This window comes from Pseudomonas sp. AMR01, assembly GCF_041946035.1.
Taxonomy (GTDB): Bacteria; Pseudomonadota; Gammaproteobacteria; order Pseudomonadales; family Pseudomonadaceae; genus Aquipseudomonas; species Aquipseudomonas antarctica_B.
The window spans coordinates 230,374-285,440 of record NZ_JAUTYR010000001.1 but is presented as its reverse complement, the minus strand read 5'-3'; the positions used below and the strand labels follow the sequence as shown (position 1 = coordinate 285,440).

Here is a 55,067-nt window from a genome sequence, read left to right as displayed (position 1 = left end):
AGTGGTACGCCATGAACCGCGCGGCAGACCTCAAGGAACTGCAAACCTCGGTGCATACCCTGCAAGGCATCCCGTGGGTCAACACCGTGGCGGCCGATGATCAGGGCCAGAGCCTGTACATGAACCTGTCGGTGGTGCCCAACGTCAGCGCCGCCAAGCTTGCGCAATGCAGCGACCCGCGCGCGGGCCTGCAGATGATCATGCTCGACGGCGCCCGCAGTGCCTGCGCCTGGGACGTCGACCCGCGCGCCGCCCAGGCCGGCATCTTCCCGGCCGACCAATTGCCGCAACTGGAACGCACCGACTACGTGCAGCACTCCAACGACTCCGCGTGGCTGGCCAACCCCAAGGCGCCGCTGACCGGTTTTTCCCCGGTGATCAGCCAAGACCACATCGGCCTCGGCCCGCGCGCCCGCTTTGCCGTGCAGCGCCTGCAATCCCTGGACAAACAGCCCATAGGCGTGGCCGACCTGCAAAACATGGTCATGGACAACGAGGTGTACCTCGCCAGCCAAGTCATGCCCGATCTGCTGGAATTCTGCGCCAAACACCTCGGCGCCGACGCCGCAGCGTTGCAGCCCGTGTGCAAAAGCCTGAAAAGCTGGGACCAGCGCGCCAACCTCGACAGCGGCGTAGGCCTGGTGCACTTCATCAACCTGGTGGAACACCTTCAGCAAATTCCCGACGCCTGGCGAGTTGCCTTCGACCCCGCACACCCCCTGACCACGCCAAGCGGCCTGGCCATCGACCGCAAGCCCGTGGCCGAAGCCCTGCGCAACGCCATGCTGGCGTCCGCAGCCGACGTCGCCAAACTCGGCGCAACCTGTTGGGGCGACATCCAGGTGGCCGGCGACATACCCATCCACGGCGGCCCGCAAGAACTGGGCATCTACAACGCCATGCAAACCGTATCCCGCCCCGACGGAAAACGCGAAGTCGTCAGCGGCAGCAGCTACCTGCAAATCGTCACCTTCGACGACAAAGGCCCGCAAGCCATTGGCATACTGGCATTCTCCGAATCCAGCAACCCCGCATCGAAATACGCCAAAGATCAAACCCAGGCATTTTCCGAGAAAAAACTGCGCCCATTGCCCTTCACCGACGCCCAGATCAAGGCCGACCCGCAGTACCAACAGCAGCTCATCAAAGAGTAGGGCAGCCCCGCAAACCCTTGATACCGCTACGAAATATTTTTGAAATCAAGGGGTTGCAGGCAAAAGCAAATGAGTACATAATGGCGCCCATCGAACGCAACGAAGCATTAAAAACTTTATTGTATTCAATGAGTTAGAGTAGAGGCAGCCACACAGAGCCCACTCAAGTTTATATGCGATGAATGTCAGCAGTAACGCATTTATCGTTTGAGGCCGAGTAGCAAAATGGTTATGCAGCGGATTGCAAATCCGCCTACGCCGGTTCGATTCCGACCTCGGCCTCCACTCTTAAAGCCCCGTAGATCAATGGTCTGCGGGGTTTTTTAATGCCTGCGATTCGGGATCGTTTCCGCAACTTTTAGGATCATTTCCGCAATTCCATGCAGAAAATAGACTGACTGGATAAATCTTAGGGCTGATTCGGGGAGCGTTTTTCAGCTTCGATGAGGAGCCTTAGCTTATTCAGCGCCGCTTCTTGAGTGAGTGCATTTAGTGCGGTGCCCCAAAAAGCAGTGCATGCCATTAGGAAGTCGATTCGTGGTCCTTCCTTACCAAAAGTTAACTTTTCGCCGGGACGTTTCACCGGGAGTTTGATGTAGCGTTTCTCCAAGGGCGTGAATTCGGGGTCGATGGAGGACATTAAATTTACAAGTCTCGCGAGTTGCTTCACATCCCCTTTGTCTAGCCGCGGACTATGTCCATGAGCGAGTTTGTTTCGCATATTATTTACTTGATGGATCACTGCTGCTATTTGCATCGGAATTCCGAACGCAGCGGCCATGCCCAGCTTCTGGCCGAAATCTCGCGGGGGTTTAGCGTATTTGCCCACTTCGCCCTGGCATTTTTCATCCAGGTAAAATGATAGGAGGCTTTCTAGCATTAGATGGAAGCGCAGCACGCATCCCAGTTCGTCTTCAGTCTCGGCCGCAGCAATAATAATTTCGACATCTGAAACCTTCTCCACGGCCAGGTCGAATTTATATACGTCCCCTGTACTTGTAGTCATGACCATTTCCATATCTGGCATTCCTGTTTTATTTATGAGGGTGTTAGCGGAGGGAATGTAGCACGTCACTATTTTGTAGGTTTTACGATCTCACCCACGCGCCGGTATACCTTCTTGGTCATCTCTTCGGTGGAGTAGCCAAGCAAACGGCTCGCATGTGCTAACTCGATTTCGCTGGCGGCTTTAGGCCGGATGTCCTTGAACTGGAACTGGCGGATCAGTATGGCCAAAGCTGCGTCGCCGTCGGCGCCAGCTTTGATGGCGGCTTTTTCGCGGGCCTCATCCCAGCGGTTGCGAAGCATCTGCTGGCTCATCCGTAGGCCCGACGTGTTGGTGATCAGCCTCGATGTTTTTATGCCATTCAGCGCGCGACGCTCCTGCAGGTCTTCGATGAAGACGCTCAGCGCCGACTGCACGCCCGCATCTTCCAGTCGAAGGCGCAATTTCTTTTCAGTCTTCCCTTGCTTGACCATTAAGAATCCGGCGTTCAGGTCGGTAGTGGCCACCTTAAGCACGTCGGCCGGGCGTTGACCGGTCAGGTAGGCCAGGCCCATGGCATCCTTAAGTTCCTGAACGGCTTCGGTGTACACCGCGTTCCACACAATTTCGCCGGCATAATAGTCCCGCGGTTTTTCCTTGTTGCGCCGAACACCGAAGCAAGGGTTGGCGTTGCTGGTCAGGCCCCACTCGCGGGCGATCGTAAACATATGCGACAGCAACGCGATTTCCCGGTTGGCCCTGACCTTTGCGGTCCTAGCGTCCCGGTACTGCGCAACCACCTGGGGTGTGATCGAATCAATAGGGGCTTTCTCAAAGGCTTTCCTGAGTTGCATTGATATGCAACCCATCCTCTGCGGCGTGCAGCAGCTGAACCCGTGTCGACGGCGCGACGTTGTAGCGATCAATTGGCTGAGCGTCATAGCCGCTGAACAGCTCTATTTGGGGGCTTAGCTCTTCAATGAAGATTGCCATCCCTTCGTACTGCACAAATCGTCCGCACATACGCCGTTCTCCGTCTGTCGAAATCCCCTACAGAAAAATTGACCGCACCCGTCCTACAAAGTTAACTGTGCATTCGTACAGTACATGTAAAAGGCCGCATCATGAGCTTCACCATTTTAGGTCCTATCGCCGAGGCAGGCGCGAAGCTGCCTATGTGTTCGTTCCAGGTTCCGGCTGGCTTCCCTTCGCCGGCAGCGGATCATATTGAGCAGCACATCTCATTGGATGAGGTCCTGAATATCCGCGCACCGCATGTGTACCTGGTAGCCATCACCGGGGAAAGCATGCAGGGGATTGGTATCTTCGAAGGCGATCTCGCGGTGGTGGATCGTGCCATTGAACCGGCTCACGGGCATGTGGTGGTGGCTCTGCTTAACAATGAACCCGTCTGCAAGCGCCTATGTAAGCGCGGCCGGGAGGTGATCCTTTTATCAGAGAACCCCAAATACCCGGCGCGTTATGTTCTTGAAGGCGATGAGCTCTCAATCTGGGGTGTGATCACCAATACAGTGCGCAGCCATGTCTAAGCAAGAACCGACATTTGCGCTGATCGACTGCAACAGCTTTTATGCCAGTTGTGAGCGGGTGTTCCGGCCGGACCTGGCGAAGGTGCCCATCGTGGTGCTGAGTAACAACGATGGCTGTGTTATCGCCCGTAGCTACGATGCCAAGCCCTTCATCAAGATGGGTGAGCCGTATTTCCAGATCAAGCACAAGCTCAAGCAGCACGGCATTGTTCCGTTCTCCTCCAACTACGCACTGTAAGGCGACATGAGCGAGCGCGTGATGAGCCTGATCGAGTCATTGGTGCCGGCAGTTGAGGTTTACAGCATTGATGAGGCATTCGCCGATCTTACCGGTATAAGCGGGCTGGATGCCCTAGGCCGACAGATCCGCGCTCAGGTACTTCGCTGCACCGGCATACCTGTCGGTGTTGGTATCGCTCATACAAAGACCCTGGCGAAGCTGGCAAACCACACCGCGAAGCGTCTGCAATCGCAGACCGGTGGTGTGGTCAATATCACCGACCCGGTTAAGCGGGACTGGGTGCTGCGTAATACGAACGTGGCGGAGGTGTGGGGCGTTAGTCGAAAGATGAAACTTCACCTTGATGCGATGGGCATCAAGTCTGCAATGGACCTCGCTAAGGCGGACCAATGGACGCTCCGCAAAAAGTTCAGCGTTGTGATCGAGAAGACGGCCAGGGAGCTGGGCAGCTCGCCTTGTCTGGAGCTGGACGAGCCAGATCCGCCTAAGCAGGAGATCTGCTGCAGTCGCATGTTCGGAAGCCGACTGACGGAGCTGCCGCCTATCAAAGAGGCGGTGGCCACCTACATGATGCGAGCTTCTGAGAAGCTTCGCGCCCAGAACTCGCTATGCAAGAAGGTGCGCGTTTGTATCCGCACCGGGATGTTCAATCCTGAGGAGGCGAAATACGCCAACGGGGTGGTAGTGACCATGCCGTACCCGACCGATGACGTGCGTCTACTTACCAAAGCAGCGGTCGACGCTCTTGACCGAATCTTCCGATCAGGCTTTAAGTACAGTAAGGCCGAGGTAATACTGCTGAGCCTGTGTCAATCAGGTGAGTACACCGACGATCTCTTTGCTACATCGCAGCCGGCAGAAGTAACTCGGGTGATGACGGTCCTTGATCAGATTAACGATCGGTGGGGTAGGGGGACCTTGCGATCTGCTAGCGTACCTCTTCACCCTAAGTGGGGCATGCGCCGAAATATTATGAGCCAAAGTTACACTACCAAGCTCGATCAACTATGGTCCGTAGCTTGTAAATAATGAAACTAACTCGAGGGATTGCCGTTTACGAGTTTTCTTTTTTATTAAAATAGAGATAAAAATAGTGAGTTGAGTATTTTTTTCATGGCGCCCAGTCGTTCTAAATATTGAACTGGTGAGTAGGGCGCCAGTTTTCTATGTTGTCTATTGATTTAATTGTAGAAGTGACCTTCCCACCAATCCTTAATAAATCCACTTAAACGTAATATTGGAAAGCTTGCCAGCTCATTGAGATGTCTTACGCCGTTGGGCATCAATCGCATTCTCTCTAGCAATATACTTGTTGCTTTCTTCACTTTTGCCGAAGGAAAGGCATCTCCATGGCTGATGCGCAGAAGACTCTCAATTACGATGTCATTGGTTGGATTGTATGTAAAAAGCCAGTGTTTGATAATGAAGCGAAAAATTAAGTCGAAGTGGCTTCTTTCCTCTGCAGACGATCCGCCTACATATTCAGCAATGATCTTGAATTCATGAAGATTAAATGTTGAGTCTCTTTCAAAAGCCGCGTTTAGAACATACGTGCTTACGGATACTGATGTATGCTTAAAGCGACATAATCCGAAAATTGCATCGACATATGCGGAGGGTGTTATCTTGCCATCTATTAAAGCTTCGTTGAGAAATGCTTGCAGCCACACACTATCATTCAATTCATAAGCGTTTTTTGCGAAACCTCTTGAAAATCCGTCATCCGAAATAAAAAGTGCATTATTACTCTTGGCTAGGAAGTAAGGTTCAATTGCTTCAGGACTGATTTCGAGCAAGGTTTCGGTAAGCTCGTCCATTCCGCCTGGGAAGTTAAAGTTGATAATTAGGCATTGACTGCTTATCGCGTCAGCACACAAAGATATTCGATTGATTTCGGCGCAAAGTTCGTCATCAGTATATTCGTTTTTTATGAAGGCTCCGTTCATCCATGCAATATTAAATCCAGCGCTACCTCGTTCTTCCACGTCCCTGACAAGTTGATGTATAGAGTCTAATGAAGACTGAGCAAGCATGACTTTATCAAAATACGTTGATAATGGTCCCAATAAGTTTAGTTCGGCAGAAACCCAAGCGGAATAGGTATCTAAAACAATGGCTTTCTCTTTGTATGCTCGGACCAGTTCAATCGCCCCATCGCGCTCTTCCACCGTACCTAAGCAAGTATAAATATTCCCTTTGCTAGTCCTCATCAAGTCTGAAACTTGGAAGACGTTTTTTTTCCACATTCCAGCGGCAACCCCGAAAGGTATATTTTTCTCAGCTACAGTGGAGATAAAATCTTCATCTCTTTCAGCTTGACCTTTTATGAAGTCGAGAAGGGGCTGCACGTTACCATCTTCAACTTTTATGGTCCACAATCCACCAGCTTCTGGGAACTCACTTTCATATGTGGAACAAACTTTGTGGAATGCATCGAGGTATTTGTGCTTGACCTCTTCAAGCCGCCAGGTTACCTGGCCTTGCAATTTGTCCTGTATATACTCAAAACCGATTTTTTCCCCCAGTACTTTCTTTATATATGGGTCTACATCTGCGGGGTTAAGAGAGAGGTCATCCTCGATGCTTTCAGAAACATCGCGTTCGATAATAGAATTGTCTGAGCAGATCAATTTAATATGACATCCGCCACTTACTACTAGGCTATCAATTAGAAGAGCATCTTTGTTAGCGTTGAGAAAAGTATGAAAGTAACCTAGGGCGATTTTTGATAGCTTTGGATTTTTGGTATACAAGTCATACGCCAGGCCTAATCCTTTTTTGGAATTACCAATAACGATTAGCGCTCGTGCAACGTGCATCCACTGTTCAGGTGTTCCGTTAAAGTCATCGGTGTTATAGGTGGAGAAGAGTTCTAATAGTGCTTGGTTGTCTCTCTCGTGCGTTGCCATATCTATCAAAGCAAGAAAGCCATAGAGGTCGGTACCGCCCGAGTTGTAATATTGACTAATGCACTGCCTGGCCTCTCGAAAAAGCTTTCTTTTAAAGTAGTAAATCCCGAGCAATAATTCGAAGCCCTTGGGGGCTAATGCCAAATCTTCATAGAAGCTAACAGCTTCTGCTCTCAACGGGTGCTCATTTACATAGGCAAGTGCTAACATATGTTTTAGGTCGTAATTGTCAGCAACCTCCGGATAAACGCTGAGGCGTGAAATGATTTCTTTCCACATCATTAATGAGCGGACAAGCTTCATGTAATGGAAAAACTCAATAATATCGGTATCGCTGTTGACGAGATCCGCTCCGTAAGCATAAGCGATCTCAGCTATTATCTTTATATTAGATGCGGTTGAGAATTCGAAAAGTAACAACCGTGCTCGACTATTTAATGGCGAGGTAGAAAGCAGTTTCTCTAACTGGTGCTTTCCTTTAGAGTCTCCCTTTCGAGCTCTAGCAATATAACATGCCACTTTTGCTTGGCATAAGAACTCCCCATTAAAACTAACCAATTGATAGTCTTGGTAGTTCGACAACGCATCCCAGTCTTTCTGAGCAATCAGAAGCAAAAAGTTAAGCTTTCTGGCATCTTCGCGATCATCTAGTCTTTCAATAGCTTCTCTGCAAAGATCTGGTTCGTCGAGATCCAGTAAACACTTAGCTGTGGTATCAATTAAGCCCTGATCTGCGGATAACTCCGAAATGCTGTAAATGCAAAGGTCTCTTAGTTTTTCATTGTTTCGTGTTAACTTGTAGGAGATGATTAGGCCTTGAATGACTTGTAGGTCCCAGCCATTCGCCAATTTGTCGCTTTTTTTAAAATCTACCCAGTAGTCGTTAAAGTATTTTGCAGCGATTTCAATTTTTTGTACGTCCGCAGCCGAAAACTTAAAGCCATTCTGGCTCTGCCGTTCATTAACGTATGATTGGATAATGCCTAAGGCGACTAGGCTTTTCGCTAATAAGTCATCGGGCTCTTCACTAAGATATTCATCAGCTAAATCCCTCCAGCTTTGGTGATTTTGTGAGGCAAGCAGATGAATATGCGCTAGGCGAACGGATTTAGCTTGCTTGAGTTCGTCGCTGAAGTGTTCGTAGGGATCAGGGAACCCCTCCGCGTACTGGTAATGGATTCTGGTGGCTTGTAAAACGAACTCGGCCAGCGTTTCATTTTTAGAATCACGCTCTAGCGCTTTCAGGCCATATTGGATAGCCTCAAGAGTTTTACCCTGCAAGATATATGCGAATGTCTTAAAGGCGAGCGCACGGGGGTCCTCCGGTGCGTAGGTGCACGCTTCGGTAAGAAGCTGTGCAGCTTTCTCTGACCGCCCAAGCAGATGATTGCAAATACCTAAGTTTGCTTTGATTCGAAAAATTGAAGTAGGTTGAAGATTTTTTGCTTGGTGAGTCAGTAGCTCGGTGTAAAGATTAAGAGCCTCATTAACCCGGCCCGAGTTCATCAGATCTCTATAATGATCAATTTGCCGTCCAATCTCGCTCTGAAATTCGCCCGCTACGCCAAGACTTCGCATTTCGTCTTGGCGAGTTATTACTTCTGTTAGCGCGCTTTTAATTGCTTCGCTATCGTTGTTTATAATGGTTCCGTAGTTTCCACCGTTTAGAGCGATTCCCCCCTTCGTCGCTGTGATAGTCGTATCACTGCGAGATTTCAAGAGTCCAACATACTCTAGCAAGCTCCGCATTTACTTACCTTTACGATATGAATTCTTAATAGTTCCTTTGTTAGCCCCATTAACTACGACGCCACCTTTGTCAGCTTTGAGCGAAGTTTTGCTTTTCCATATTAATTTAACTGTAATAACAAGTACCAGACAAAGCCCGATTGCTACCGCGATTATCAATTGAGGGTTATCTACTAATGAGAAATTCATGCCCAGCCTCCATGACGACATTCGTTGATGGCTTGATGCTACCGCAGCTCAGTGTGCCACGCTACGCCAATGCGCCTGAGCATGCGCGACTGGTCTGAATTTATGGTTTCATTTCGTCTTACGCGGCTGGCTGCTTGAGGCTGGAACGTCGATCAATAATTTGTTTGGAATGGGGCAGAAATGGGGAAAATCATACGCCAATCTATGCCTTCCAATGCCCATTATGCACTTATGAAACCTGCCGTGTACTTGCATCAGGGCCAGTAATTACGGGCGTAGCGCCAGAAATCTAGCACAAACTCCTACACAATCGGCGTGTGCTGGAGTGCCCCAATTGCTTGTCGATACGGAGTGTGTGATGATCGAGGCAGGTGCTGATGGGCGCCTGCCTGCTTGCAATGGCATAGCACTGCACCATCGTTCAACTGTGTTACATCAATTTAGCACCTACCCAAGGCGCACCTGGTGAGCAAGCAATCAGCTAGAGCGTCGTTCTTGGAGAAAGTGCTATGTCTAATTATTCCTATGTAAGCATCCTCAAGCGTCGTGCTAAATCGCTGTCAAGGGACACATCGATATCTCTAGCAGTGGCTCAGGAGCACGTGTCTCTGGCGGCTGGTTTTGCTCATTTTCATGAGTTGAACGTAATCGCGAAGCGGAAACCAGATGACCCACGTTTAATGAAGGCCGCTCTCGGGATTGTCATTCTGAGTGATGCTATCTATGAAGATAATGTGTATTCCGCCTTCGAGAGTGAAATAGACGATTTGCTCTCTGATGCAGTTGGTGAAACCAACGCCACTGGATTCACGGTAAAAGGGCTGTCAATTACTGACTCTACTTACGATATCGAGGTGGGCGTTCTAACCCTGCGTGCGTCTTTTGCCTATGAAGGGGAGCAAGACCAAGACCGCATGTATCACGGTAGTGCGTTCTATCTTGATGCTCAGGTTCGATTGGTGCGTCGTGACGACGAGTGGCGGATTGCTGAAGAGGGTGTGGAGATTCTTGCAGGAGAGAGCGACAAGGACCGGGACCGCGAAATGGGACTGGATGATCAATACGCCCAGTGGCTTGATGAGCAGAACGGTAGCGACGGCTTAGGGCAAATTTAGGGCATAAGCTGGACCGCTGTAGGCCGTTTCTGTCCTTGCAGCTTACCCATAACCCAATATAAATGCGGCCTAGAGCGGGTTGGGGGGGCGGCAGGTCGGGTTCGAATCCCTAGCCCATCTACGTGGCTGCAAGCAGCCACGAAGGCGAAGAGTGCTACTGCATTTTTGTAAGGCTCAGGAAGTATTGCTTTTGACTCTCACGCCACTGCGGATCGAGAGCCCAGCGGAATACGTTCAAAGGTGTGTAGAGCCCAGAGTACGGCCAAGGTGTTTGCAAAACTTGGTACATGCCCACGTTAGGGACTTGTGCTCTAGACGATGCGCTGGACGAGTAGTAATCGTCAGCTGCCGCGCCAAGCTGGTCGTCTTCTTTGCTCAAGGGGCTGCCATAGGCCGCAACAAACCAGCCGTTTTGGCCGAGCAAAGTCATGTAGTTCTGTGCTGTCACAAAAAAGTTTGCGGGCCAGATTTGGCATGCTGTGCATACAGTCAGCAGATGTTCCAGCGTGAGCGGCGTTTCGCCACTTTCGACTTTGCTCCAGGAACTGGTCGAAGCTTTGCCTAGAAGCTGGCTGATGTGTGCCTGAGTGACGCCTTTTTCGACGCGAAGCTCCCTCAAAAGCAGGCGGCAGATGGTATGAAACGATGTGCTTTTTTCAGTCACGATAAATCTCCAGGTTGTTCTTTTGGGTGGATACTGTTTCTCTACAGTAGACAGCATCTACTGTAGGGGAAGTTAAAGCCCTGAGCAACGAGAATCTTGGATTGTCAAAAAACACGCAAAAGCGTTGTCCTCGGCCGAAGCAGCGACGATCAGGCAAGCATTGGGGTATACGTAAGCGAGGGATGTGCGGCGGGCAAGGATGGGGCGAAAATGGGAAACCGTATGCCCATCCATGCCATTTAACGCCAATCATGCGTTTGTGCATGTGGTGGTGATATGGGCTGAGCTCCCATTAACAGATGGGGCTAGGGCTTAATTACAGAAATACTCCAGCATAATCAGGGGGTGGTCTTTCAGAGGTGTTTGCTCCGGAGCGTTGCCAGGCCCTGTTTAATGTGTCCAGCGTTCTCTCCAATCGCCCACAAGGCGCCGCGAACGTTGTCACCGAATTCGGTGAAACCTTGCTGCTCAATATGAAGCGTCAGCTACATCAAGGCTGCCTCCAGCCCTAGCTGATTCTGGTACATCCTTTCAAGCACATCCGATAACGAATATTCGTCAGCCATAGCATCGACTCCTTTCGAAAAAGGAAAGCATAGTACCGGTAGTGCCCTTTGTGGGCGGTAGTTGCTGGATGCTTAGAAATTGCTACAAAGCATTGTGTCTTTGAGGACCTGGCGAAGCTGGCCGGGGTGCAGACGAAGGACTACGCCCAATCCATCGTCGGACGCGGTGGGGAGGGCGGTTGCGTCGATAATAGACTGCTTTCAACCCTAAGCCGCCATCCAGCTAAAAGCTCCAAAGCCGCCATTCAGCTCGATCTATTCCTGATCTTCTCTTGCCCCATATCTTGCGGATGCCGTAAACCGAAATATTTAACAAACACATGCACCCATTGGCCACAGGACTATTCGGTACTCGGGTTATAGTATTTGTCATGGATCTGCTCACGGATTTGATCTAGCAACTGTTTAGCGCTTAACCCCGGAGGGGCTTCAGTGTTAATCGCTGAGAATGCATGCCATAAAGCTATGGCTACTAGCCGCTTTTCGCGCTATTTTCGTGCCGATTTAGACCGCAAGCGCGAGATATGGCCTGCGGGTTCGTGCGGTCTACCTTTAGTTAACTCTCGTCACGTCGTCTCAAAGGATTGAAAAAATGGCTATTGCACCAAGATTTGCTCACCTGTACGACAGCGACCTCCCTGCTGATATTGCTGTTGGCCTTGTCTTGCACCTAGATCCACCTGTGCTGGAAAGTGAAGGCGGCACCTATACATGCAACCCAACAGTTCGTGTTCAAGATCAACACTTCTTTGTTTGTATTGCTGTAAATACAAATACATCTAGGTGGCTACCCCTCTATACAGAGCCTGGCGAGGGTCGGACAAACATTGCTTCGACTCGAAAGCATGGACATAAAAAATGGACTGAGGGTCCAACGTACTGGCATAAGGATCAGGTGTGGGAAGCCACGTCTCACGCCGTGTACCTGGCAGCTGGACGTGCCCATGACAAATCAAGAAAGGGAAGCAGGAACTATATTGATCCTTCAGCGCTGCCCACCAGCTTATAGCCCATCTCAATGCATCGCCGCCTGCCTGGTTGTTCAAGAGGACGTCTACCAGCTTTGCTGGTAGCCGCCCGTTAACGCAGGCTTTGAATGACTCCTTTCTCTTGCGGTAATCGGCTGCTTATGGCTGATAGCTGCTTGTCGTTTTATGCGGTGGGCCAGTTGTGTGAGGCGACCGCGACGATGCTGGCCAACCAAGATTGGATCAAAAATCAGTTCCGCAATGAAAAATGAACGTCGCGCAAACAAAGGTCTCCAGCCGTTTTAAGGCATTACAAATGCGGAAAGGTATTTTTTTTAAGTAACTGATTTCTCGAGTTTTGTGCGTGGATTGAATCCGCCTACGCCGGTTCGATTCCGACCTCGGCCTCCACTCTTGGAAACCCCGTAGATTAACGTCTACGGGGTTTTTTATTGCCTGCAATTTGAGGATCACTTCCGCAACTTTTTGAATCACTTCCGCAACCCCCCCCTTTTTTCTCGCTACATCGAAGTGCCACGACTGGAGGGCTCTTTTTGATTTTATGCTCGGGTTGCGGTCGTTGTTGATGGATCTGACGATCCAATAACGGTGAATAGAGGACGTTCGAATTGGCCCGTTTCCTACCCATAACAGTCAATCTTCGCGTCGTTGCAGATTAGGTTTCCACACGCATATGACCTAAGGCCGTACCCACTGCTACCCCGATCCAGGAGAGCACTCCAGGTCGTGCAGACCTTTCCTTTTCAAGGCCAAATTAGTAGCTTCAACATTAGCTGTTTGAAAAAGGCAGTAATCAGGATGCAAAAAACAGCCCGAATAGCTTAACAACTTTTAGCACATTCGATTCTCATGTATGGTTCGGGAGGTTCCCGTTATGTTGGGGAAGGCTGTATGGACATCGGTGCGTGGTATGTCATGCATGCGATGTCCCTGAAGCCTTGTGGCGTGCTGCGTATCAGGATCGAGAGTTCAACGTCGTAAACAAAGTCAGCTACTACTCACCGACCGGGGAAGTGGCCGAGCCGTTCTGATAAAGGAAAAAAACATGAGATACAGAATCTTGATTCCCTTGCTAGCTTTAAGTCTGAACGCCGTAGCTGCGAAGCAGAACATCGATCTGCCGAGTTGTGACGTTCAAGGCCAGCATGCATTGGTTGGTGAAACAGGAGGTCAGATCAGTGACTTGGGACAAGCTCACATATCGGTGCGCGCGAATATCCTGATTGCCGATATCGGTACTTCACGAAAATCCCGCAATATCACTCAGGCTGAAGCTGACCGTATGTTCAAGCGTGTCGACGCTATCCGAAACGAGACCGACGGCTTTGTAAGCCAGCAAGGCTTCTTGAGCGCAGGTGAGAAAGCTAGTTTCGACCGCGAGCTTGATGGCATTGCAACGCAGCTGTGTAAATAGAAAAGATCTCTGCACACCACCGGCTCTGGATTTGGCTTTTAGCAGTATCAGGGCGCTCTGATCGCTCCCACGATGATTGGCAGGAGAATCCCATGGTTGAAGTTTTGCTAGGACTCATTGCTGGTCTCTTGGGGGTGATTTGCATCCTTGCGTTTGGAATCCTCTTCAACGTGTCCCAAGTCAAGACCGGAATTTCGTCGCTCATTCAGACCACTGCAGTTCTTCACGACATAAGTGCCGACCAAAGCCAAAGGTTCGAATCGACTACGGCTCACCTGGAGCAATTAGTTGAGACCTCTGTGAACATTGAGCGGAGTATTTCGGACATCAAAGATGTTACTGACGTTATTTATCGGTACAAATTGCCAAATGCGGCTGAGAGAGCGTTTCTGGACCAGATGGAGATCGATCACGAGGTTTCGAACGGCATTCTGAACTCTGGTGGACGTCAGACATAACAGGACGACTTAATTCGTATTTCGCCATTTACAAATACAACGGAAAACGTACACACCTTACCCTCTGATTTTTACAAAAGTCTCATCCTGATTCGGCCATAGGAAAGATATGAAGCAAGTCTTGATTGGTTTTACTCTGGCTCTTGCGCTCATGGGCTGCTCTGACCCAAAGAAACCGTCAGTAGTGCCACTACACAACGCCTCGACTGGGTAGCAAGCATGTAGGCTACGAAACTTAGAAAATCCATTCCGCAACCAAAATAGAGGCGCCCGATTTCATTGGCCTTCAGCGCAATTTAAATATTTGCGATGCGGAATTTGATTGTATTTAACTGATTGATAAGTAAAGAAATATTTATGGATTGCAAATCCGCCTACGCCGGTTCGATTCCGACCTCGGCCTCCACTCTTGAAAACCCCGTAGATTAACGTCTACGGGGTTTTTTACTGCCTGCGATTTGGGATCGTTTCCGTAACTGGCCGTATTTCCCGCTGCTAATCTCTCATCTATTACGCGTTTGCCGCTTTTAGGTGAGCGCGCAGGTGTACCTACTCCGAATTCACGCAGAGCGGGCAGTCGGAAGTTCAACTTTCATTTTGTTTTTTGTGAGTCTCGAAAGAGGTCTCTCTAAGAGCGTGAAACTTGCGTAAGAGGCCGCACCAATACCTAACACAATTAGTGCAAGCGTGATCGAATCAGTCAAATTAAAGGCTAACTGGGCCTGAATCATCACGCTAATTACAAGCACATGGCATAGATAGGTGGAATAGGACCAGTCGCCTAACTTGCTTAGAAACCCAATGCGCGAGAAGTAGCGCTCTTGAGATACTGCGGCGATTAAAATGGCTGCACACGGTAGACCGGATCGAAATGGGTCATGATTGACCGGGCCATATCCGGCGATTTTCCATATAGCGATAGCTGTTATCAGTGCAGCAATTGCCGTGGGTATCTTCTGTATCATTCCTTTTTGGTATGCATACGCAATAAATATACCGAATAAGAATTCATAGACGATTTTATTTTTGAAAAATACGAAATCGCCACCGAGATCAGGTACGAACTTTCTAAGAAGAAGCACGCCAAGAACGATAGCGGGTATTCTGAGCTTCGCGGGGGCGTATAGACTGAAAAAGAAAATAGCATAAAATGCCATCTCGTAATTCAACGTCCAGCCAACGGTAATGACAGGGAATATTCCAATACCCGCAGGGTTTTGCGCTGGAATAAAAAATAGGCTTTTGATTAGAAAGACTGGCTCGTATAAAGTAAGAGGCACAACGCTTGGCGCAAGGATCAAAACTGCAGCAGTTATCAGGGTGAACAGCCAGTAAGCCGGTGCGATTCTTACTATCCGATGGAGAGCAAATATCTTTGGTGTTACATCTTTTCCAGATGCCGAAAGGAATATAACGAAGCCGCTAATAACGAAAAACAAATCGACGCCAATTGCTCCGTATTTGAATAGAGCAACTGAAACTCCATCAGTTTGTTCGAAGTTGTACGCGATTTGCATGTAGTGATGAAAGACAACAATCCATGCAGCTAAGGCTCTGAGTATTTGTATTGAATTAAGCATCAGGTTCATCGTCTGCAAAAAAGAAAGTAGTATACCAAAAATCTGCTCTTTCACCCTATAAAGAAGAGTGTTGGCCCGATAGCGGCCTCCGATGTGATCGCTTCGCGGTCGTTACGGTACTTGGTCAGCCGTTATGAGTCCAGCACGCTCCCTTGAGAGCATCGCCGGCAAACAACCTATGGTCCATCAGAGGGGGAATACACTGAGCATACTGATTCTTTGCCCTGTCATGTTATTTTGGAAAGTCGCCTATGAAAAGTGACTGAATCACAGGGTCAGCCCCCCAAAGGCTATTAAATGGGTATATTTTTCCCTTTTGGAGTGAATATCGAATCAGTCTTACGGTATTTATTGGTATTCTCCGGCGCGATCATGACGGCCAAAGCGAGGTCAGTGATACATGTAAATGGTAAATTCTATTTTTCGTCACTAATACTCAGCCGTGATCGTCTTTGAATTCAAGTCGTGGGCCTAACCCTCATATATAAAATTAGAAAAATTGGGTGGGCTACAAATTTTTAGCGGGGGCAGACCACGATTTTAATTAAAAAACTGTAGTCCGCGCCCTATACCCCAGCCACTAATCCAACTAGCCAATATCTATCGGACTCGATCTCTCCAACGCAACATCCACCAGCAGCCCTGCGTTTTCAATCAACTGCGCCAATCCAAACGTTTGCAGCCGCCGTGATCCGCTCAGCGCAAACGCCTGTTCATTAGCAGTGACTAATGCCGCTGCCAACAGCTCGCTGGCATTCACTAATGCATCCTCCGTACTCAGGTCTGGTCTTACCCTGAAAATACTGGTGGAAATATTGTTATCAGGTGGTAGTGATTTCAAGAGTCCTGCTCCATGGGGCAATCCTCAGATAAATTCAGGTTGCGACGCCCGGCCACAGCATTGGCTGCGACGGCGAATCTTAGCCAGGCTTCTTCCTGTGACTCAACCTTGCTGGCTTGTGGGAAACGTCCGAAGCTCGACAGGGCGGCGGTGCGCCTCTAACAAATATCGTTGCTGTTCACCCGGAGTCAGGCATGAAATCTGTTTGCCGATTCAGTGCGCCGATTCCCCTGTCCCAACCTGGCTCACTGGCACATAAGTGACTCAGTTCGGCAATGCCAAGCAGCGCGTCAGGGCTCTTGTGTCTACCACTCCATTCAACTCAATTGCCATCAGCCTCAGCCCTGATAATGCGCTGACTTTTCACTTCGCCCGCATACACCGCAAGCTTCGCCTGCTGGGCTGTCAGCAATGCGACGATCTTCATCATCGCCACCGCGCCTTTCGGGCTTTGGGCGCCGGCGGCGAGGGCGGTGAGTTCAACCACCGACCAGCCAACCACCGCCGCTGCGTCGTCCAGGTCATAAAACAGTTCCTGTTGAGCGGTTCTGGGCCCGTGGAGGCCGTGTATCAATTTTTCCATTGGTTTCCCACCCGTCACATCAAAAGGTATCGGTTTGCCAGGCTACCCGTTAACCGGGCGATCGCGTATGAGCTGCTCCCACCATTGTATTCATTTGAGGAGGGCGATACCGCTATTGGCCCGTTGCGCGCCAACCAGCTATCACACAGGGTAATTTCGTCAGGTTTAACCCCCGAACACGCCGCGAAAATCGGCCTGCCGTTGTGAAATGTTGTGAAGCCCCATGGAATGGCCCTTTGCCCATGCTAACGTCCGCGTCGGGGTATCGTCAGCACGACGATTTCATTCGTTTCATCGAGGGAGCAGCGCCGATGTCTACTACCGTAACGCCCGCGGCTGGCGGGTCGAACACGCCAAAGTCCTCACCGTCTTCGTTCGACGATAAGTTGAACATTGCCAAGTCCAGCAAGGTGATTGCCGATTACATGCGCCAGTCGGGCAAGTCGGCCATTAACAAGCAGGACCTGACGCAACTCGCGAATAACGCCTCGGGCAAGGTGCCAACCGACGTTTCCGACGCTGCCAAGTACATGGAGCGCCACCCGGACGTGTTCACCGCAATCGAAACCCACGACGTGGCCGGCGCCGATAACCTGTCGGGCGTGTGGAACTTCGACTGGGCCGCGAATGGCGGGCTGAAGGGCACGGCGACCGACGCCATCGCCAAGATGCAGGACACGTTCGACATGGCCATTGCCAAGTCGGCGCAGATCACTGAAATCAGTACCGGCAAAAAGGCCGAGCTGGACTCGACCAAGCAACGGCCACAAAACTGACGGGTGGGCGCTGCCCGTCAACCCAAACGGTTCCCGGCGCGTGCGCCGGGAGCCGTTTTGTCCCTGACTTGACTGAACGGGAATCGCGCCCAATGGCTCACCTCGAATACCAGGCCGCTGGCGAAGAACTCCCGTACGCCCCGGTCGATCCGCGCACTGCTCGCCAAGCCCAAAGTGTATGCCTCGATCCGCCCCTAGCTGTACGGGGCGGCGGGCGCCATAAGCCACTACTGTCGCAGGCATAACACCACCGTTTGGATGCCGCGCCATGTTTATGTCTACAGGTTTACTGTCAGCCTTTGTGCTGTTCGCCTTCGTCTCCTCGATCACTCCTGGGCCCAACAACACGATGTTGCTGGCCTCGGGCGTGAACTTCGGGTTTCGCCGGTCGATGCCCCATGCGCTGGGGATCAGCGTTGGTTTTATGCTGCTGGTGATTTCGGTGGGCCTGGGTCTGGGCGAAGTGTTCAAGGTGTTTCCGTGGGCCTACACGGTGTTGCGGTATGTGGGTGCGGCGTATTTGCTGTACCTGGCGTGGAAGATCGCGACGTCGGGCGGCCTGTCCGAGGGCAGTGATGCTCAGGGCAAACCCATGACGTTTCTTGGCGCGGCGGCGTTCCAGTGGGTCAACCCCAAGGCGTGGATCATGGCGTTGGGCGCCATCACCACCTACACGCCGGCCGAAGGCTACGTGACCAACGTGCTGGTGATTGCCCTGGTGTTTGCGCTGGTCAACCTGCCAAGTGTTTGCGTGTGGGTCGGCTGTGGCAGTGGGTTGCGCAATGTGTTGCGCGAACCGCGCTGGTTGAGGCTGTTCAACCTGTCGATGGCCGGGTTACTGGTGCTGTCGCTCTACCCGATGCTGTTTGCCAGCTGACGCCGCTCTATTTAGCCAAGTGCCGACATTGACCACGGCGGCACTGGCCTTACCCACTGGACGTTTCGCTAGACCGGCCAGCCCTGGACACAGGCCATATCTTGCTGATACCAGCCCGTTAAGGGCGAACAATGCGGTGAGTCAGGCGTTCTGCGGCCGCAGGTTTTGGGGCTGCTGCGCAGCCCAGCGCGGGGCGAGCCCGCTCGCCACGGGTACTCTCGCCTGTTCTACCTAAATACCTTGAAAGGGCTGGCTAGACCGGTGAAATGGTCGCCAACAAGCCTATACCGATGGTCAGCACTAAAAAGCCGAACAGGAAAATTGCCATCTTGGTCATAAGGCCTCCGAAGGGAAGGGGCGGCAGGAAACGTCCTGTCGCGCTCGACATGGGTGTCGGGAATGGCGCTATTGTCCGCCAGGAACAGATTTCAATACAGACGCAGATGGAAAAGAAAAAACCGTATCAGATGGGGTTGTAGCCGCTGGCTTGCGGGCCTGAGTGGCGCCTGTGTTTATGAAGATCAGCCTTCAACAGTGCCGACTCACGCTACATCGGTTTGGTGCCACGTTTTCGCCGTTTTGGTACAGCAATCCTCTAAGATGGCGCCCACTGCACTAACAATAAGCGTGGGCTGACCCTCGATGGAAAGACGCCAGTTCAGCGGTGGCATGCAAGGCAAGAACTTGCGCTACCTCAATGACAACCCCCAGCAGCCGTCGCCGGTGACCCGCGTCGGCTTTTTGCTGCTCGAACACTTCTCCCTGCCCGCATTCACCCAAACCCTCGACACCCTTATCACCGCCAACCTGCTACGCCCCGAGCTGTTCGCCACGCGCACGTTCGGCTGCGGCGAGGGCGAAGTGATCAGCGACCTCGGCCTGGTGATTCGCCCTGATGCGCGCCTGGACGCGTTGGCGTTGCAGGACCTCGACTTGCTGGTGATCTGCGGTGGTTTTCGCACCGAACTCAAGGCGGCTGACGAGCTGACCCAACTGCTGCGCAGCGCCGCCGAACACGGCGTGGGCCTCGCTGGCCTTTGGAACGGCTCATGGTTCCTCGGCCGCGCCGGTCTGTTGCAAGGCTACCGGTGCGCCATCCACCCCGAACACCGCCCGGCGCTGGCGGAAGTGGCAAAGGCTGCGCAAGTGACCAGCGAACCGTATGTGATCGACCGCGACCGGCTGACCGCCTCCAGCCCGTCGGGGGCGTTCCACATGGCCCTCGACTGGATCAAAAGCCTGCACGGCAAGGCACTGGTCGAAGGCATCGAAGACATTCTGTCGTTTGAAGAATCCCGCTACCGGCGCATCAAGCCCACGGAAAACGTGTGCGTCAGCGCGCCGCTGCGCGAAGTCGTGAAACTCATGGATTCCAACCTTGAGGAACCGCTGGAGCTGGACCAGTTGGCGGTCTATGCCGGCCGTTCCCGACGCCAGCTGGAGCGGCTGTTCAAGGAACAACTGGGCACCACACCGCAGCGCTATTACATGGAACTGCGCGTGACCGAAGCGCGGCGGCTGTTGCAGCACACGGAGCTGTCACAGGTGGATGTGCTGGTGGCGTGCGGTTTTGTCTCGCCGAGTCATTTCAGCAAGTGTTACAGCGCCTATTTTGGCTATCGCCCTTCGAAGGAGAAGCGGCTGGTGAAGTAGGATGGGCGCTGTTTATCTGGACGTTTTTATCAGGGAGAGCCGATGGCCATTTCACTTAAAGATCGTTATCGCGGCAGCCTGTTGGGGTTGGCCTGCGGTGACGCCGTGGGCACCACGGTTGAATTCAAGCCGCGCGGGACGTTTGAACCGGTCACTGACATGGTCGGCGCGGGGCCTTTCCACCTCAAGCCCGGTCAATGGACCGATGACACTTCCATGGCGCTGTGCCTCGCCGAGAGCCTGTTGAATAAAAAGGGTTGCGATGCGGCCGATCAGATGACGCGGTATCTGAACTGGTGGAAGTGGGGATACCTGAGCTCAACCGGTGAGTGCTTCGATATTGGCATGACGGTGCGTGAGGCCCTGGCGGTATTTCAGGAGAGTGGCAACCCGTTTGCCGGCTCGACTGATCCTTATTCTGCGGGCAACGGTTCGATGATGCGTCTGGCGCCGGTGGTGCTGTTCTATTTTCCTGACCGGGAAAAGATCCGTCAGTTTACGGCGGACAGTTCGCGTACAACCCATGCGGCGCTGGAGGCAATCGAGTGCTGCCTGTTGCTGGCGCAAGCGATTGGCAATGCCTTGAGCGGCGCTGCCAAGGATCAGGTCTTGCACTTCCCTGACTCAACCTCGACTGCACCGAAAGTCGCGGCCATCGCCCACGGCGAATACCGGCATAAACCCAGCGCCGAGATTCGCGGTTCAGGCTATGCCGTGGCATCGCTTGAAGCCGCGTTCTGGTGCTTTCACCATACCGAGAGCTTTGAAGAAGCTGTACTGCTCGCCACGAACCTGGGTGATGACGCCGATACTACGGCGGCCATCGTGGGGCAATTGGCCGGCGCGCACTATGCGATGCAAGGTATTCCGGAAGGCTGGCTGGACAAGCTCTGGATGCGCGATGAGATTCAAGAGATGGCAGATGGTTTATTGCGTGCGGCTTCAGCGGGTCAATAAAACCGCGCGGGAACGATCGGGTGTGGGGTCAAAAGTGGCTTTTTTCAGAAGCGATTTAATTCAAACGGTGCCGGCGCCGGCAGGTCTGAAAACAACGGTGTGGGTGCAACGAGTTGCACCACCATCTCCGCCGTGACTGCCGCCTGGGTCAAACCCAGATGTTGATGCCCAAACGCTAGCAACACCTTGCCATCGCACACCCTCTCAATAATCGGCAGTGAGTCCGGCAATGACGGCCTGAAGCCCATCCACGGCGTCGCGCCTTCTGCACTCAGGTCTTGCCTGAACAACCCCTGGCTCAACCGGTGCAATTGCCAGGCGCGTCGCATGTCGGCAGGTCGCTCAAGCCCGGCGAATTCGACGGTGCCGGCCAGGCGCAAGCCGCCAGTCATGGGCGTCATGATGAATTTGCGCTCCAGGGAGGTGACGGCAAACGGCAGGCGATCTCGCTCAAGGGGCAGCATCAGGTGATAGCCGCGTTCTGTGTCCAGCGGCACTTTTTTGCCGGTGAGTTCAGCGGTCAGTTTGGCCGAGTGGGCGCCGCAGGCGATCAGCACCTGGCGCGCCTTCAAAACGCCCAGATCGGTCCTCAGCGAGACGCCCGTGTCCTCAACGCGCGCCTCGAGCACGCGCTGCTTTAGAAACTGCACGCCGTGGGCTTTGGCGGCATCTACCAGCTCGCGCACCACCTGATACGGATCAATAAAGTGCCCGGTACCCGGGAAAAACAGCCCGCCCTTGATGTGTTCGCTTAACTGCGGCGCCGCTTCGCGCACGGCCTCGCCTGACCAGAATTCCAACGGCACGTTTTGCTGTTGCATGCGTTGTTGCAGAGCGTCGATCGCTTCGCGGGAATCGGCGCGCTCGAAAACCAGCAGCGAACCGTCTTCGCGCAGCAACTGCGGCCGATCAATGGACTGCAGCAATCGCTGCCACGCGCCAAGGCTGGCTTCATTCAGCGCACGAAGGCCCGCCACCGTGCGTTGGTAACTGGACGGTCGCAGGTTCAGCAACAGGCGCACAAACCAGGGCAGGGCGCGGGGCAGGTATTTCCAGTCCAGGCGCAGCGGGCCCATGGGATCCATGAGCATGCCGGGCAGGCGCGTGAGGATCGACATGTCGGCAATCGGGAATACCTGCTCGGTGGCCAGGTGCCCGGCATTGCCGTAGGAGGCGCCCATGCCCGGCTCCTGAGGGTCGAGGACAATCACGCGCAGGCCATGACGCGCCAATTGCAGGGCACAGGCGACGCCGATGATGCCGGCGCCAACGACGGCGATGTCTACAGGGGTCGAATCGGGCATGGCGTGGCCTCTCTCTGGCCGTCGAGCAAGCGCCGCAGCGCGCAGGGTCAGGCGGCGTTCTGTTCAGCCGACCAGTTGGCATACCACTGGCGAAACAGCGCGTACTGGTTTTCGGCGTAGCGGCGCTGGGCATCGCTGAGCACGTCGGTGTCGTTGAAGTGCAGGGCATAGCCTTTGTCGCCGTTGAGCACCATCAGGTGCTTGTAATACAGCACCAGGTCGCAGCCCTCGTCGAACGAGGACAACACCGCCAATGCGGCTTCCAGCTCGCGCGCCAGGCGCCGGGCCTTGGCGTCACCCTTGGCGGCTTGTTTGCTCAGGGCCACCAAGTGCAGCACTTCGCGGGGCAGGGCGTTGCCGATGCCGGTGATGGCGCCGGTGGCGTTGCAGTTGACGAAACCGTGCACTACCTGGGTATCGACGCCGACCATCAGCGTCACGTTATCGTCCTGGGAGGTGATGTTTTCCGCTGCGTAACGCAGGTCAGCGGCGCCGCCGAATTCCTTGAAACCGATGAGGTTGGGGTGTTCGCGGCGCAGCTCGAAGAACAAGTCGGCGCGGGTCGCGAAGCCGTAGTACGGGCTGTTGTAGATCACCGCCGGCAGGTTCGGCGCGGCCTTGAGAATCGCCGAAAAATGCGCCTTTTGCGCGGTGGCCGAGGCGCCACGGGACAACACTCGCGGAATCACCATCAACCCATGGGCACCGACGTTCGCCGCGTGAGCCGCATGTGCGACGGCCTCACGGCTGTTCACCGCGCCGGTGCCGACGATGGTCGGCACGCCAGCGGCCACCAAGCGTGCCACGCCTTCCTGGCGCTCGGCTTCAGTCAATAACGGCCAGTCACCCATGGAACCGCAATACACCACGGCGCTCATGCCGATATCGACCAATTCGCGGCCTTTGGACACAAGGGCGTCAAAGTCCGGCGTGCGCTGCGGGGTGCACGGGGTCATCAGCGCGGGGATGCAGCCGGTGAAAATGGCGTCGCTCATTGTTCTGACTCCAATATGTGAAATAAGGCGAGGCTCAGATGCCCCAGGCGAAAGGGTCCTGCTCGTCGATCAGCAGCGTGCTGTCGGCGGTCATGTAGGCGCGGCCAGTGATGTACGGGATGACGCGTTCGCCGTCCCATTCATAGCGGCCTTCAAAGCGGCTGCCGGTGATGCTCGCCTGGACCCACGACTCGCCGGGCTGAAGTTTTCCATCGGCGGCCAGGCAGGCGAGTTTGGCGCTGGTGCCGGTGCCGCAAGGCGAGCGGTCGTAGGCCTTGCCGGGGCACATCACAAAGTTGCGACTGTTGGCGCTGGCGTCGTCGGCGAATAGCTCGATATGGTCGATCAACGCGCCGTCCGCAGCGTGAATACCTTGAGTGTCGAGGGCCTTGAGCATCGCCCAGGTGTATTCGGTGAGGGCGTCAACGTTATCCATTTGCAGCCTGTGGCCGTGGTCCGAGACCAGGAAAAACCAGTTGCCGCCCCAGGCGATATCGCCGTAGACCACGCCATGGCCGGGCACCTCTACCGGCACTTGCTGGCGATAGCGGTAGGCGGGCACATTGCGCAGGGTCACGGCGCCGTCCGGGTGCAGGGTCGCGGCGACCGGGCCGACCGGCGTGTCGAGGGTGTGCACGCCGGGTTTGATGCGACCCAGGTGGTGCAACGAGGCCACCAGGCCAATGGCGCCGTGGCCGCACATGCCGAGGTAACCGGCGTTGTTGAAGAAGATCACCCCGCACGTCGCACCGGGCGTAACGGGCTCGCAGTACAGCGCGCCGACCAACACATCATTGCCTCGCGGCTCCAGCAGGCAGGCGCGGCGCCATTGATCGTGGTGGGTGCGCAGGAAATCCCGTTGATCGGCAATGCTGTTGCCGGCGAGTGTCGGAAATCCGTCCATCACCAAGCGCGTGGGTTCGCCGCCGGTGTGGGAGTCGATAACGTGCAACCGCTGCATAAAACGCACCCTCTGTGTTCGCACTACACGATGCCCGGCAGCAACACGGCGAAACCGCCGTGTAACCAGGAATGGCCCTATCCTGAACCCGCGAGCGGCGCGAAGATTGATGTGTTGTGTGGGTGTGGATGACGAATTCAGCACAATGCGCCGCCCTCGACAGGGCCTCGGGCATGGAGCAATCTGCTTAAAAAAACGGAGGTTGATGTGATGTTGCAGAGCTCGTTTGCGACCCTTTGCAAAGGGACTGATGCCCATCGCCCCCACAGCATCGAGCAGCTGTTGGCCGGCGTGGTGCAGTTGTTGCCGATGCTGGATGTGATCCCCAATGCGGCGGTCTTTATCAAGGACCTCGACGCCCGCTATGTTCTCGCCAACCGCACGCTGGTGCAGCGCTGCGGCCTAAAGCAACTGCAACCGCTGCTGGGCAAGACCAGCGCCGAAGTGTTCCCGGCGCAACTCGGGCCGGGGTATACCGAGCAGGACCGGCGCGTGCTGGAGCAGGGTTTGGTGCTGGAGGACCAGCTTGAACTGCACCTGTACGGCACCCGCGAACCCGGTTGGTGCCTGACCCACAAATGGCCGCTGTACAACGATGAGGGTCAGATCATCGGCCTGGCGGGCATTTCGGTAGACCTGCAAACGGCCAGCGAAACGCACCCGGCGTATCAGCGCCTGGCCGCCGTGGATGAACACATCCGCAAGCATTTCAACCGCCGCGTCACCCTCAGTGAGCTGACGCGCATCGCAGGCATTTCCGTGGCGCAACTGGAGCGCTACTGCAAGCGCGTGTTTCACCTCACGCCTCGGCAGATGATCCAGAAAGTCCGCCTGGAGCATGCGCACCGGTTGCTGCACACCGAACTGCCGATCACCGAAGTGGCGCTGCAATGCGGGTACACCGATCACAGCGCGTTTACCCGGCAGTTCAAAGCCTTGACGGGATTTACGCCCAGGCAATATCGCCAGCGGGCGTAGTTACCCGCATTGCAATGCAACGAATAGCCCCCGCGACCCCTCCTATGCTTACGAATATCCTTTTCACGAGACAGGTATTGAGCTTATGACGGCGGCTGACAACGATCATGTGAACTGGCTGGTGCAACAATCCATGCTCAACGCTGCGCGCCAGCGGGCCAAGCTTTATTCCGGGCAGGGGCGGCTGTGGCAGCAGCCTTATGCGCATACCCGGCCGCGTGATGCCACGGCGTTGTCGTCTGTCTGGTTCACCGCGTATCCCGCGTCGATTGTGACCCGTGAGGGCGGCACGGTGCTGGAAGCCTTGGGCGATGAAAGCCTGTGGCATGCGCTGTCGAAGATCGGTATCCAGGGCATTCACAACGGCCCGTTGAAGAAGTCGGGCGGGCTGTCCGGCACGCGGCATACGCCGACCATCGACGGCAACTTCGACCGCATCAGCTTTGAAATCGACCCCGAACTGGGCACCGAGGCGCAGTTGCAGGCCCTGACGCGCATGGCGGCGGCGCATAACTCGGTGATCATCGACGACGTGATCCCGTCGCACACCGGCAAGGGCGCGGACTTCCGCCTGGCCGAGATGGCGTATGAAGACTATCCCGGCCTCTACCACATGGTGGAAATCCGCGAGGAAGACTGGCCGCTGTTGCCTGAAGTCGCCGAGGGGCGTGATGCGCAGAACCTCAGCCCCTTGCAGGTGGATGCACTGCGCGACAAGCATTACATCGTCGGCCAGTTGCAGCGGGTGATTTTCTTCGAGCCCGGCGTCAAGGAAACCGACTGGAGCGCAACGCCCGTGGTGATGGGCGTGGATGGCAAGCCGCGCCGTTGGGTGTACCTGCATTACTTCAAGGAAGGCCAGCCGTCGCTGAACTGGCTCGACCCTTCGTTTGCCGCGCAGCAGATGATCATTGGCGACGCCTTGCACGCCATTGATGTGATGGGCGCCAAGATCCTGCGCCTCGATGCCAACGGGTTTCTCGGCGTGGAGCGCAAGCTGGATGGCACGGCATGGTCGGAAAGCCACCCGCTGTCGATCACCGGCAACCAGTTGCTCGGCGGCGCAATTCGTAAAGCCGGCGGCTTCAGCTTTCAGGAGCTGAACCTCACCGTCGACGACATCGCTGCGATGTCCCATGGCGGCGCCGACCTGTCCTACGACTTCATCACGCGTCCGGCGTACCAGCACGCCTTGCTGATGGGCGACACTGAGTTTTTGCGCCTGATGCTGCGCGAAATGCACAGCCAGGGCATTGATCCCGGCTCCCTGATTCACGCCTTGCAAAACCACGACGAGCTGACCCTTGAACTGGTGCACTTCTGGACGTTGCACGCCCACGACAGCTACCTTTATCAGGGCCAAACCTTCCCCGGCAACATCTTGCGCGAGCATATTCGCGAGCAGATGTACGAGCGCCTGGCCGGTGAGCAGGCGCCGTATAACCTCAAATTCGTAACCAACGGCGTGTCCTGCACCACCGCCAGCATCATCACGGCGGCACTGGGCATTCGTGATCTGGATGCGATTACAGCGGCGGATATCCAGCAGATTCGCCAGATTCATTTGTTGTTGGTGATGTACAACGCCATGCAACCCGGGGTGTTTGCGTTGTCGGGCTGGGACCTGGTTGGCGCGCTGCCGTTAGCGGCAGACGACGTTGCGCACCTGATGGCAGACGGCGATACCCGCTGGGTACATCGCGGTGCCTACGATCTGGTGGACTTGAACCCTGAAGCAGAACTGTCGGCAGGCCAGATGCCGCGCGCAAAAACCTTGTACGGCAGTTTGAACAGCCAGTTGAAGGACCCGGAATCGTTTGCCTCGCAGTTGCAGAAAATCCTCGCCGTGCGCAGCGCCTACGGGATTGCTGCCAGCCGCCAGATTCTGGTGCCGGATGTCGAGCATCCCGGCTTGCTGATCATGGTTCACGAGCTGCCGGCCGGGAAGGGCACGCAAATCACTGCGCTGAACTTCGGCGCCACGCCTATCACCGAAACCCTGCACCTGCCCAACATTGCGCCAGGGCCGGTGGTGGACATCATTAATGAGCGGGTAGAGGGCGACTTGACCGCTGAGGGTGAATTCACCATCACGCTGGATGCGTATGAAGGCCTGGCGCTGCGGGTGGTGAGTAATTCACCGATGGTGTAGTTGCGGGTTTCTGTTGGCACGGCGCCGCCGTGCCGACTTTCGAACACAACCACGGTAGGCTGACCGCTCTGTATTGCGGGCATGCCGGGCCGTGCCTTTCCCCATGGCTCTGTGCGTCAACGCAATCACCACTGACAAAGGCTTGGTCATGAGCGACATTCTTGAACAGATAGAACGCTACAAACTTGAGGAAATTGCAGCCGCCAGGGCGGCGATTCCCTTGGTGGACATCAAGGCCATGGCGCTGGACCAACCCCCGACCCGAGGTTTTTACAGTGCCTTGAAGGCAAAGGAAGCCGACGGGGCGTTTGGCTTGATTGCGGAGATCAAGAAGGCCAGCCCGTCCAAAGGGCTGATTCGGCAAGACTTCAACCCACCGGCGCTGGCACAGGCCTATGAAGACGGCGGCGCGGCCTGCCTGTCGGTGCTGACCGACACGCCAAGCTTTCAGGGCTCGCCGCAATTTTTGATCGAGGCGCGTAACGCTTGCAGCCTGCCCGCATTGCGCAAGGACTTCATGTTTGACGGCTATCAAGTCTACGAAGCGCGGGCCTGGGGTGCGGACTGCATCCTGCTGATCATGGCGTCACTGAGCGACGGCCAGGCCGCCGAGTTCGAAGGCCTGGCAATGAATTTGGGCATGGATGTGCTGGTGGAAGTGCACGACGAAGCCGAGTTGCAGCGCGCACTGAAACTTAACTCGCCGTTGCTGGGGGTGAACAACCGTAATTTGCGCACCTTTGAGGTGAGCCTGTCGGTCAGCGAGCGATTGGCATCCATGGTGCCGGCGAGTAAATTTCTGGTCGGCGAAAGTGGCATCTTCAGCCATGCCGATTGCCAGCGCCTGAAAGGCTCCGGTATCAACACCTTCCTGGTGGGTGAAAGCTTGATGCGCCAAGAGGATGTGGCAGCGGCGACCCGCACGCTGTTGAGCGGCCACGCTTAAACGCTACACGCCTCACAGGCAACACCTGAAGCGCTTACTTACCGTTCAGCTCAATGCGCCGGGGAGGGCAGGTGATTTCAGGCGCCTAGTCGAGAAGGAATGGCGCGGCTGAACTACTCTTGCACTCAAATGATCCTAGTGCGATCTCAATCTGTCGACGGGTAAACATGGATAAGCGGCTTGCGGGTCTTTCATTTCTGCTAACGCTCGGCTGGGTGGTCGCCGTCGCCTTTGTGATGTGGTTTTTTTCGAGAGCCTAGCCTTGATGGCATGAAAAGGCCCACATGCAGTGGGCCTTTTGCCGGGTGGGTATCAACCCATCAATCGTGTTTGTTCTTGTGTTTGTGCTTGTTGTTGCCTTTGTGCTTGCCGCCGCCGGACCGATGACCGCTCTCGTCATCCGCCAGGTTATTGCCCAACGCGCCGCCCGCTGCGCCCCCTACACCTGCACCGATGGTTGACCCGGTTGCGCCGCCGAGGCGATTGCCGATGAGTGAGCCACCCGCAGAACCCAGCCCGCCGCCAATGGCAGCTTCGGTTTTATTGCCCTTTTGAGCGCCAACCGCGCCGCCAGCTGCTCCGCCTAAACCTGCACCGACAGCAGCGCCGGTCGATCCGCCCATTTGTTGGCCGACGATATTGCCCAATGCGCCACCCACGCCGCCGCCCAGCGCTGCGGTGCCATCTCCTGCGGCCATCGCGCCTTGCGAAATCAGGATGCCCAGTGCCAGGGTCGGAAGTGTCATTTTCATTTTTTTTGTGCCTCTGAAGGTTGCCAGCAGGCGCTCACGGTTTGAAGCACGCCCACCCTTCAGATTAGAACAGATTGGTGAGTTAGCCGTCGGAGTTTGATGGGCGGTGTGGGAGGCGAGAATAGAGGGTAACGAAGCACAAACAATAAGGGCCTGCATGAGATAACTCATGCAAGCCCTTGATATGTATGGTGCCCGAAGCCGGAATCGAACCGGCACGCCCTTACGAGCGGGGGATTTTAAGTCCCATGCGTCTACCAGTTTCGCCATTCGGGCGGTAGCGCGTTGAAGCAGGGTTGGGAATATATAGACCCAGGCGCATCGATGCAAGGTCGAGAGGCGCGTTTGTTGCACAAATCTCTTATTGAAAAAGCGTGATAGATCAGTGATCTACATAAACCTGTTGGCGCTCTGCGGAGGATTTTTTGCGTGCGGGAACAAGTTCTCGGAATTCCAGTCATAGCGATATGCCATCCCGGCAGTTTCGAAAGGAATCAGTTGATGCTCAGTGTTCGCAAGCCTTCTTGGATGATTACTGCAAGCGTAATAGGGCTGTTTGTCGCCATGGGCGTGAATACGGCGCAGGCGGAGAGTGATGTGCAGTGGGGCAGTTTCGGGCCAGGCAGTAATGACAAGTTTACGACCAGTTCCTCAGAGGGCGCCAAGCGCGTGTTGGCCACCAGCACGTTCAGCGTGGGCGATTTCGAAAAATTGCTGGAGGCACAGAAGAGCGACAACTACGAACTGCAGAGTTTGAAAGGCAAGCTGGAAGAGCAGGCGCGCTATTTTGATGACTTCAAGCGCAAGGACGGGTCCAGTTCAAGTGCCAGCGACAGTCAGCTCACCGACTTGAAGCGCACGGTCGCGGATCAGAAGAGTGTCATCGACAAGTTGAAAAGCGAGGTGGATGACTTGAAGCGAAACTCAAGTTCCAGTTCAAGCTCCAGTTCCAGTGAACTGTCCCAACTCAAAAGCGAAGCCAGTGATCAGAAACGCAGCATTGAGGAGCAAAAACGCAGCCTGGACGATCTTAAACGCAGCCTTGATACGCTGAGTAGCAAGGTCAAATAACTTTGTCCTGAGGGCCACCCCTTTAATGGTCCTTAGGTAGAACAGGCGATGAGTACCCTGTGGCGAGCGGGCTTGCCCCGCGTTGGGTTGCGCAGCGACCCTAAAAGGAGCAATGCGGTGAGTCAGGCACTCCTCGGCTGCTGTTTTTGGGGCTGCTGCGCAACCCAACGCGGGGCAAGCCCGCTCGCCACAGGGATTGTGTTTGGTCTCATCGGGCGGGTATCACTCCCCTGGGCCTCAATCCCGGCCATTGGAAGTATGCCGAATTCAGCGCACGCTGAGTTCAGTCGATCAGCGCGAGCAGGTCGGTATCGCCCACGTCCACGCCCGCCTGGCTCAGCAGCGTCGTTGCCTGGCCCCGGTGGTGGGTTTGATGGTTGAAAAAATGCATCAGCAGGCCGAAGAACGGTTTGTCGGCCGCCATGCCGCGCATGTTGTGGTAGTGCAGGTGATGGTCCAGGTCTGACTCGCGCAGGTTGCGGGCCCATTCAGTGATGAGCGGGTCCAGCCAGAGGCGCCGGGCCGTCAGCTCGCGGATATCGGCGAAGGCCAGCTGTTTGAGGTCTGTCGGCATGTCGACAGCACTTAACGGTGCTAGCGCCGAGAAGCCGGCCGGGTGCGTGGCAAAGCGCTTGAGCCAGACAGTGTCACCCAGCGTCAGATGGTTCAGCGTGCCGAGGATCGAGCCGAAGAACGCCTGTCGATCCTCGCTCAGCTCAGCGTCCGTCAGCGTACTGGCAGCGTCATACACCTTGCGGTTCATCCAGGCGTTGTAGTCTGCCAGCAGCGTAATGTGCTCGATGCGGTTCACCGGTGTTCTCCTTCAATGGCGCGTGAACGCCATCATAAAGCGTGCCCGCCCGGCGGTCATGGTGTTCCCGCAGCGGCGGGCTATGGTTGCCAAGTCCTAGAAGCGCACGGTGGCGCCGGTGGTCAACCATCTGTTGCGCTCGCCACTGAGGCTTTGCCCGACCACCACATCCACATCCACCAACGTGCCCAGATGGAGTCGCGGCCCGGCCTGCCACGCTTGGTCGCCGCCTTCCTGGCCGTAGCGCTCACCGATCAGCGTAAGTGCGTCCGCTACTTGATATTCAAACCCGGTGCCCCACGTCAGGCGGTGGGTTTGCTCGCCACCGTTGTAGGCGTGGGCCCAGCCGCCATTGAAGTTCAGGCGTAGCGCTTGCACGGGTTGCCAGGTTAGCGGCACCGTGAGGTCTGCGCCGTCGAAGGCATGTTGGCGGTCCAGCGCGACATGCCCGGTTGCAGACACCGCCAGTTGCAGCCCCAGATCTTCCCGCGACCACACCTGCGCCTTCACTTGCGGGCTGACCTGGGTTTCGGCGTCACCGGCCTCGCTGGAGCGCGACAGTGCCGCGCTCCATTGCACCGATGGCAGGGCACTGAAGGTGCAGGCCGGGTTGAGGGTTTGGTTATGAACGTTGCCTTGATGCCGATTGGCGGTGTACCAGGCGTCCACATTGCATTCGCCCGGCGCATTGACCGCGCCGTCATCCACCACATAGGCACCGCCAGCGGCGTAAGCCCTGGAACACAGTGCGGTCAGCAAGATCAGGCCCAGGGTGACGCCGATAAAGATCAGGTTACGTTGCAGTGCGCGGCGCTTGGCCGGTGGCAGCAACAACAAGGTATTGCGCGGGCCGCGATAGTGACGCGCACGGTATTTGGCGAACCCGTCCTTTTGAATCGGGGTGTGTTTTTTGTGCATGATGCACCTCGCTTGAAGTCAGCTTTCTACGGTCAGCACCGGAATGCCGCTGGCGGTGGCCTGGCAGACCAGCTCGGATGTGTCGTCACCACCCGGCAGGGCGATGACCACATCGGGGCGGCTGTCGGTGAGCATGAAATGATTGCGCTGGCGTTCTGCCTGCTTGCCGTGGCGTTGCCAATTGGGCGGGTAGCGCACCACGTCGATGCTCATTTCCCTGGCCCATTCCTCGATGTCGCTGCCGAGGAACTGGTTGCCGCCGTGAATCAAAACCTGCACCGGGCGCAGGCGGTGGTAAGCGTCCAGCACGTGGCGGGACCTTTTGGTGTCGGCGTAATGACGACCTGCACAGATCAACACGCGCATGGGTCAAATCCTTGTAGTGCACGGCAGCGGCCGGGCGGCCGCCACCGTTTAAACGGCGGGGGAGATCAGTACCACTGCTTGAAGCGGCGGATGTAGATCGTTTTCATCAGTTGCGCCACGCAGCAGTAGGCCAGCAGGGTGCCAACCAGCCATGGGAAGTACGCCAGCGGCAGCGGCTCCAGGCCAACCAGGGTGCCCAGCGGCGAGAACGGCACGTAGATCCCGAGTGCGATGACGATGGCGGTCATCATCAATACCGGCCAGGCGGCCGTGCTTTGGAAGAACGGGATCTTGCGGGTGCGCAGCATGTGCACCACCAGGGTTTGCGAGAGCAGCCCTTCGATAAACCAGCCGGACTGGAACAGGGTCTGCATTTCCACGCTATTGGCGCTGAACACGTACCACATCAGTGCAAAGGTGGTGATGTCGAAGATCGACGATGTCGGCCCGATCCAGATCATGAAGCGGCCAATGTTTTTCGCGTCCCACTTGCGTGGTTTGGCCAGGTATTCCTTGTCCATCTTGTCCCACGGCAAGGCCAGCTGGGAGATGTCGTACATCAGGTTTTGCAGCAGCAAGTGGATGGCAAGCATCGGCATGAACGGGATGAACGCACTGGCGACCAGTACCGAGAACACGTTGCCGAAGTTGGAGCTGGCGGTCATGTTCAGGTACTTCATGATGTTGCCGAAGGTTTCGCGGCCTTTGAGCACGCCTTCTTCGAGCACCATCAGGCTCTTTTCCAGGAGGATGATGTCGGCCGATTCCTTGGCGATGTCGGTGGCGGTATCCACCGAGATGCCCACGTCAGCATCTCGCAGCGCCGGCGCATCGTTGATGCCGTCACCGAGGAAACCGACCGTGTGACCGTTGGCCTGCAGGGCTTTCAGCACCCGGGATTTCTGCAGCGGCGTCAGCTTGGCAAACACCGTGCGCTCTTCCACGCGGCGCATCAGCGTGGCGTCGTCCATCGCTTCTATTTCCACGCCCAGCAGTGGCTGCCCGGGTTCCAGGCCGACCTGGCGGCAAATCTTGCTGGTGACCACGGCGTTGTCGCCGGTCAGCACTTTGACCGCCACGCCGATCTGTTGCAGCGCCGCAATCGCCGGGCCTGCGGTTTCTTTCGGTGGGTCCAGGAAGGTCAGGAAACCCTGGATCACCAGGTTGCGCTCATCGGTGGTGGTGTACTGCTGGCGTGCCAATGCCTTGGGGATATTGCGCGTGGCAACCACCAACACGCGGAAGCCGTCCTCGTTGTAGTCGTTGGCCAGGGCCAGCAACTCCTCACGGCGGCGATCATCCAGCGGCACGGCTTCGCCGGCCACCGTCATGTGCGTGGAAATGCTCAGCATCTCCTCCACAGCCCCTTTGCACACCAGCAGCTGGTCGCCGGCGGCATCCTTGACCACGATCGACAGGCGACGGCGCACGAAGTCGAACGGCAACTCATCGACCTTGCTGTAGGCAAACGGCACCTGAAACTTCGGGTTCTGCGCCGAGAACTGCACTACCGCCTGGTCCATCAGGTTTTTCATGCCGCTCTGGTGAAAGCTGTTCAGCCAGGCCAGGGACAGTACCGCGTCATCCCGTTGGCCAAGGGCGTTGACGTGGTGTTCGAGGATGATTTTGTCCTGGGTCAGGGTGCCGGTCTTGTCAGTGCACAGCACGTCCATCGAACCGAAGTTCTGGATCGCGTTGAGGCGCTTGACCACCACTTTGCGCTTGGCCATGGCCGTTGCGCCCTTGGCCAGGTTGGCGCTGACGATCATCGGCAGCATTTCCGGGGTGAGGCCCACCGCAACCGCCAGGGCAAACAGGAAGGCATCGCCCCAATCGCCTTTGGAGAAGCCATTGAGCAGGAACACGATCGGCACCATCACCAGCATGAAACGGATCAGCAGCCAGCTGACGCTGTTCACCCCTCGGTCGAAGGCGGTTTGCACCCGCGAGCCGACAATCGCCTTGGCCAGCGAGCCAAAATAAGTGCGCGGCCCGGTGGCGACCACAACGGCTTTGGCGCGGCCGCTGACCACGTTAGTGCCCATGAAGCAGATGTTTGGCAGGTCGAGCAGGTTGCCCTGGTCGGCGGCCATCGAGGAGGCGGATTTTTGCGTCACGTCACCGAGGGTGTCGTATTTCTCCACCGGCAAGGCTTCGCCGGTCAGCACGGCCTGGCTGATAAACAGGTCACGGGATTCGATCAGGCGTATGTCAGCCGGGATCATGTCGCCCGCCGACAACTGCACGATATCGCCCGCCACCAGCTCGCGCATCGGCACTTCACGCAGGATGGGCTGGGCGCCCACTTGCTCGCGGCGCAGCACGGTGGCGGTGGTGCGTACCATGGCTTTCAAGGCTTCGGCGGATTTGGCCGAGCGGTGTTCCTGCCAAAACCGCAGCAAGCTGCTGAGCAGCACCATGGTCATGATAATGATGACCTTGGTCAGGTCGACTTCTTCACCGGCTTGCAGCGGCAACCAATAGTCGGTAACAAAGCTGATGCCGGCGAGGGTCAGCAGTACGTAGATGAAAGGGTTGTTCAGTGCCTGCAGGAACTGGACGATGGCGTGAGGCGGCTTGTCGTGGGCCACTTCGTTGTGGCCTTCCCGTGCCAGGCGCGCCGAGGCGTCCAGCTCGGTCAGGCCGTCGGTGGTTGCGCGCACATTGGCAAGGGTGGCCGACAGGCCGTTCTGGGCTTCGCGGGCGGCACGCATCGACAGCTTGGTGTCGGCGTCGGTGCCATTTTTCTTGTGCAGTGGCGTGTTTTTTACGGCGCTCATTGTCTGTACTCCTGTCGCCAATTCTCGACAAAACATACCCGGTACTTACCTGAATACAGGCGAGCGAAAGCATGCCGAGCCGCGGACTTCGCGATCGGTTTAAATAAGGTATTGATATAACTTCTGCAGGGCCCGCTGCTGACGCGTTAGTTAACTAGCGCGCAGCGGGCTACTACTGGAAATGTTCATAAAGAACTCCAGACTGTTCATCAGAAAGTTGCTGTTTCCAGCGAGGTTAAGCGGCCCGGGCGCTCACGTATAACGCGAACATCAGGCTGGTTTGAGCCCGCATGGAAACCTGAGGTCTCTGCGGGTCTTGAGGGTCGGCGTGGTCCCAGTGTTGCAGCAAGTGGCCGCTGTCCGGGCAGACATGCCAATGCGCCAGCGGGGGAGCTGGTCGCACGTGCAGGGAAGGTGCAGCAAAGGCCGAGCGGGTAGGTGAAAAGCCTACGGGCTCGCGGCACAGCTTGGCGCGCAGGGCTGCGGCGAGCGTGCGAATATCGGGCAAAACAATTAGTTGAAAGGTCATAACACACCTCGGGACCGGACGAGCGACCGGTGAGGCAGTTACGGTGGAGCATCGAGCTCTAGCGCAGCTTACCGGACCTGGAAGGCGAGTCCTGTCATATTCTGGGTTTGGCGCCCGACGCCCGCTGATGCGGTGCTCGGACAGCGACTAGATACTGTGTCCATTGGCTTCTTTTGTGAGGTTTAAAAAAGGCCCCAGTTGCGGGCAGGGGCAATCTACTCAGACCGTTACAAAATGTCAACGGATGATTAATTAAAGTGCCGCGTGTTCAGAATCTATTCAGACACGCGGCACTATGAAGTTGCGCGCAATATATAACTTCATATCCCCTGAGCGGCCAGAACAGCGAGATATAACAACACCACCCCACAGGTCCCGTAACTGACCCGTTGCCACAACGGCGATGCGTTCTTGCGCAGCAGGTTGACCAGCGCGGCGGTAAGGAAACACGACAGTACCGACGCCAGCATAAAGCCCGCAAAAAACATCAGCGTTTGCCCATGGCTGGGCGTTGTGCCGACGATCCCGGACAAGGCGCTGCCAAGTGCGCCCCAGTAAACGATGTTCTTCGGGTTGGCCAGGGAAATCGCCGCGCCGACTGCCAGCGCATTCTGCCCGGTGCCGGCCGGCGCACTGTCGGCTGCCGGCAAGTGCCAGGCATCGATCAGGCTGCGCACGCCAAGCCAGGCCAGGTACACCGCGCACACGATGGTCAGCGGTACATGCACCGCATCATGCTGGATCAGCAGCGCAATGCCCGTCAGGCCAATCACTGCCCAGACCGCATCGCCCACCAGCGAGCCGAATTGCACCATCAATGCTGGGGTAAAACCGTGCAGCAGGCCACGGCGCAACGTCTCCGCCAGCACCGCGCCGGGGGAGAGGCAAAACACAAAACCGAATACCAGCGCGTAGAAAAAGATCGTCAACATGCCCGCGTCCTTTCGAGAAAGTGCGAGAGCATACGACGACTCAGGTGATCAGATCGAGAGGTCATTGGCCCCTTTATAAGCGCGCGATGCGGTCGAGTTCAGCCTTCAGTTCAACCGGGCCGAGGCGGGCAAAGGGCAAGGCGAAAAACGCCTCGCAGCGGGCGGTGATGATGGCCATGGTTGCGTTGAACGCGGCGTTGAGGCTTTGATCGTCACCTTGAACGTCGGACGGATCTTCCAGGCCCCAATGCGCTTTCAGTGCAGGCCCGAAATACACCGGGCAAGCCTCACCGGCGGCCTTGTCACACACGGTGATCACCACGTCCGGCGGGTTGCCTTCAAACGCGTCGTTGCCCTTGCTGTACAGCCCGTCGGTGCTGATGCCGGCCGCCTTCAGCGCGGTCAAACTGCGGGGCAAGACCTGACCCTTGGGGAAGCTGCCGGAGCTGATCGCCTCAAACCCCGGTGGCGCCAGATGATTGAACAGTGCTTCTGACAAGATGCTGCGGCAGCTGTTGGCCGTACACATGAACAAGACTTTCATTGCGGGTTCTCCTTCACACACTCAGGCGCAGGGCGAGGGCGGCGAGGCTGATCAACAGCACCGGCAAGGTCAGCACAATGCCGACCTTGAAATAGTAACCCCAGGTGATGGTGATGCCTTTGCGCGCCAGGATATGCAGCCACAGCAAGGTGGCGAGGCTACCGATGGGGGTAATTTTCGGGCCCAGGTCGCTGCCGATCACGTTGGCGTAGATCATCGCGTCCCTGACCACCCCCACGGCATGGCTGGATTCGATGGACAGTGCGCCGATCAACACCGTCGGCAAGTTGTTCATCGCCGAAGACAGCAACGCCGTCAGCACCCCGGTGCCCATGGCCGCGCCCCACACGCCGTAGGTGGCGAAGGTATCGAGCCAGGTGGCGAGATACGTGGTCAGCCCTGCGTTACGCAGGCCGTAGACCACCAAGTACATGCCCAGCGAAAACACCACGATCTGCCAGGGCGCGTCTTTGAGCACCTTGCGCGTAGAAATGGTGTGGCCTTTGGCGGCGATCACCAGCAGCAACACGGCGCACGCGGCGGAAATCGCGCTGATGGGAATGCCCAGCGGCTCCAGGGCAAAACAGCCAACCAGCAGAATGCCCAGCACCCACCAGCCGGCGCGAAAGGTGGCGCGGTCGTGGATGGCACTGGCGGGGTCGTCGAGGTCGGCAGGGTCGTAGGTGCGGGGAATGTCGCGACGGAAAAACCACAGCAACACCGCGAGGGTCGCAGCCACGCTGACAACGTTTACCGGCACCATAACCGCGGCGTATTCGTTAAAGCCGATCTTGAAATAGTCCGCCGAAACGATGTTCACCAGGTTCGACACCACCAACGGCAAGCTGGCGGTATCGGCGATAAACCCCGCGCCCATCACGAAGGCCAACGTGGCCGCCGGGGAAAACCGCAGCGCCAACAGCATCGACATGACGATGGGCGTGAGGATCAACGCCGCGCCATCATTGGCAAACAACGCCGACACCAGCGCGCCCAGCAGCACCATATAGGCAAACAGCCGACGGCCCCGCCCGCGCCCCCAGCGCGCCACGTGCAGCGCGGCCCAGGCGAAAAACCCGGCTTCATCCAGCAGCAGGCTGATGATGATCAGCGCGACAAAGGTGCCGGTGGCATTCCAGATGATGTGCCAGACCACGGGAATATCGGCAAAGCTGATCACGCCACACGCCAGGGCCAGGATTGCGCCCAGCGTTGCGCTCCAGCCTACGCCAAGGCCCTTGGGCTGCCAGATGACCAACACGATGGTGAAGATAAAAATCGCAATCGCGACAAGCATGAATAAACGCTCCGAGGGTTCAGCAGCAGGTGCCGGCCCGTTGTGGTCTGTCGCCCATTGCATCGAGACGCTGCGCGTCGCTGTGCAACCATGGCTGGTTGGCTTGCAGGGTGGTGTCCAGCACCTGAATCACCCAGGCGGGCAATGCCGGATTGATGCGGTAGTAAACCCATTGTCCCTGACGACGATCCAGCAACAGCCCGCAACTGCGCAGTTGCGCCAGGTGTCGGGAAATTTTTGGCTGGCTGTCGTCCAGAGCATGGATCAGTTCGCAGACGCAAAGTTCGCCTTCGCGATGGATCAACAGCGTCAGCCGCACCCGGGTGGCATCGGCCAGGCACTTGAACACGGTGGGCGGGGAGAAGAGATCAGGCATGGCTGAGGCTGCGCATATATGGAATTGCGAATATACGGATGCCCATATATGTAGGTCAAATCCTTAATTTTTCCGACGTGGATCAAATGACCGTCAGTCGGCCACAAGTGTTTGAAATTAAAATGAAACATGAATGTCCTAAAGTCCCGCCCATTGCTGAAGAAGGAAGAATCCGCGTGACCCGTGCCACTCGCAACCTGCGCAAGACCCTCGATTCCGTCGCGGACAATAACGAAACTGCGGCGTTTGACCTGATGCGTGCCGTCGAAAAGCTCGGCGATGAAGTCCTGCGCCAACGCCTGCTCAACACCATTCACCGGCTCAACCAGGACGCCTACGAACTGCGCGTAGCGCGCGATTGCGTCGAACAGGTGTCGGTAAAGCTGGCCTGAGCAATATCGTTCAAGACAAGCCCCGAGTGACGCTGGCATGCTTGTCGACTGTCTGTCGATGAGCCGCATCCATGCCCACTGCCGTACCGCATTACGCGTTCGCCCGCGGCGCGATTGCCGTCATTCCGTTATCCCTGGCCTGCGCGCCGTGGGGGTTGCTTGCCGGCTCCATGGCCATTGATGCGCAATTCAGCCCGCTGCAAGCCCAGGGTTTATCCGCCATCGTGTTTGCCGGTGCCGCGCAGTTGGTGGCCATCGGCATGGTCAAAAGCGGCGCCAGCCTGATTTCGATTGTGCTGACCACCTTGCTGCTGACTTCCCAGCATCTGCTGTACGGCATGCACATGCGCCCGACGTTGTCGTCTCTGAACACCCGCTGGCGCATGAGCCTGGGTTTTTTGCTGACCGACGAATTCTTTGCGTTGGTTAACCACTACGACCGTGAAACCTTTAACCGCTGGTATGCCCTCGGCGTGGGCCTGACGTTTTATATCGCCTGGAACCTGTTTACCCTGGCCGGCATCGTGCTTGGCAAGAGCATTCCCGGGCTTGATCAGTTGGGGCTGGAGTTTTCCATTGCCGCCACCTTTATCGCCTTGATTACCCCGGTGGTGCGCGATGTGCCCACCGTGGTGTGCGTTGCGGTGTCGCTGCTGTTTTCGGTGTGGTTGAGCTACTTGCACTGGGAATCGGCAGTGGTGGTGTCGGGCGTACTGGGCATGAGCGCAGGTTATGCCTGCAAGCGTTTGGGGGTTGGGCAGCGATGATCTACAGCATGATTGTGGCCATGGGGCTGGTGGTGTTTTTCAACCGTTACCTGTTTATCGAGCCGCGCCTGCCTGTGCGTCTGAACCGTGGCGCGCGGGAGTTTCTCGGCTTTGCAGTGCCGGGCATGCTCACGGCGATTTGCGGGCCGATCATTTTTCTCGCCGACCACAGGCTTAACCTCAGCCCGGCAAACCCCTATTTGTTGGCGGGTGTGTGCGCAGTGGCGCTGATGTTCTGGACGCGCAGCGTGTTGATCACCGTGCTGCTGAGCATGGCGCTGTTCTATCTGTTGCGCTGGTGGCTGTGAAACGCAGGCGAAAAAAAGCCCGCGGGAGAGCGGGCAGAAGGGAGACTTCTTAAAAATGAGCTTGCCAACTATAGGCGGCGGGGTCAGCGCTCACAGTGAAAGAAAGTTTATGCAGGCCTCAGACGGCCCCTCAGCGGTGGTACAGTCGCGTTTTTTTCAAGGAAGTGATGGCATGTACAAAGTAGTCATTGGCGCGTTGGTACTGGCAGCACTGAGCGGTTGCGCAGGCTCGAAAATGAAAGAAGCGCGCGCCGGCCAGCCTTACAAGACCCTGGCGTCGGACAAGGCGCCTTTGGTGGTTGCCCAATGCATCCAGTTTGGCTGGCAGGACGAAGCCGTCTTCGGCGTTGACGCCGGCGGCTTCAAGGAACCGCTCGAAACCGGCGGTTTCACGGTGTACACCACTGGCGGCGACTATTTTGCCGACGTGCGAAGCGCAGGCGCCGGTTCTACCGTCAAGTACTACGCCGCACAACAAACGATGCCGGCCATGCGTCGCCAGGCGGCACTCGCGACCTGCCTGTAATCCTTTGCCTAAGGGTTTTTCGGAAAAGCCCGGCGGGACAGCCGCCGGGCATTGGCTTATGATTCATCCCGCTCGCCCGAGGTGATGGCTCTTTACCAGTACATGGACGTCGAGGCCGAATCATCGGGCGAGCATCTTTTCCGGTTTATCGCGGCATGTAACCCAAGTGCCAGCGACGCGGAATCTTCAGCGACACCAGCCCCAGCAATGCCGCCAACCCGGCACTGACCATCAGCGCGCTCAGGCCCAGGTGCTGTTCGAGCACCGCGCCGATCACCGCGCCCACAAACATCCCGCCCCACGGTATCAACTGCACCCGCCAGCCGTTGCGGCGTTCCCCCAGCATCCAGCGCCCCAACCCTCGACCAAAGCGTGACAGCGCGCCCGTGACGTAAGTGAGGCCCACCGGCAAGCCGTTGACCTCTTCCACGGCGGCATTGAGCATGCCCATGGCGACAATCGCCGCCAGCAAGGCCGGCAAGGCATCGGCGCGGGGCCACACCGCGCCGCCGCACAACAGCGCCGCAATGCATAACAGCAAGGGCAGGGCATGCCGCCGGCTGACGCGGCTGACCACCACACCCAATGCGTTGCCTGCGACAAAGGTGGCCACCAGCAACAGCAAGCGGCCGGTCAGGCCGAGGTCACCCGCACTGATCGCCACCGCCAGGCGCGTGGTGTTACCGCTCATGAACGAAACGAAGTCGCCGCTGGCCATAAAGCCGATCGCATCGGTCATGCCGGCAAGCACCGAGAGGCTGGCCACAGACATCGAACCGACCCGACCGCGCCATCGCTGGCGATGGGCGAGTGCGGCATTGACGTAAGGTTTGCGCGACGAAGGCAACATGGCGCCAGGTTCCTCGGTGAGATTATCCGGCCATCACCGTAGGACGCTTTGATTGCCAGCGCAATGACCTCACGCACGCTCCAGTTGCCAACCCAGAGGTTGCCAGACCAAGCGATGCGTCGGCCGGAGCGCCTGCACGAATGCCTCATCGTGGGACACCACCAACACTGCGCCGGTATAACCGCGCAGCGCCTGTTCAAACGCCACCACCGACTCCAGGTCCAAATGATTGGTCGGCTCATCCAGCAACAGCAATTGCGCCGGCACCGCGCGCCACAGGGCAATCGCCATCGCCGCTTTCAAACGTTCACCGCCACTCAAGTGGCGTGCCGGTTGCGTCACCCGCACGGCGTCCAGGTGCAACAACGCCAGGCGCGTGCGCAGTTCGGCTTCGGCGAGCGGCGTGCCCAGCAGGTTGAGCTGTTCGACGATGGAGCGCTTGTCATCCACAAGTGCCACGTGTTGATCTAGATACGCGACCGGCACCTGCACCGAACATTCGCCGCCCAGAGCCTGGCATTGGCCGGCGAGCAGCTTGAGCAACGTGGATTTGCCGCAACCGTTCGGCCCGCTGACGGCAACGCGTACCGGCCCCACCAGGTTCAACGTGAGGCAGCTCGAAGGCGCCAGCGGGTCAAGCCACGGCAGTTGGGCATTGACCAGGCTCAGCACTTGCCGCCCATTGGGCACCGCCGAGCCGGGCAGGGTCAGCAGGGTAGGCGCTTCGTCCTCGACGCGTTCGTACGCCTGACGCACCTGGGCATCCAGTTGCGTGGTGTGCGCCAGGTGAGCGCTGCGCACGTTGCTGACGATTTGCGTAGCGGCGGCTTTCCAGCGCGATTGGGTAAACCGGTCGACGTTGGCGGTGTCGGCGTTTTTACGCGAGCGTGCGGCGTGGCGTTGCAGGTTGTCGTGATCTTTTTGCAGGCGCTTTCGTTCGCGGCTGCGTTCCAGGCGCGCGTGTTCCAGGGCGGCGACGGCGGCGTGTTGTTCGCTGTCGCGCCTCTGGCGATAGGCCGCGTAGTTGCCGCCGTACACCCGCGCGCCTAGGGGCGAGAGTTCGATGATGCGTTCCATGGTATTCAGCAACTGCCGATCATGGCTCACCACCACCAGGCCGCCGCGCCATTGCTTCAGCACCGCCAGCAGCCATGTGCGCCCGGCGCTGTCGAGGTGGTTGGTGGGCTCGTCCAGAATCAGCAATTGCGGCGCCGCCAACAGTGCACCGATCACCGCGATTCTGGCCAACTGGCCACCGCTGAGTTGAGCGGCCGGAGTGTCAGCGGCCAACTGCTGCAATCCCGCCCCATCCAGTGCCGCCCGCAGGCGCTCGGCCAGGTCCCAGCGGTCATCGATCAGCTCTAGGTCATCTGCATGAGCGTTCCCCCGCGCCATACGCTCAAGGGCGCCCAGCACTTCGGCGGTGCCGGTGAGATCCGCCACGCTGTGTCCCGGATGCACCGCCAGCGCCTGCGCGACGTATGCCACGCGGGCCGTACAGGTGAGCACGCCGGAAGAGGGCATCAGGCGTCCGGCGATCAACTTTGCCAGAATGCTTTTGCCGCGCCCGTTGCGGCCGACGATGCCGGTGGGCGTGTGGTCAATCGAAAAGGTCAGGTCGTCGAGCAGGGTTTCGCCAGTGGCGAACTGGAAACACAGGTGTTGCAGGGATACGAGTACGGGCAGCCGGTTGACGTCAGTCATCAGCACCTCCAAAAAAATGTCGAACAGGCAGACAAGCGCGCCAGGCGGCTCGTTGCGGGTGCATTTTGGAAGGCTTAGGTGTTCACGTCGGCGGTCGTCCCGTAGCTCGGAAGGAGTGCGAAGGCTAACCCGCCTTGGCGGTCTTCGGCAAGTCGGCGGCCAGTTGTTCGAGGAACATTGCCAGGGCGACTTCTTCGGCTTTCAAGCCCTTGCGCACGCGCGGCTTGGGCAGTTTGGACAACTCGCCGAGGCTGAAGTGTTCGAGTACGGCCGGGTGGATATAGCACTTGCGGCACACCGCCGGGGTGTTGCCGAGTTGCTTGGCCACATCTTTCACCATCGCCACCACGTGGCGTTTGGCATCCGATTCGGGCTGCCACTGCACCTCGCGCAACACCGCCAGGGCCATGGCGGTGCCGGCCCAGGTGCGGTAATCCTTGGCAGTAAAATCGGCGCCGGTGAGGCTGTGCAGGTAGGCGTTCACGTCCGAGGAGCTGACGGTATGCCGCTCGCCGTCTTCGTCCAGGTACTGAAACAGGTTCTGCCCTGGCAGCTCCAGGCAGCGTTTGACCACGCTGGCCAGGCGCCGGTCCTTGACGCTGATTTGATGCTCTACACCGCTCTTGCCGCGAAACTGAAACTTGATCTCACTGCCTTTGACGTCGACATGCCGCGTGCGCAGGGTGGTCAGCCCGTAGGACTTATTGTCACGCGCATATTGGGTGTTGCCGACACGAATCAGCGTGGCGTCCAGCAGCATCACCACTGTGGCCAACACTTTCTCACGGGTGAAGCCCGGCTCGGCAATCTGCGCTTCCAGTTGCTTGCGCAGTTTGGGCAAGGCATTGCCGAACTCTTGCAGGCGCGCGTATTTATCCGAGTCTCGCACTTCGCGCCAGCGCGCGTGGTAGCGGTACTGCTTGCGGCCCCGGGCATCGATGCCGGTGGCTTGCAAATGGCCGCGCGGGTCGGCGCAGATCCACACGTCGGTGTAGGCCGGCGGCACGGCCAGGGCATTCAGCCGCTTGACCTCATCGGCGTCCGTGATGCGTTTACCCTTGGGGTCGAAATACTGAAACTTGCCGCGCAGCAGTTTGCGGCTGATGCCCGGCTGGGTGTCGTCAACGTAATGCAGGTCGCGGGGCAGGTCAGGGAGGGTCGCGGAGTCGGGCATGGGGCAAGTTCCTTGGCAACAAATCAGGCCGGTATGTCTGATTGACCGCAGCGTTTTGCGGTCGTGCCAAAAGGTTTTTCAGGCGAGTACCGCGACTGCCTTGATCTGCGCCCACAGCGTCTGGCCGGGGTGCAGTTGCAACTGATCGCGAGAGAAACGCGTAATGCGCGCCAGCAACGGCGTGCCGCCTGCGTCCAGGCGTACCAGCACATGGGCGCTATTGTCCGCCGACACGTTCTGGATAACCGTCACCGGCAAACGGTTGAGGATGCTGCTGTGTTCTTCTGCCTGCAGGCTGAGGCTCACATCCCGTGCCTGCACCTTGACCCGCAGGTGTTTGCCGATTGCCAGCGGCGCGTGGGCGACGCGAACCTGCAGTGGGCAGCCCGGCAGTTGCAACGTGAGTAATTGGTAGTGCTCGTCATAGGCGCTGACTGTGCCATTAATCACCACACCCGCATCGTCGCCGAGTGCCATGGGCAGGTCGAGCCGCGCCAGGGTGTCACCGATGGCGCCGCTGGCCAGGGCCTTGCCGTCGCTGAGCAGCACAATGTGATCGGCCAGCCGCGCGACTTCGTCCTGGGCATGGCTGACGTACAGCACCGGAATGTCCAGCTCGTCGTGCAGGCGTTCGAGGTACGGCAAAATCTCGCTTTTGCGCTGGCTGTCGAGGGCGGCCAACGGCTCGTCCATCAGCAGCAATTTCGGGCTGGTGAGCAACGCACGGGCAATGCCGATGCGCTGGCGTTCACCGCCCGACAAGTGCTGCGGGTGGCGCTCAAGCAAGTGGCCGATGCCGAGCAACTCGTTGGCCTGGGCCATGTCCACACGCCGCTGCGGGCGCGGGATGCGCTTGAGGCCGAACTCCAGATTGGCGCGCACCGACAAGTGTGGAAACAGGCTCGCTTCCTGGAACACATAACCCAGCGCACGTTTATGCGGCGGCATAAACAGGCCGTTACGGCTGTCTTGCCAGACCTCATCGTTGATCTGGATAAACCCGTCATCGGCCCGTTCAAGCCCGGCGATGCAGCGCAGGCAGGTGGTCTTGCCGGAACCGGAATGCCCGTACAGTGCCGTCACGCCACGACCGGGCAGGTGCAGGTCTACGTTCAGCGCAAAGCCTGTGTAGGAGAGGTGCAGGCGTATATCAATCATCGCGGTCAGCCCCAGCCCATTTTGGTTTTTCGGCTGGAGTAAAGCGCCAGCAATACGAGGAACGCGAACACCACCATGGAACCGGCCAGCCAGTGCGCCTGGGCATATTCCATGGCTTCAACGTGGTCGTAGATCTGCACCGAGACCACGCGGGTTTTGTCGGGGATGTTGCCGCCGATCATCAACACCACGCCAAATTCACCGACGGTGTGGGCGAAGCCGAGAATCGAGGCGGTGATAAAGCCCGGCCGCGCCAGGGGCAGGATCACCGTGAAAAAGGTGTCCCACGGATTGGCGCGCAAGGTCGCGGCCACTTCCAGCGGGCGGGTGCCAATCGCAGAGAAGGCGTTTTGCAGCGGCTGCACCACAAACGGCATGGAATAGATCACCGAGCCCATCACCAACCCGGCGAAGCTGAAGGTGAGAGTGCCCAGGCCCAACCATTGAGTGAACTGGCCGAAGTAGCCGTGGGGGCCCATGGTCAACAGCAGGTAAAAGCCGATCACCGTGGGCGGCAGCACCAACGGCAAGGCGACGATTGCGCCAATCGGCCCGCGCCACCACGAGCGTGTGCGCGACAGCCACAGGGCAATCGGAGTGCCGATAATCAGCAGGATCACGGTGGTCAGTGACGCCAGTTTGATGGTCAGCCAGATCGCGGATAAATCGGCACTCGATAGCGGCATTTACAGCTCGTAACCGTAGGATTTGATAACGGCAGCGGCTTTCGGCCCTTTCAGGTATTCAACCAGCGCTTTGGCAGCGGCGCTGTCTTTACCTTTATTGAGGATCACCGCGTCCTGCTTGATCGGGTCGTGCATGGACGCTGGAACGATCCACGCTGAACCGCTGGTGACTTTGCCGTCTTTGTAGATCTGCGACAAGGCCACAAAGCCCAATTCGGCGTTGCCGGTGGAGACAAATTGATAGGCCTGGGTGATGTTCTGGCCTTCAACCAGCTTGCTCTTGACCTTGTCGGTCAACCCTTCCTTGGCCAGCACCTGGGTAGCGGCCAGGCCATACGGCGCGGCTTTCGGGTTGGCGATGGAGAGGTGCGTGAACGCGTTTTTCTTCAGCACATCGCCTTTGGCATCTACGTAGCCTTCTTTGGCCGACCACAGCGCCAGGGTGCCGACCGCGTAGGTGAAGCGCGAGCCTTTGACGGTGTCGCCTTCGGCCTCAAGCTTTTGCGGTGTGGTGTCGTCGGCGCTGAGGAACACTTCAAACGGCGCGCCGTTCTTGATCTGCGTATAGAACTGCCCGGTGGCGCCGTAGGCCGCGACCAGCTTATGGCCGGTGTCTTTTTCGAAGTCGGCGGCTATCGCCTGGATCGGTGCGGTGAAGTTGGCGGCCACGGCCACCTGGACCTCGTCGGCGTGAGCCGAACCAAAGGCGAGGGCGGCAACCAGGACGGCCAGGCGTGAGGCGTGAATCTTCATGAAGCGGCTCCTTGGGGTTTGTTACGGCTTGTGCGCTATGTAGCGGAATATATAGCGACTGAGCATTGCCGGTACAGCCTAAAGTGCCCCAGGTGTCAGACCCGATTCAGCTTGGCCAGCGCCTGCTCGGCCAGTTGGCGGGTCAGGTCATAGGTTGAAATATCTTTGCCGAGGCGCAACGCCTGGCCCGACCACAGGTTGCTGAAACCCGCTTCATCCCTGGCCTTGAGCGGCATCAAGGCGCCGCCGGAGGTGGGGAACGCAGGTGCCTCGGCATTGATAGCACCCAATTCACGCATCACTCGGTTGACGATGCCCCGTGCCGGGCGGCCGGTGAACAGGTTGGTCAAGGCGGTTTCGCTGGCCTGCGCATGGCGCAGCGCGTAGTGGTGTGAGGCGCTGACGTTGGCTTGCGGCGTAAACAAATAAGCGGTGCCGATCTGCACGGCCGAAGCGCCCAAGGCGAAGGCCGCGACAATGCCGCGCGCATCGCCAATGCCACCGGCCGCGATCACTGGCACGCTGACGGCGTCGACGATTTGCGGCACCAATGCCATCAGGCCGATCTGGGTATTAAGGTCGTCAGTCAAAAACAAGCCGCGATGGCCGCCGGCCTCGATGCCCATGGCGATGATTGCATCGCACCCGTGCTTTTCCAGCCAGACCGCTTCTTCCACGGTGGTGGCCGAGGACAGGACCTTGGCGCCGGTCGCTTTTACCCGGTCCAGCAAGGATTTTTCGGGCAGGCCGAAGTGAAAACTCACCACCTCCGGACGGAAGGCTTCCACCACTTTGCACGCTGCATCATTAAAGGGTTCGCGGTTGGAGACCGGCGTGGGTGCGTCAAAGTCGGCGCCCAACTCGCGGTAGTAAGGTTCCAGCAACGCCTTCCAGCGACGGTCGCGCATCTCGTCAGCGGCAGGTGGTTGGTGGCAGAAGAAATTCACGTTGAGAGGCCGGGTGCTGGCGTTGCGAATGGCGGTCAAGGCATCGCGCAGTTGCTCGATGCTCAACGCCGCTGCCGGTAATGAACCGAGTGCACCCGCCGCGTTGGCGGCGATAACCATGGCGGTGGTGGTGGCCACCGCCATCGGTGCCTGGATGATGGGCACGTCAATGCCCAGCAGGTCGAGAATTCGGGTGTCTGGCCAGGTGCTCATGGGATGCGTCTCCAGCGTTAGTAAGGCATTTCGCTGTTTTAGCAGGGCCATTGGCACCCGGCCAGTCCGTTTTATTCACTGGACGGGGGCGATGTTTCGTGGTGCTGCAATCAGTTGATTGCCGCGCCCAACACCGCGTGAATTCGCTCGGCAATGTGCGCGGCGTGGGTTTCCAGGGCGAAATGGCCGGTGTCCAGCAACTCGACCACCGCATTGGCATTGTCGCCTTTGTAGGCATGGGCGCCGGGCGGAATGAAAAACGGGTCGTTCTGGCCCCAAATCACCAGCGTGGGCACTTGGGTGCTCTTGAAGAACGCCTGAAACGCCGGGTACAGCGTGAGGTTGTTGCGGTAGTCGAGGAACAGGTCGAGTTGGATCTCGTCATTGCCAGGGCGCTGCATCAACAGGACGTCGAGCATGTAGGACTCCGGCGCGACCAATTCGGGCTGATCGACGCCGTGCAGGTATTGATAGCGCGTGCCTTCCAGGCTGATCACTGCATCGCGGATGACCTCGCGATTGGCCTGGCTCGGTTCGGCCCAATACGCCCGGATCGGTGCCCAGGCATCGCCCAGGCCTTCCAGATAAGCATTGCCGTTTTGCGAAACCATCGCGCTGACCCGTTCTGGATGTGCCACCGCCAAACGCAGGCCCACCGGTGCGCCGTAATCGAAGACGTACAGGGCGTAGCGCGTCAGTTTCAGTGCATCGACGAAATGCCCGACGCTGATCGCCAGGTTATCGAAGCTGTAAACGTATTCGCGTTCGGCAGGCACTTCAGTGAAGCCAAAGCCCGGCAAATCCGGTGCGATCACCCGAAAGCGCGTGGCGAGCAGCGGGATCAGGTTTCGGTACATATGCGACGAGCTGGGGAAGCCGTGCAGCAACAGCATGACAGGGGCCGCAGGGTCGCCGGCTTCACGGTAGAACATGCGTACGCCATCAACATCGACGTGGTGGTAGCGAACGACTGGAGCTTGGAGTGACATGGCGAGCGCCTCTTTTTGTAACTTCAAAATTAAGGTTTACGGGTTACCGTTTTTAAAAGCTGCGCCTAAAAAGGTAACCTGTCAACGACGTTAATCAGGTTAGCAGATTGTTTATTTGTAACTGTTCAAAGGTTTTGAGAGCGGTTACCCTTGCACCACGCTCACGAGGATCAATCATGACCACTCCCATTGCCCCGGCGACACCTCTGGAACCCTATGTGCTGGCCGATGACCCGGTTTTGGACATGCTCAATACCCTGGCGACCATCGACGGCGAGCCGTGGGATTTCTGGACGGTTGATGCCGACGTCGAACGCTGGCTGGTGCGTTTGGAGTGGGTGCAGGAGGGGCATTTGCCCAGGTTTGAGGAGGGCGCACTACTGACTGCCGCCAGGACGTTGCGCGAGGTGGTCCGTGAACTGGTGGCCGCGCGCAAGAACGACTTGCCTGGCAACCCGGCGGCGCTGAACAGCTTTCTGCGCAAGGCTGTCAGTCATCCGCAGCTTGTGTGGCCAGTGTCCGGCGCGCCTTCGCTGGAGCGCCAACGCAAGCAGCAGACCCCGGAGCAGTATTTGTCGCCGATCGCAGAAGCGGCGGCGAATTTATTGGTGGCGGGGGATTTCAACCTGATTCGCCGTTGCGAACATCCGGACTGCATCCTGTGGTTTTACGACCGGACCAAGGCGCACAAACGTCGCTGGTGCAGCATGGCGCTGTGCGGCAATCGGCATAAAGTCGCGGAGTTTCGCAAACGCAAACAGCTTTAGGTGCTTTGCTCGCGCGCCAGTAACTGTCGCTTGCGTTCCACGCCCCAGCGGTAGCCAGACAGCTCGCCGTTGCTGCGCACCACGCGATGGCACGGAATCGCCACCGCCAGGCAGTTTGCGCCACAGGCCTGCGCCACCGCGCGAAAGGCTGTGGGCGCGCCGATCCGCTGGGCAATTTGCGCATAACTGGCGGTGCTGCCCACGGGGATTTCACGCAGTGCTTGCCACACCCGCTCCTGAAAGGCCGTGCCGCGTAAGTCCAGCGGCAAGTTCAGGCCCAGGGCCGGAGCTTCAATAAAGCCTACGACATGGGCGACTAACTGTTCGAAGTCCCGGTCCGCACCCACCAGATCGGCTTTGGGGAAGGTGTCTTGCAGGTCGCGCAGCAGTGCGTCCGGGTCGTCCCCCAGCAAGATCGCGCACACGCCACGCTGACTTTGTGCCACCAGGATTGCGCCGAGCGAGCACTGACCCACCGCAAAGTGAATCTGGCTGTTGGCGCCGCCGTCCTTGTAGTCGCTGGGTTTCATGCCGAGCAGTTGGTCGGCTGACGCGTAAAAGCGGCTGTTGGAATTGAAGCCGGCGTCATACAGCGCATCCGTCACCGACTGCGCGCCTCGGTTGAGGCCATCGCGCAGTTTTCGAGAGCGCAGGGCGCTGGCGTAACCCTTGGGCGTCAGGCCGGTAACGGCTTTGAAGACGCGATGAAAATGGAAAGCGCTCAACCCGGCCAGGTGGGCGAGGGCGTTCAGGCTAGGCGGCGTTTCAGCCTGTTCTATTTGTCGGCACGCGTTGGCCACCACTTGCGCGTGGTGCGCAGCCAATTGTGTCTGGTCGCCGGTGGCACGTTTGCTCGGCCGATAACCCGCCGCTTCGGCCTGGGCCGAGGTGTCGAAAAACTCGATATTTTCCGGGCGGGGCAGGCGTGAGGCGCTACTGGCGCGGCAATACACGCCGGTGGTTTTCACGCCGTAGACGAACAGCGCATCTGCCTTGGCGTCGCGGGCGATGATGGCCGCCCAGCGCGGATCTTTTTCGTTGCTCATGGCCTGCACTCTTGTCGGTTCACCGGCAGACTAGCCGCGCCTGTCGTTCCCGGCACTCTGAAGCTTGCGGTCAAATTAACCGGCGGTGCGAAACGTCAGGTTGATGCGTTGCGGGCCCATGATCGGGTGGACGCCTTCCTTGATCGGCATCACACCATGAAAGCGCAAGCGATCGACGCCGCCCCACACCACCACATCACCGTGAAACAGCGAAATCTTTTGCGTTTTGTCACTTCGCTCATGCCCGCCGAACAGGAATATTGCGGGCAGACCGAGGGATACCGACACGACCGGGGCAGTGTAGCTGCGTTCGTTTTTGTCCTGGTGCAGGGACATCTTGGCGCCGGGCACGTAGCGGTTGATCAGGCAGGCATCCGGGGAAAAGTCCGGGAAGCCGGCCTCTGTGGCCGCCCGTGTGGCGAACTCATGCAGGGCGTCGGGCATCGTCGGCCAAGGCTGCTGACTGCGTGGGTCGAGCGGGGTGTAACGGTAGCCGGCGCTGTCAGTGGTCCAGCCCAGCGCGCCGCAACTGCTCAACGCGGCTGACATGGTAAAGCCGCCGGGTGTGACCATTTGCCGGAACGGCGATTGGGCCAGCACCCGCCGCAGCTCAGGCAGAAGGCGATCAATCCAGGGCAGGGCGTAGCCGCGCAGTACGTAGGACTCTTCGCCAATTTGTTCGCGACCAGGGGGTTGCTGCAGCGCAGCGTCGGCGAACAAATCGGCAGTCGGGCCGTGCATGGCTTACAGCGCCTTGCTCACATTGATGTCTGTGATTTCGTCGCTGGCATCGTGAATTTTCGCCAGGGCTTGCCTGGCTTCTTCCACGCTGTTGCTCTGCAATTGCGCGAACTCAAAGCGGCGTACGCCGTTGAGCTTGTACTTGATGACGTATTTGATCGTGGTGGTCACAGCTTTTTTCCTGTCGGTGTCCGGATCAGCTCAATTTGCTGCTGGTGCGACGGACGATGCGAATCTTGTGGGACAGCGCGGGCTTGCGGGTAACGCTGATGGCGCGGCGGGTGACCACGTCCAGGGTAATGTTCCAGAAACCTGTGCTGGGCGCAGTGATTTTGGCCGGGAACTGGTCGAACGCGCCACCGTGATAGGTGTGGCGGCCGCCGTTCTTGAAGCTGCGAAAATTTGCATCGCTCATCAGACGAATATTGCAGGTCTGCGAGCATTCGATGACGACGATGTCTCCCTCGTTGAGGTGCTCGCGCTGGTGGATGAATTTCATGGGGTGTCTCCAGAAGGGCTTTTTCTGAAAAATCAGAATGATACGTAGGTTAAGATAGAGTTTATCAGCCCTAGCGCGATTATTATCGGGCCGTCGTCGACGACTTCGACAATTAAAAACAGTTATTTACCCAGTTTTAAGAGATAAATCCTACATTGCTGGGAGAAAATTACTGTCTGCGCTGTCGTAGGATCTTTATCGGAGGTTTAAGTATGAAGTGGAGTGTGTTGGTTCTGGCCTTGGCGTTGGGCGGCTGTGCGTCGGTTGCAGATATCAAGCAGACCCCGCCCACCTTGGTGGTGATCTCAGGGAAAAAGCCAACGGAATACACCGCGTGCCTGGTACGCAAATTGGCTGCGACTCGGCGTCCATCGCAGATCGAGCCCCACAAGGACGGAGTTCAGGTGATTGTGCCGCAAAAATTCTCGTCTGACCCGTCGGCGATTATTGATGTTGAAGAACGCTCCAGTGGCAGCAGCATCAAGCTCTATGAAAGCATGTCCAACGTGCCGATCCGCCCCGGTGATGTGAAGAAAGCGGCGGAGGATTGCATTTCCGGTTGAGCCTCACGGTTCACCTCCCGCACTAGAATCCGATGAAAAAGCCTGACCCTGCCTGCGCAGCGTCAGGCTTTTTTTTGCCGGCGAGGCATTCGTGTAAAATGCAAAATGCCGCGCAAACCTCTGGCTTGCGCGGCATCTGCCTTTATCTGGAATGTACCCATGAAACGTGAAGTTGCCAAAACCCGCTATGCCGAGGGTCAGATTTCGGCCACCCATGTGATCCAGAACCCCGCCGACTTGGGCGAGTGGATTGTATTTTTCAAGAAGAGCGGTGGCCGCAGCTACTTTCTGGTGGATGAGCAGGATGAGGTCGAGTCATTTCCACAGCTGGACGACTTGATTGAAATCCTGCGCGGCCTGGGCATCAAGTTCGCTGAAATTCATCTGTAGCCAGCGAGCTTACTTGCACACCACCACGACGTTGCGGCCCTTGAAGTTGCCCACGTCTTTACCCAAGGTTTTGTCGTCTTCCTTCAGCGACGGCGTGCCTTCGGTGCCCACGATGCGGTAACCGGTGCCCGCGCACGAGGCGTCGGCTTTTTCGTAGCAACTGGCCCAGGAATTGGCTTCGCCGGAGCAATCAATGGTCAGGCCTTGTTCGCCGTTTTTCAGCAGGGTGTCGGAAGTGGTGGTGCAACCGGCCAGCGCCAGTACCGCAGTCAGTGCCAGGATTTTGTTCATAATAAGGTCGTCGTCGAGGGTGTTGGAGGGACGCTGACACTGTCGTGGGGCGTTGGCGGCAGATTATAGCGAACTGCCACCTATGTAGTCTCGCAAATAAATGCGCTGATCGGCTTATGCCTGTGCGGACCTTACGGCACACCCATCACCAGCACACCGCTGCCGCTGATAGCCCCGGCGGCCGGCAGGGAGTTGGCGCGTCGAACCAGCGAAAACGTCACATCGTCGCCGCCCGCACTGTTGGTGATCTGGGTCAGGAACGAGCGGTTGACCTGAACAGCCGCACCCGACCTGACAAGGGCCGTGCCCACGTTCGGATTGGTCATCACCAGCAGGCGCTGGTCGAACGACGACGGGTTGCCTTTATAAGTGATGGTTATGGATGTGGTGATGCCACCCTGCGGGCAGGAGTAGGTGAGTCTCCGATTGCTGGTGATGGGCGTGGTTAGCGGGTCGGTGCCTATTTGCCTCTGATGTACGGTGCCGAAGTTGATCTCGATCGGGTAGTTATTGTTGATCGTGCAGGTGGATGGCGAGACGGTGAAATTATTGTTGGCGGTATAGGTGACGGTGAGTTGTGCCGAACCACTCCCGGTGTTGTTGGTCTGGACCATACGCAAGACCCCGAGATTGTCCCCCACACGAATATCGATAGGACTTCCGGGACTGTTACGCATAAGGATGTAAGGCGTTATATCGATCGGATAGGTCGTCGCATTGTCAGGCATGGTGGCTGACCTGATGCCAATCGGAACAGGGGTGTTCCTGAATACGCCGTTTATTCGTAAGCCAGTACCTTCCTGATAAAATTTAGGGCCTGGCGTCCAGGGTGATCCGTTACCCGTGGCCCAATAATCCACTCCGGCGGAAGGGGTCTGCGGGCCGATGGTGTATCGACACTCCAGCCTTGCCCCCTCGAGCAGGATACGGTTTTGAGCAGTGTCCAGTCGCACGTTCACGGGGACTTGCAGATTGATGGTTCCCCCTCCGCCGACACTGATCCATCCACCCCCATTTACGCGGCAATCAACCGCTTTGGCCGTCGTGGCAACGCCCGTCAGGATGAGAAGTGCAGTCGTTCTGTAGAGTCGTTTCATGTTGATCTCTCGTTACCGCTCTGCCCAGCCACCGCAGGCGTGGACAGTTTCGAATTCGTGCGCGTTTCACGGCACGCCCATCACCAGTACGCCGCTGCCGCTGACGGCACCGGCAGCAGGAAGTGACCCCGCTCTGCGAGCGAGGGTAAAGGTCACGTCATCGCCTCCAACGCTGTTGGTTATCTGGGTGCGGAATGAACTGCCGACTTGAACCGCTGCCCCGCCTCGCACGAGCGCGGTACCG

At 57.3% G+C, this 55,067-nt stretch carries 57 protein-coding genes, 2 tRNA genes and 3 pseudogenes (2 of these 62 only partly in view); 23 read left to right on the top strand and 39 right to left on the bottom strand.

Annotation, left to right across the window (positions count from 1 at the left end):
- Both Q7C20_RS01300 and Q7C20_RS01295 read left to right on the top strand, forming a co-directional pair.
- On the top strand, positions 1 to 1,154 hold the 3' portion of the coding sequence (locus tag Q7C20_RS01300; RefSeq protein WP_375064651.1) for an acylase. 1,126 nt of this gene lie to the left of the window's left edge; only the last 1,154 of its 2,280 coding nucleotides appear in the window; its start codon lies off the left edge, out of view; its stop codon occupies positions 1,152 to 1,154.
- A 211-nt stretch (positions 1,155 to 1,365) separates the two neighbouring features.
- Positions 1,366 to 1,439 (top strand) — tRNA-Cys (locus Q7C20_RS01295).
- A 124-nt stretch (positions 1,440 to 1,563) separates the two neighbouring features.
- On the opposite strand, the gene Q7C20_RS01290 is transcribed toward Q7C20_RS01295, so the two are convergent.
- The 3 genes and pseudogenes from Q7C20_RS01290 to Q7C20_RS01280 form a co-directional block, all read right to left on the bottom strand.
- Positions 1,564 to 2,172: a hypothetical protein gene (locus Q7C20_RS01290; RefSeq protein WP_375064649.1), complete on the bottom strand. Its 609-nt coding sequence runs from the start codon at positions 2,170 to 2,172 to the stop codon at positions 1,564 to 1,566.
- 56 nt (positions 2,173 to 2,228) lie between these two features.
- Positions 2,229 to 2,990, bottom strand: a pseudogene (locus Q7C20_RS01285) (tyrosine-type recombinase/integrase); the annotation flags it as partial.
- Entirely contained in the window at positions 2,971 to 3,162 is a 192-nt protein-coding gene (locus Q7C20_RS01280; protein WP_375064647.1) for a hypothetical protein, read from the bottom strand. The pseudogene Q7C20_RS01285 and the gene Q7C20_RS01280, both read right to left, overlap by 20 nt.
- Positions 3,163 to 3,263: 101 nt before the next feature.
- Here Q7C20_RS01280 and Q7C20_RS01275 point away from each other — a divergent pair, with 101 nt between their 5' ends.
- Together Q7C20_RS01275 and umuC are read left to right on the top strand one after the other, a co-directional pair.
- Positions 3,264 to 3,689 (top strand): LexA family protein, encoded by a 426-nt coding sequence (locus Q7C20_RS01275; RefSeq protein WP_375064645.1) that lies wholly within the window; start codon positions 3,264 to 3,266, stop codon positions 3,687 to 3,689.
- Positions 3,682 to 4,959 (top strand): annotated as a pseudogene (gene umuC / locus Q7C20_RS01270) (translesion error-prone DNA polymerase V subunit UmuC). Before Q7C20_RS01275 ends, umuC begins: the two are co-directional and overlap by 8 nt.
- A 152-nt stretch (positions 4,960 to 5,111) precedes the next feature.
- Here the strand turns inward: umuC and Q7C20_RS01265 are convergent.
- The gene (locus Q7C20_RS01265; protein ID WP_375064643.1) at positions 5,112 to 8,558 is read right to left on the bottom strand and encodes a hypothetical protein; all 3,447 of its coding nucleotides are present in this window, start codon (positions 8,556 to 8,558) and stop codon (positions 5,112 to 5,114) included.
- Between the two features lie 30 nt (positions 8,559 to 8,588).
- Positions 8,589 to 8,777, bottom strand: a complete 189-nt coding sequence (locus tag Q7C20_RS01260) for a hypothetical protein (RefSeq protein WP_375064641.1) — start codon at positions 8,775 to 8,777, stop codon at positions 8,589 to 8,591.
- A 509-nt stretch (positions 8,778 to 9,286) separates the two neighbouring features.
- Here Q7C20_RS01260 and Q7C20_RS01255 point away from each other — a divergent pair.
- Positions 9,287 to 9,892 carry a hypothetical protein gene (locus Q7C20_RS01255; protein WP_375064639.1) on the top strand — a complete coding sequence of 202 codons (606 nt, stop codon included), beginning with the start codon at positions 9,287 to 9,289 and terminating at the stop codon, positions 9,890 to 9,892.
- Positions 9,893 to 10,046: 154 nt separating this feature from the next.
- On the opposite strand, the gene Q7C20_RS01250 is transcribed toward Q7C20_RS01255, so the two are convergent.
- A complete protein-coding gene (locus Q7C20_RS01250) occupies positions 10,047 to 10,556 on the bottom strand; it encodes a helix-turn-helix domain-containing protein (protein WP_375064637.1) in 510 nt (169 codons plus the stop codon).
- A gap of 353 nt (positions 10,557 to 10,909) precedes the next feature.
- Positions 10,910 to 11,122, bottom strand: a pseudogene (locus tag Q7C20_RS01245) (hypothetical protein).
- Positions 11,123 to 11,714: 592 nt separating this feature from the next.
- Here Q7C20_RS01245 and Q7C20_RS01240 point away from each other — a divergent pair.
- The 3 genes from Q7C20_RS01240 to Q7C20_RS01230 all read left to right on the top strand — a co-directional run bounded on the left by Q7C20_RS01240 (position 11,715) and on the right by Q7C20_RS01230 (position 13,983).
- Positions 11,715 to 12,131 (top strand): hypothetical protein, encoded by a 417-nt coding sequence (locus tag Q7C20_RS01240; RefSeq protein WP_375064635.1) that lies wholly within the window; start codon positions 11,715 to 11,717, stop codon positions 12,129 to 12,131.
- A gap of 1,025 nt (positions 12,132 to 13,156) precedes the next feature.
- The gene (locus tag Q7C20_RS01235; protein WP_375064634.1) at positions 13,157 to 13,525 is read left to right on the top strand and encodes a hypothetical protein; all 369 of its coding nucleotides are present in this window, start codon (positions 13,157 to 13,159) and stop codon (positions 13,523 to 13,525) included.
- Between the two features lie 92 nt (positions 13,526 to 13,617).
- On the top strand, positions 13,618 to 13,983 hold the full coding sequence (locus Q7C20_RS01230; RefSeq protein ID WP_375064632.1) for a hypothetical protein: 366 nt from the start codon (positions 13,618 to 13,620) through the stop codon (positions 13,981 to 13,983).
- A 560-nt stretch (positions 13,984 to 14,543) separates the two neighbouring features.
- On the opposite strand, the gene Q7C20_RS01225 is transcribed toward Q7C20_RS01230, so the two are convergent.
- From Q7C20_RS01225 to Q7C20_RS01215, 3 genes are all read right to left on the bottom strand, one after another.
- Positions 14,544 to 15,563 carry an acyltransferase family protein gene (locus Q7C20_RS01225; protein ID WP_375064630.1) on the bottom strand — a complete coding sequence of 340 codons (1,020 nt, stop codon included), beginning with the start codon at positions 15,561 to 15,563 and terminating at the stop codon, positions 14,544 to 14,546.
- 589 nt (positions 15,564 to 16,152) lie between these two features.
- Entirely contained in the window at positions 16,153 to 16,404 is a 252-nt protein-coding gene (locus tag Q7C20_RS01220; protein WP_375064628.1) for a DUF6124 family protein, read from the bottom strand.
- 322 nt (positions 16,405 to 16,726) lie between these two features.
- Positions 16,727 to 16,987: a hypothetical protein gene (locus Q7C20_RS01215; protein WP_375064626.1), complete on the bottom strand. Its 261-nt coding sequence runs from the start codon at positions 16,985 to 16,987 to the stop codon at positions 16,727 to 16,729.
- Between the two features lie 311 nt (positions 16,988 to 17,298).
- Between Q7C20_RS01215 and Q7C20_RS01210 the strand changes: the two genes are divergently transcribed.
- From Q7C20_RS01210 to Q7C20_RS01195, 4 genes are all read left to right on the top strand, one after another.
- Positions 17,299 to 17,763: a hypothetical protein gene (locus Q7C20_RS01210; protein ID WP_348056719.1), complete on the top strand. Its 465-nt coding sequence runs from the start codon at positions 17,299 to 17,301 to the stop codon at positions 17,761 to 17,763.
- Between the two features lie 268 nt (positions 17,764 to 18,031).
- Positions 18,032 to 18,640 carry a LysE family translocator gene (locus Q7C20_RS01205; RefSeq protein ID WP_375064624.1) on the top strand — a complete coding sequence of 203 codons (609 nt, stop codon included), beginning with the start codon at positions 18,032 to 18,034 and terminating at the stop codon, positions 18,638 to 18,640.
- A gap of 669 nt (positions 18,641 to 19,309) precedes the next feature.
- Positions 19,310 to 20,293 (top strand): GlxA family transcriptional regulator, encoded by a 984-nt coding sequence (locus tag Q7C20_RS01200; protein WP_375064847.1) that lies wholly within the window; start codon positions 19,310 to 19,312, stop codon positions 20,291 to 20,293.
- Between the two features lie 42 nt (positions 20,294 to 20,335).
- Entirely contained in the window at positions 20,336 to 21,250 is a 915-nt protein-coding gene (locus Q7C20_RS01195) for an ADP-ribosylglycohydrolase family protein (protein ID WP_375064622.1), read from the top strand.
- 44 nt (positions 21,251 to 21,294) lie between these two features.
- Here the strand turns inward: Q7C20_RS01195 and Q7C20_RS01190 are convergent, their stop codons facing one another.
- From Q7C20_RS01190 to Q7C20_RS01180, 3 genes are read right to left on the bottom strand one after another with little or no spacing between them, the layout of a single operon-like run.
- Positions 21,295 to 22,554, bottom strand: coding sequence for an NAD(P)/FAD-dependent oxidoreductase (locus tag Q7C20_RS01190; protein ID WP_375064620.1), 1,260 nt, complete (start codon positions 22,552 to 22,554; stop codon positions 21,295 to 21,297).
- A gap of 47 nt (positions 22,555 to 22,601) precedes the next feature.
- Entirely contained in the window at positions 22,602 to 23,549 is a 948-nt protein-coding gene (locus tag Q7C20_RS01185; protein ID WP_375064618.1) for a dihydrodipicolinate synthase family protein, read from the bottom strand.
- Between the two features lie 34 nt (positions 23,550 to 23,583).
- The gene (locus tag Q7C20_RS01180) at positions 23,584 to 24,510 is read right to left on the bottom strand and encodes a 4-hydroxyproline epimerase (protein ID WP_375064616.1); all 927 of its coding nucleotides are present in this window, start codon (positions 24,508 to 24,510) and stop codon (positions 23,584 to 23,586) included.
- Between the two features lie 210 nt (positions 24,511 to 24,720).
- Here Q7C20_RS01180 and Q7C20_RS01175 point away from each other — a divergent pair, with 210 nt between their 5' ends.
- The 3 genes from Q7C20_RS01175 (at position 24,721) to trpC (ending at position 28,586) form a co-directional block, all read left to right on the top strand.
- Positions 24,721 to 25,488: a helix-turn-helix domain-containing protein gene (locus Q7C20_RS01175; protein WP_375064614.1), complete on the top strand. Its 768-nt coding sequence runs from the start codon at positions 24,721 to 24,723 to the stop codon at positions 25,486 to 25,488.
- 85 nt (positions 25,489 to 25,573) lie between these two features.
- Complete coding sequence (gene treS / locus Q7C20_RS01170; RefSeq protein WP_375064612.1) at positions 25,574 to 27,640, top strand: maltose alpha-D-glucosyltransferase; 2,067 nt, start codon at positions 25,574 to 25,576, stop codon at positions 27,638 to 27,640.
- 148 nt (positions 27,641 to 27,788) lie between these two features.
- Entirely contained in the window at positions 27,789 to 28,586 is a 798-nt protein-coding gene (gene trpC / locus Q7C20_RS01165; protein ID WP_375064610.1) for an indole-3-glycerol phosphate synthase TrpC, read from the top strand.
- A 320-nt stretch (positions 28,587 to 28,906) separates the two neighbouring features.
- On the opposite strand, the gene Q7C20_RS01160 is transcribed toward trpC, so the two are convergent.
- Positions 28,907 to 29,509, bottom strand: coding sequence for a glycine zipper domain-containing protein (locus tag Q7C20_RS01160; RefSeq protein ID WP_375064608.1), 603 nt, complete (start codon positions 29,507 to 29,509; stop codon positions 28,907 to 28,909).
- A gap of 18 nt (positions 29,510 to 29,527) precedes the next feature.
- A tRNA-Leu gene (locus tag Q7C20_RS01155) sits at positions 29,528 to 29,614 on the bottom strand.
- 225 nt (positions 29,615 to 29,839) lie between these two features.
- Between Q7C20_RS01155 and Q7C20_RS01150 the strand changes: the two genes are divergently transcribed.
- The gene (locus tag Q7C20_RS01150; RefSeq protein WP_375064606.1) at positions 29,840 to 30,409 is read left to right on the top strand and encodes a hypothetical protein; all 570 of its coding nucleotides are present in this window, start codon (positions 29,840 to 29,842) and stop codon (positions 30,407 to 30,409) included.
- 283 nt (positions 30,410 to 30,692) lie between these two features.
- Here the strand turns inward: Q7C20_RS01150 and Q7C20_RS01145 are convergent, their stop codons facing one another.
- From Q7C20_RS01145 to Q7C20_RS01105, 9 genes are all read right to left on the bottom strand, one after another.
- A complete protein-coding gene (locus Q7C20_RS01145; protein ID WP_375064604.1) occupies positions 30,693 to 31,220 on the bottom strand; it encodes a DinB family protein in 528 nt (175 codons plus the stop codon).
- Between the two features lie 96 nt (positions 31,221 to 31,316).
- A complete protein-coding gene (locus Q7C20_RS01140) occupies positions 31,317 to 32,138 on the bottom strand; it encodes a hypothetical protein (protein WP_375064602.1) in 822 nt (273 codons plus the stop codon).
- An 18-nt stretch (positions 32,139 to 32,156) separates the two neighbouring features.
- On the bottom strand, positions 32,157 to 32,504 hold the full coding sequence (locus Q7C20_RS01135) for a DUF2493 domain-containing protein (protein ID WP_375064600.1): 348 nt from the start codon (positions 32,502 to 32,504) through the stop codon (positions 32,157 to 32,159).
- 65 nt (positions 32,505 to 32,569) lie between these two features.
- Positions 32,570 to 35,284 carry a magnesium-translocating P-type ATPase gene (gene mgtA / locus Q7C20_RS01130; RefSeq protein ID WP_375064598.1) on the bottom strand — a complete coding sequence of 905 codons (2,715 nt, stop codon included), beginning with the start codon at positions 35,282 to 35,284 and terminating at the stop codon, positions 32,570 to 32,572.
- 235 nt (positions 35,285 to 35,519) lie between these two features.
- Positions 35,520 to 35,813 (bottom strand): hypothetical protein, encoded by a 294-nt coding sequence (locus Q7C20_RS01125; protein ID WP_375064596.1) that lies wholly within the window; start codon positions 35,811 to 35,813, stop codon positions 35,520 to 35,522.
- A 320-nt stretch (positions 35,814 to 36,133) separates the two neighbouring features.
- Positions 36,134 to 36,745 carry a LysE family transporter gene (locus Q7C20_RS01120; protein WP_375064594.1) on the bottom strand — a complete coding sequence of 204 codons (612 nt, stop codon included), beginning with the start codon at positions 36,743 to 36,745 and terminating at the stop codon, positions 36,134 to 36,136.
- Positions 36,746 to 36,818: 73 nt separating this feature from the next.
- Positions 36,819 to 37,289: an arsenate reductase ArsC gene (locus Q7C20_RS01115; protein ID WP_375064592.1), complete on the bottom strand. Its 471-nt coding sequence runs from the start codon at positions 37,287 to 37,289 to the stop codon at positions 36,819 to 36,821.
- 13 nt (positions 37,290 to 37,302) lie between these two features.
- Positions 37,303 to 38,586 (bottom strand): arsenic transporter, encoded by a 1,284-nt coding sequence (locus tag Q7C20_RS01110; RefSeq protein ID WP_375064590.1) that lies wholly within the window; start codon positions 38,584 to 38,586, stop codon positions 37,303 to 37,305.
- Positions 38,587 to 38,605: 19 nt separating this feature from the next.
- The gene (locus Q7C20_RS01105; RefSeq protein ID WP_375064588.1) at positions 38,606 to 38,962 is read right to left on the bottom strand and encodes a metalloregulator ArsR/SmtB family transcription factor; all 357 of its coding nucleotides are present in this window, start codon (positions 38,960 to 38,962) and stop codon (positions 38,606 to 38,608) included.
- Positions 38,963 to 39,138: 176 nt separating this feature from the next.
- Between Q7C20_RS01105 and Q7C20_RS01100 the strand changes: the two genes are divergently transcribed.
- The 4 genes from Q7C20_RS01100 to Q7C20_RS01085 all read left to right on the top strand — a co-directional run bounded on the left by Q7C20_RS01100 (position 39,139) and on the right by Q7C20_RS01085 (position 40,955).
- On the top strand, positions 39,139 to 39,354 hold the full coding sequence (locus Q7C20_RS01100; protein ID WP_348058285.1) for a hypothetical protein: 216 nt from the start codon (positions 39,139 to 39,141) through the stop codon (positions 39,352 to 39,354).
- Positions 39,355 to 39,425: 71 nt separating this feature from the next.
- Complete coding sequence (locus Q7C20_RS01095; RefSeq protein WP_348058279.1) at positions 39,426 to 40,121, top strand: AzlC family ABC transporter permease; 696 nt, start codon at positions 39,426 to 39,428, stop codon at positions 40,119 to 40,121.
- Positions 40,118 to 40,429 carry an AzlD domain-containing protein gene (locus Q7C20_RS01090; RefSeq protein WP_375064585.1) on the top strand — a complete coding sequence of 104 codons (312 nt, stop codon included), beginning with the start codon at positions 40,118 to 40,120 and terminating at the stop codon, positions 40,427 to 40,429. The genes Q7C20_RS01095 and Q7C20_RS01090 overlap by 4 nt, the downstream gene beginning before the upstream one ends.
- Positions 40,430 to 40,601: 172 nt before the next feature.
- On the top strand, positions 40,602 to 40,955 hold the full coding sequence (locus Q7C20_RS01085; RefSeq protein ID WP_375064583.1) for a hypothetical protein: 354 nt from the start codon (positions 40,602 to 40,604) through the stop codon (positions 40,953 to 40,955).
- 145 nt (positions 40,956 to 41,100) lie between these two features.
- Here the strand turns inward: Q7C20_RS01085 and Q7C20_RS01080 are convergent, their stop codons facing one another.
- The 8 genes from Q7C20_RS01080 to Q7C20_RS01045 form a co-directional block, all read right to left on the bottom strand.
- Positions 41,101 to 41,805, bottom strand: a complete 705-nt coding sequence (locus tag Q7C20_RS01080; RefSeq protein WP_375064581.1) for a YoaK family protein — start codon at positions 41,803 to 41,805, stop codon at positions 41,101 to 41,103.
- A 69-nt stretch (positions 41,806 to 41,874) separates the two neighbouring features.
- Entirely contained in the window at positions 41,875 to 43,509 is a 1,635-nt protein-coding gene (locus Q7C20_RS01075; RefSeq protein ID WP_375064579.1) for an ABC-F family ATP-binding cassette domain-containing protein, read from the bottom strand.
- Between the two features lie 124 nt (positions 43,510 to 43,633).
- A complete protein-coding gene (locus tag Q7C20_RS01070) occupies positions 43,634 to 44,683 on the bottom strand; it encodes a DNA topoisomerase IB (protein WP_375064577.1) in 1,050 nt (349 codons plus the stop codon).
- Between the two features lie 78 nt (positions 44,684 to 44,761).
- On the bottom strand, positions 44,762 to 45,841 hold the full coding sequence (gene modC / locus Q7C20_RS01065) for a molybdenum ABC transporter ATP-binding protein (protein ID WP_375064575.1): 1,080 nt from the start codon (positions 45,839 to 45,841) through the stop codon (positions 44,762 to 44,764).
- 5 nt (positions 45,842 to 45,846) lie between these two features.
- Positions 45,847 to 46,527 carry a molybdate ABC transporter permease subunit gene (modB, locus tag Q7C20_RS01060; RefSeq protein ID WP_375064573.1) on the bottom strand — a complete coding sequence of 227 codons (681 nt, stop codon included), beginning with the start codon at positions 46,525 to 46,527 and terminating at the stop codon, positions 45,847 to 45,849.
- Positions 46,528 to 47,280, bottom strand: a complete 753-nt coding sequence (gene modA, locus Q7C20_RS01055) for a molybdate ABC transporter substrate-binding protein (RefSeq protein ID WP_375064571.1) — start codon at positions 47,278 to 47,280, stop codon at positions 46,528 to 46,530. It lies immediately after the preceding gene.
- Positions 47,281 to 47,375: 95 nt separating this feature from the next.
- Positions 47,376 to 48,440 (bottom strand): NAD(P)H-dependent flavin oxidoreductase, encoded by a 1,065-nt coding sequence (locus tag Q7C20_RS01050; protein ID WP_375064569.1) that lies wholly within the window; start codon positions 48,438 to 48,440, stop codon positions 47,376 to 47,378.
- A 110-nt stretch (positions 48,441 to 48,550) separates the two neighbouring features.
- Positions 48,551 to 49,429, bottom strand: a complete 879-nt coding sequence (locus Q7C20_RS01045) for an alpha/beta fold hydrolase (protein ID WP_375064567.1) — start codon at positions 49,427 to 49,429, stop codon at positions 48,551 to 48,553.
- A 176-nt stretch (positions 49,430 to 49,605) separates the two neighbouring features.
- Here Q7C20_RS01045 and Q7C20_RS01040 point away from each other — a divergent pair, with 176 nt between their 5' ends.
- Positions 49,606 to 50,196, top strand: coding sequence for a CGNR zinc finger domain-containing protein (locus tag Q7C20_RS01040; RefSeq protein ID WP_375064565.1), 591 nt, complete (start codon positions 49,606 to 49,608; stop codon positions 50,194 to 50,196).
- On the opposite strand, the gene ada is transcribed toward Q7C20_RS01040, so the two are convergent.
- The 4 genes from ada to Q7C20_RS01020 form a co-directional block, all read right to left on the bottom strand.
- Complete coding sequence (gene ada, locus Q7C20_RS01035) at positions 50,193 to 51,242, bottom strand: bifunctional DNA-binding transcriptional regulator/O6-methylguanine-DNA methyltransferase Ada (RefSeq protein ID WP_375064563.1); 1,050 nt, start codon at positions 51,240 to 51,242, stop codon at positions 50,193 to 50,195. The genes Q7C20_RS01040 and ada overlap by 4 nt on opposite strands.
- Before the next feature lie 75 nt (positions 51,243 to 51,317).
- A complete protein-coding gene (gene alkB, locus Q7C20_RS01030; RefSeq protein ID WP_375064561.1) occupies positions 51,318 to 51,983 on the bottom strand; it encodes a DNA oxidative demethylase AlkB in 666 nt (221 codons plus the stop codon).
- Positions 51,984 to 51,986: 3 nt separating this feature from the next.
- Positions 51,987 to 52,154 (bottom strand): hypothetical protein, encoded by a 168-nt coding sequence (locus Q7C20_RS01025; protein ID WP_375064559.1) that lies wholly within the window; start codon positions 52,152 to 52,154, stop codon positions 51,987 to 51,989.
- A gap of 25 nt (positions 52,155 to 52,179) precedes the next feature.
- Positions 52,180 to 52,482: a DUF1883 domain-containing protein gene (locus tag Q7C20_RS01020; RefSeq protein ID WP_003230751.1), complete on the bottom strand. Its 303-nt coding sequence runs from the start codon at positions 52,480 to 52,482 to the stop codon at positions 52,180 to 52,182.
- Between the two features lie 212 nt (positions 52,483 to 52,694).
- Here Q7C20_RS01020 and Q7C20_RS01015 point away from each other — a divergent pair, with 212 nt between their 5' ends.
- Both Q7C20_RS01015 and Q7C20_RS01010 read left to right on the top strand, forming a co-directional pair.
- Positions 52,695 to 53,045 (top strand): hypothetical protein, encoded by a 351-nt coding sequence (locus tag Q7C20_RS01015; RefSeq protein WP_348058249.1) that lies wholly within the window; start codon positions 52,695 to 52,697, stop codon positions 53,043 to 53,045.
- Between the two features lie 159 nt (positions 53,046 to 53,204).
- A complete protein-coding gene (locus tag Q7C20_RS01010) occupies positions 53,205 to 53,435 on the top strand; it encodes a hypothetical protein (protein WP_348058247.1) in 231 nt (76 codons plus the stop codon).
- Positions 53,436 to 53,444: 9 nt separating this feature from the next.
- Here Q7C20_RS01010 and Q7C20_RS01005 read toward each other — a convergent pair whose 3' ends face one another.
- From Q7C20_RS01005 to Q7C20_RS00995, 3 genes are all read right to left on the bottom strand, one after another.
- The gene (locus Q7C20_RS01005; protein WP_348058245.1) at positions 53,445 to 53,726 is read right to left on the bottom strand and encodes a hypothetical protein; all 282 of its coding nucleotides are present in this window, start codon (positions 53,724 to 53,726) and stop codon (positions 53,445 to 53,447) included.
- 131 nt (positions 53,727 to 53,857) lie between these two features.
- Positions 53,858 to 54,823 carry a fimbrial protein gene (locus Q7C20_RS01000; protein WP_375064554.1) on the bottom strand — a complete coding sequence of 322 codons (966 nt, stop codon included), beginning with the start codon at positions 54,821 to 54,823 and terminating at the stop codon, positions 53,858 to 53,860.
- Between the two features lie 66 nt (positions 54,824 to 54,889).
- Positions 54,890 to 55,067 carry the 3' portion of a fimbrial protein gene (locus tag Q7C20_RS00995; protein ID WP_375064552.1) on the bottom strand. It continues 779 nt past the right edge of the window, so 178 of the gene's 957 nt are visible here — the last part of the coding sequence; its start codon lies beyond the right edge, outside the window — the gene reads right to left on this strand; the stop codon is at positions 54,890 to 54,892.

Coding starts and splice junctions, on each gene's coding strand:
- Q7C20_RS01290 (WP_375064649.1), bottom strand. CDS start 2,172: ATGGAAATGGTCATGACTACAAGTACAGGGGACGTATATAAATTCGAC.
- Q7C20_RS01280 (WP_375064647.1), bottom strand. CDS start 3,162: ATGTGCGGACGATTTGTGCAGTACGAAGGGATGGCAATCTTCATTGAA.
- Q7C20_RS01275 (WP_375064645.1), top strand. CDS start 3,264: ATGAGCTTCACCATTTTAGGTCCTATCGCCGAGGCAGGCGCGAAGCTG.
- Q7C20_RS01260 (WP_375064641.1), bottom strand. CDS start 8,777: ATGAATTTCTCATTAGTAGATAACCCTCAATTGATAATCGCGGTAGCA.
- Q7C20_RS01255 (WP_375064639.1), top strand. CDS start 9,287: ATGTCTAATTATTCCTATGTAAGCATCCTCAAGCGTCGTGCTAAATCG.
- Q7C20_RS01240 (WP_375064635.1), top strand. CDS start 11,715: ATGGCTATTGCACCAAGATTTGCTCACCTGTACGACAGCGACCTCCCT.
- Q7C20_RS01235 (WP_375064634.1), top strand. CDS start 13,157: ATGAGATACAGAATCTTGATTCCCTTGCTAGCTTTAAGTCTGAACGCC.
- Q7C20_RS01230 (WP_375064632.1), top strand. CDS start 13,618: ATGGTTGAAGTTTTGCTAGGACTCATTGCTGGTCTCTTGGGGGTGATT.
- Q7C20_RS01225 (WP_375064630.1), bottom strand. CDS start 15,563: ATGCTTAATTCAATACAAATACTCAGAGCCTTAGCTGCATGGATTGTT.
- Q7C20_RS01215 (WP_375064626.1), bottom strand. CDS start 16,987: ATGGAAAAATTGATACACGGCCTCCACGGGCCCAGAACCGCTCAACAG.
- Q7C20_RS01210 (WP_348056719.1), top strand. CDS start 17,299: ATGTCTACTACCGTAACGCCCGCGGCTGGCGGGTCGAACACGCCAAAG.
- Q7C20_RS01205 (WP_375064624.1), top strand. CDS start 18,032: ATGTTTATGTCTACAGGTTTACTGTCAGCCTTTGTGCTGTTCGCCTTC.
- Q7C20_RS01200 (WP_375064847.1), top strand. CDS start 19,310: ATGCAAGGCAAGAACTTGCGCTACCTCAATGACAACCCCCAGCAGCCG.
- Q7C20_RS01195 (WP_375064622.1), top strand. CDS start 20,336: ATGGCCATTTCACTTAAAGATCGTTATCGCGGCAGCCTGTTGGGGTTG.
- Q7C20_RS01190 (WP_375064620.1), bottom strand. CDS start 22,554: ATGCCCGATTCGACCCCTGTAGACATCGCCGTCGTTGGCGCCGGCATC.
- Q7C20_RS01185 (WP_375064618.1), bottom strand. CDS start 23,549: ATGAGCGACGCCATTTTCACCGGCTGCATCCCCGCGCTGATGACCCCG.
- Q7C20_RS01180 (WP_375064616.1), bottom strand. CDS start 24,510: ATGCAGCGGTTGCACGTTATCGACTCCCACACCGGCGGCGAACCCACG.
- Q7C20_RS01175 (WP_375064614.1), top strand. CDS start 24,721: ATGTTGCAGAGCTCGTTTGCGACCCTTTGCAAAGGGACTGATGCCCAT.
- treS (WP_375064612.1), top strand. CDS start 25,574: ATGACGGCGGCTGACAACGATCATGTGAACTGGCTGGTGCAACAATCC.
- trpC (WP_375064610.1), top strand. CDS start 27,789: ATGAGCGACATTCTTGAACAGATAGAACGCTACAAACTTGAGGAAATT.
- Q7C20_RS01160 (WP_375064608.1), bottom strand. CDS start 29,509: ATGAGTTATCTCATGCAGGCCCTTATTGTTTGTGCTTCGTTACCCTCT.
- Q7C20_RS01150 (WP_375064606.1), top strand. CDS start 29,840: ATGCTCAGTGTTCGCAAGCCTTCTTGGATGATTACTGCAAGCGTAATA.
- Q7C20_RS01140 (WP_375064602.1), bottom strand. CDS start 32,138: ATGCACAAAAAACACACCCCGATTCAAAAGGACGGGTTCGCCAAATAC.
- Q7C20_RS01135 (WP_375064600.1), bottom strand. CDS start 32,504: ATGCGCGTGTTGATCTGTGCAGGTCGTCATTACGCCGACACCAAAAGG.
- mgtA (WP_375064598.1), bottom strand. CDS start 35,284: ATGAGCGCCGTAAAAAACACGCCACTGCACAAGAAAAATGGCACCGAC.
- Q7C20_RS01125 (WP_375064596.1), bottom strand. CDS start 35,813: ATGACCTTTCAACTAATTGTTTTGCCCGATATTCGCACGCTCGCCGCA.
- Q7C20_RS01120 (WP_375064594.1), bottom strand. CDS start 36,745: ATGTTGACGATCTTTTTCTACGCGCTGGTATTCGGTTTTGTGTTTTGC.
- Q7C20_RS01115 (WP_375064592.1), bottom strand. CDS start 37,289: ATGAAAGTCTTGTTCATGTGTACGGCCAACAGCTGCCGCAGCATCTTG.
- Q7C20_RS01110 (WP_375064590.1), bottom strand. CDS start 38,586: ATGCTTGTCGCGATTGCGATTTTTATCTTCACCATCGTGTTGGTCATC.
- Q7C20_RS01105 (WP_375064588.1), bottom strand. CDS start 38,962: ATGCCTGATCTCTTCTCCCCGCCCACCGTGTTCAAGTGCCTGGCCGAT.
- Q7C20_RS01095 (WP_348058279.1), top strand. CDS start 39,426: ATGCCCACTGCCGTACCGCATTACGCGTTCGCCCGCGGCGCGATTGCC.
- Q7C20_RS01090 (WP_375064585.1), top strand. CDS start 40,118: ATGATCTACAGCATGATTGTGGCCATGGGGCTGGTGGTGTTTTTCAAC.
- Q7C20_RS01085 (WP_375064583.1), top strand. CDS start 40,602: ATGTACAAAGTAGTCATTGGCGCGTTGGTACTGGCAGCACTGAGCGGT.
- Q7C20_RS01080 (WP_375064581.1), bottom strand. CDS start 41,805: ATGTTGCCTTCGTCGCGCAAACCTTACGTCAATGCCGCACTCGCCCAT.
- Q7C20_RS01075 (WP_375064579.1), bottom strand. CDS start 43,509: ATGACTGACGTCAACCGGCTGCCCGTACTCGTATCCCTGCAACACCTG.
- Q7C20_RS01070 (WP_375064577.1), bottom strand. CDS start 44,683: ATGCCCGACTCCGCGACCCTCCCTGACCTGCCCCGCGACCTGCATTAC.
- modC (WP_375064575.1), bottom strand. CDS start 45,841: ATGATTGATATACGCCTGCACCTCTCCTACACAGGCTTTGCGCTGAAC.
- modB (WP_375064573.1), bottom strand. CDS start 46,527: ATGCCGCTATCGAGTGCCGATTTATCCGCGATCTGGCTGACCATCAAA.
- modA (WP_375064571.1), bottom strand. CDS start 47,280: ATGAAGATTCACGCCTCACGCCTGGCCGTCCTGGTTGCCGCCCTCGCC.
- Q7C20_RS01050 (WP_375064569.1), bottom strand. CDS start 48,440: ATGAGCACCTGGCCAGACACCCGAATTCTCGACCTGCTGGGCATTGAC.
- Q7C20_RS01045 (WP_375064567.1), bottom strand. CDS start 49,429: ATGTCACTCCAAGCTCCAGTCGTTCGCTACCACCACGTCGATGTTGAT.
- Q7C20_RS01040 (WP_375064565.1), top strand. CDS start 49,606: ATGACCACTCCCATTGCCCCGGCGACACCTCTGGAACCCTATGTGCTG.
- ada (WP_375064563.1), bottom strand. CDS start 51,242: ATGAGCAACGAAAAAGATCCGCGCTGGGCGGCCATCATCGCCCGCGAC.
- alkB (WP_375064561.1), bottom strand. CDS start 51,983: ATGCACGGCCCGACTGCCGATTTGTTCGCCGACGCTGCGCTGCAGCAA.
- Q7C20_RS01020 (WP_003230751.1), bottom strand. CDS start 52,482: ATGAAATTCATCCACCAGCGCGAGCACCTCAACGAGGGAGACATCGTC.
- Q7C20_RS01015 (WP_348058249.1), top strand. CDS start 52,695: ATGAAGTGGAGTGTGTTGGTTCTGGCCTTGGCGTTGGGCGGCTGTGCG.
- Q7C20_RS01010 (WP_348058247.1), top strand. CDS start 53,205: ATGAAACGTGAAGTTGCCAAAACCCGCTATGCCGAGGGTCAGATTTCG.
- Q7C20_RS01005 (WP_348058245.1), bottom strand. CDS start 53,726: ATGAACAAAATCCTGGCACTGACTGCGGTACTGGCGCTGGCCGGTTGC.
- Q7C20_RS01000 (WP_375064554.1), bottom strand. CDS start 54,823: ATGAAACGACTCTACAGAACGACTGCACTTCTCATCCTGACGGGCGTT.